The sequence below is a fragment of the Azoarcus sp. L1K30 genome (genome assembly GCF_018122735.1).
Classification (GTDB): Bacteria; Pseudomonadota; Gammaproteobacteria; order Burkholderiales; family Rhodocyclaceae; genus Parazoarcus.
On the sequence record NZ_JAGRRD010000001.1, the window covers coordinates 2896971 to 2953357 of the forward strand.

The 56387-nt window shown below is 62.9% G+C and carries 53 protein-coding genes and 1 pseudogene (1 of these 54 only partly in view); 27 read left to right on the plus strand and 27 right to left on the minus strand.

From position 1 onward, the window contains the following. The 11 genes and pseudogenes from J5J83_RS13370 to J5J83_RS13415 all read left to right on the plus strand — a co-directional run. Positions 1 to 710: DUF6765 family protein (locus J5J83_RS13370; RefSeq protein WP_212349885.1), on the plus strand; the 710-nt coding region annotated here is incomplete at its 5' end. Positions 711 to 861: 151 nt separating this feature from the next. Further along, entirely contained in the window at positions 862 to 2085 is a 1224-nt protein-coding gene (locus tag J5J83_RS13375; protein ID WP_212349887.1) for a right-handed parallel beta-helix repeat-containing protein, read from the plus strand. A 33-nt stretch (positions 2086 to 2118) separates the two neighbouring features. Beyond that, positions 2119 to 2278, plus strand: a pseudogene (locus J5J83_RS23000) (IS630 family transposase); the annotation flags it as partial. A gap of 152 nt (positions 2279 to 2430) precedes the next feature. Continuing rightward, complete coding sequence (locus J5J83_RS13380) at positions 2431 to 3210, plus strand: sialidase family protein (RefSeq protein WP_212349889.1); 780 nt, start codon at positions 2431 to 2433, stop codon at positions 3208 to 3210. A 408-nt stretch (positions 3211 to 3618) separates the two neighbouring features. After that, entirely contained in the window at positions 3619 to 4140 is a 522-nt protein-coding gene (locus J5J83_RS13385; protein WP_212349891.1) for a TRAP transporter small permease, read from the plus strand. Between the two features lie 10 nt (positions 4141 to 4150). Next, positions 4151 to 5440 carry a TRAP transporter large permease gene (locus J5J83_RS13390; RefSeq protein WP_212349892.1) on the plus strand — a complete coding sequence of 430 codons (1290 nt, stop codon included), beginning with the start codon at positions 4151 to 4153 and terminating at the stop codon, positions 5438 to 5440. Positions 5441 to 5452: 12 nt separating this feature from the next. Beyond that, positions 5453 to 6478: a DctP family TRAP transporter solute-binding subunit gene (locus J5J83_RS13395; RefSeq protein WP_212349894.1), complete on the plus strand. Its 1026-nt coding sequence runs from the start codon at positions 5453 to 5455 to the stop codon at positions 6476 to 6478. An 8-nt stretch (positions 6479 to 6486) separates the two neighbouring features. Next, positions 6487 to 7734 (plus strand): diaminopropionate ammonia-lyase, encoded by a 1248-nt coding sequence (locus J5J83_RS13400; RefSeq protein WP_212349896.1) that lies wholly within the window; start codon positions 6487 to 6489, stop codon positions 7732 to 7734. 160 nt (positions 7735 to 7894) lie between these two features. After that, positions 7895 to 9154 carry a Zn-dependent hydrolase gene (locus J5J83_RS13405; RefSeq protein WP_212349898.1) on the plus strand — a complete coding sequence of 420 codons (1260 nt, stop codon included), beginning with the start codon at positions 7895 to 7897 and terminating at the stop codon, positions 9152 to 9154. Beyond that, complete coding sequence (locus J5J83_RS13410) at positions 9151 to 10098, plus strand: N-carbamoyl-D-amino-acid hydrolase (RefSeq protein WP_212349901.1); 948 nt, start codon at positions 9151 to 9153, stop codon at positions 10096 to 10098. The genes J5J83_RS13405 and J5J83_RS13410 overlap by 4 nt, the downstream gene beginning before the upstream one ends. A 104-nt stretch (positions 10099 to 10202) precedes the next feature. After that, positions 10203 to 11063: a MurR/RpiR family transcriptional regulator gene (locus tag J5J83_RS13415; protein WP_212349903.1), complete on the plus strand. Its 861-nt coding sequence runs from the start codon at positions 10203 to 10205 to the stop codon at positions 11061 to 11063. 48 nt (positions 11064 to 11111) lie between these two features. Here the strand turns inward: J5J83_RS13415 and J5J83_RS13420 are convergent, their stop codons facing one another. Further along, a complete protein-coding gene (locus J5J83_RS13420) occupies positions 11112 to 11603 on the minus strand; it encodes a lysozyme inhibitor LprI family protein (protein ID WP_212349905.1) in 492 nt (163 codons plus the stop codon). Positions 11604 to 11710: 107 nt separating this feature from the next. Further along, the gene (locus J5J83_RS13425; RefSeq protein ID WP_212349907.1) at positions 11711 to 12259 is read right to left on the minus strand and encodes a hypothetical protein; all 549 of its coding nucleotides are present in this window, start codon (positions 12257 to 12259) and stop codon (positions 11711 to 11713) included. A 69-nt stretch (positions 12260 to 12328) separates the two neighbouring features. On the opposite strand from J5J83_RS13425, the gene J5J83_RS13430 reads away from it, so the two are divergent. Next, positions 12329 to 12934 carry an HNH endonuclease gene (locus tag J5J83_RS13430; protein ID WP_249115714.1) on the plus strand — a complete coding sequence of 202 codons (606 nt, stop codon included), beginning with the start codon at positions 12329 to 12331 and terminating at the stop codon, positions 12932 to 12934. Positions 12935 to 13510: 576 nt separating this feature from the next. Here the strand turns inward: J5J83_RS13430 and J5J83_RS13435 are convergent. The 9 genes from J5J83_RS13435 to J5J83_RS13475 form a co-directional block, all read right to left on the minus strand. Next, a complete protein-coding gene (locus J5J83_RS13435) occupies positions 13511 to 14137 on the minus strand; it encodes a hypothetical protein (protein WP_212349909.1) in 627 nt (208 codons plus the stop codon). 19 nt (positions 14138 to 14156) lie between these two features. After that, positions 14157 to 14738 carry a hypothetical protein gene (locus J5J83_RS13440; protein ID WP_212349911.1) on the minus strand — a complete coding sequence of 194 codons (582 nt, stop codon included), beginning with the start codon at positions 14736 to 14738 and terminating at the stop codon, positions 14157 to 14159. Then, positions 14735 to 15676, minus strand: a complete 942-nt coding sequence (locus J5J83_RS13445) for a CBASS oligonucleotide cyclase (RefSeq protein ID WP_212349913.1) — start codon at positions 15674 to 15676, stop codon at positions 14735 to 14737. The genes J5J83_RS13440 and J5J83_RS13445 overlap by 4 nt, the downstream gene beginning before the upstream one ends. Next, complete coding sequence (locus J5J83_RS13450) at positions 15676 to 16650, minus strand: hypothetical protein (RefSeq protein WP_212349915.1); 975 nt, start codon at positions 16648 to 16650, stop codon at positions 15676 to 15678. Before J5J83_RS13450 ends, J5J83_RS13445 begins: the two co-directional genes overlap by 1 nt. Beyond that, complete coding sequence (locus J5J83_RS13455) at positions 16644 to 17171, minus strand: 7-cyano-7-deazaguanine synthase (protein ID WP_249115715.1); 528 nt, start codon at positions 17169 to 17171, stop codon at positions 16644 to 16646. The genes J5J83_RS13450 and J5J83_RS13455 overlap by 7 nt, the downstream gene beginning before the upstream one ends. A gap of 137 nt (positions 17172 to 17308) precedes the next feature. Then, complete coding sequence (locus tag J5J83_RS13460; RefSeq protein WP_212349919.1) at positions 17309 to 17857, minus strand: hypothetical protein; 549 nt, start codon at positions 17855 to 17857, stop codon at positions 17309 to 17311. 125 nt (positions 17858 to 17982) lie between these two features. Then, entirely contained in the window at positions 17983 to 18300 is a 318-nt protein-coding gene (locus J5J83_RS13465) for a hypothetical protein (RefSeq protein WP_212349921.1), read from the minus strand. Between the two features lie 134 nt (positions 18301 to 18434). After that, complete coding sequence (locus tag J5J83_RS13470) at positions 18435 to 19352, minus strand: hypothetical protein (protein ID WP_212349923.1); 918 nt, start codon at positions 19350 to 19352, stop codon at positions 18435 to 18437. Between the two features lie 74 nt (positions 19353 to 19426). Beyond that, the gene (locus J5J83_RS13475; protein ID WP_212349925.1) at positions 19427 to 21478 is read right to left on the minus strand and encodes an ABC transporter substrate-binding protein; all 2052 of its coding nucleotides are present in this window, start codon (positions 21476 to 21478) and stop codon (positions 19427 to 19429) included. A gap of 171 nt (positions 21479 to 21649) precedes the next feature. Here J5J83_RS13475 and J5J83_RS13480 point away from each other — a divergent pair, with 171 nt between their 5' ends. Together J5J83_RS13480 and katG are read left to right on the plus strand one after the other, a co-directional pair. Further along, positions 21650 to 22699, plus strand: coding sequence for a diguanylate cyclase (locus J5J83_RS13480; RefSeq protein ID WP_212349927.1), 1050 nt, complete (start codon positions 21650 to 21652; stop codon positions 22697 to 22699). A gap of 344 nt (positions 22700 to 23043) precedes the next feature. Next, on the plus strand, positions 23044 to 25254 hold the full coding sequence (gene katG / locus J5J83_RS13485) for a catalase/peroxidase HPI (protein ID WP_212349929.1): 2211 nt from the start codon (positions 23044 to 23046) through the stop codon (positions 25252 to 25254). 65 nt (positions 25255 to 25319) lie between these two features. Here the strand turns inward: katG and J5J83_RS13490 are convergent, their stop codons facing one another. Further along, the gene (locus J5J83_RS13490) at positions 25320 to 26204 is read right to left on the minus strand and encodes a Dyp-type peroxidase (protein WP_212349931.1); all 885 of its coding nucleotides are present in this window, start codon (positions 26202 to 26204) and stop codon (positions 25320 to 25322) included. 57 nt (positions 26205 to 26261) lie between these two features. Next, a complete protein-coding gene (locus tag J5J83_RS13495; protein WP_212349933.1) occupies positions 26262 to 27173 on the minus strand; it encodes a tRNA nucleotidyltransferase in 912 nt (303 codons plus the stop codon). A gap of 237 nt (positions 27174 to 27410) precedes the next feature. On the opposite strand from J5J83_RS13495, the gene J5J83_RS13500 reads away from it, so the two are divergent. Then, complete coding sequence (locus tag J5J83_RS13500) at positions 27411 to 27881, plus strand: RDD family protein (RefSeq protein WP_212349935.1); 471 nt, start codon at positions 27411 to 27413, stop codon at positions 27879 to 27881. A 164-nt stretch (positions 27882 to 28045) separates the two neighbouring features. On the opposite strand, the gene J5J83_RS13505 is transcribed toward J5J83_RS13500, so the two are convergent. Continuing rightward, positions 28046 to 28351 (minus strand): hypothetical protein, encoded by a 306-nt coding sequence (locus J5J83_RS13505; RefSeq protein WP_212349937.1) that lies wholly within the window; start codon positions 28349 to 28351, stop codon positions 28046 to 28048. Positions 28352 to 28373: 22 nt separating this feature from the next. Further along, on the minus strand, positions 28374 to 28895 hold the full coding sequence (locus J5J83_RS13510; RefSeq protein WP_212349939.1) for a hypothetical protein: 522 nt from the start codon (positions 28893 to 28895) through the stop codon (positions 28374 to 28376). Between the two features lie 207 nt (positions 28896 to 29102). Between J5J83_RS13510 and J5J83_RS13515 the strand changes: the two genes are divergently transcribed. Both J5J83_RS13515 and J5J83_RS13520 read left to right on the plus strand, forming a co-directional pair. Next, the gene (locus J5J83_RS13515; RefSeq protein ID WP_249115716.1) at positions 29103 to 29813 is read left to right on the plus strand and encodes a response regulator; all 711 of its coding nucleotides are present in this window, start codon (positions 29103 to 29105) and stop codon (positions 29811 to 29813) included. Continuing rightward, positions 29813 to 31123 (plus strand): ATP-binding protein, encoded by a 1311-nt coding sequence (locus tag J5J83_RS13520; protein WP_212349943.1) that lies wholly within the window; start codon positions 29813 to 29815, stop codon positions 31121 to 31123. The genes J5J83_RS13515 and J5J83_RS13520 overlap by 1 nt, the downstream gene beginning before the upstream one ends. Positions 31124 to 31160: 37 nt before the next feature. Here J5J83_RS13520 and J5J83_RS13525 read toward each other — a convergent pair whose 3' ends face one another. The 3 genes from J5J83_RS13525 to J5J83_RS13535 all read right to left on the minus strand — a co-directional run bounded on the left by J5J83_RS13525 (position 31161) and on the right by J5J83_RS13535 (position 34399). After that, a complete protein-coding gene (locus tag J5J83_RS13525) occupies positions 31161 to 32393 on the minus strand; it encodes an HD domain-containing phosphohydrolase (protein ID WP_249115717.1) in 1233 nt (410 codons plus the stop codon). A 150-nt stretch (positions 32394 to 32543) separates the two neighbouring features. Further along, positions 32544 to 33719, minus strand: coding sequence for a HAMP domain-containing sensor histidine kinase (locus tag J5J83_RS13530; RefSeq protein ID WP_212349945.1), 1176 nt, complete (start codon positions 33717 to 33719; stop codon positions 32544 to 32546). Continuing rightward, positions 33716 to 34399, minus strand: coding sequence for a response regulator transcription factor (locus J5J83_RS13535; RefSeq protein ID WP_212349947.1), 684 nt, complete (start codon positions 34397 to 34399; stop codon positions 33716 to 33718). The genes J5J83_RS13530 and J5J83_RS13535 overlap by 4 nt, the downstream gene beginning before the upstream one ends. A gap of 428 nt (positions 34400 to 34827) precedes the next feature. Here J5J83_RS13535 and J5J83_RS13540 point away from each other — a divergent pair, with 428 nt between their 5' ends. Both J5J83_RS13540 and J5J83_RS13545 read left to right on the plus strand, forming a co-directional pair. After that, positions 34828 to 35541, plus strand: coding sequence for an EF-hand domain-containing protein (locus J5J83_RS13540; protein ID WP_212349949.1), 714 nt, complete (start codon positions 34828 to 34830; stop codon positions 35539 to 35541). A gap of 302 nt (positions 35542 to 35843) precedes the next feature. Then, a complete protein-coding gene (locus J5J83_RS13545) occupies positions 35844 to 36314 on the plus strand; it encodes a hypothetical protein (protein WP_349251895.1) in 471 nt (156 codons plus the stop codon). On the opposite strand, the gene J5J83_RS13550 is transcribed toward J5J83_RS13545, so the two are convergent. Beyond that, on the minus strand, positions 36286 to 36849 hold the full coding sequence (locus J5J83_RS13550; RefSeq protein ID WP_212349953.1) for a hypothetical protein: 564 nt from the start codon (positions 36847 to 36849) through the stop codon (positions 36286 to 36288). The genes J5J83_RS13545 and J5J83_RS13550 overlap by 29 nt on opposite strands. Before the next feature lie 122 nt (positions 36850 to 36971). Between J5J83_RS13550 and J5J83_RS13555 the strand changes: the two genes are divergently transcribed. Both J5J83_RS13555 and J5J83_RS13560 read left to right on the plus strand, forming a co-directional pair. After that, the gene (locus tag J5J83_RS13555; RefSeq protein ID WP_212349959.1) at positions 36972 to 37394 is read left to right on the plus strand and encodes a hypothetical protein; all 423 of its coding nucleotides are present in this window, start codon (positions 36972 to 36974) and stop codon (positions 37392 to 37394) included. Positions 37395 to 37592: 198 nt separating this feature from the next. Beyond that, positions 37593 to 38903: a diguanylate cyclase gene (locus tag J5J83_RS13560; protein ID WP_212349962.1), complete on the plus strand. Its 1311-nt coding sequence runs from the start codon at positions 37593 to 37595 to the stop codon at positions 38901 to 38903. Positions 38904 to 38973: 70 nt separating this feature from the next. Here J5J83_RS13560 and J5J83_RS13565 read toward each other — a convergent pair whose 3' ends face one another. The 6 genes from J5J83_RS13565 to J5J83_RS13590 all read right to left on the minus strand — a co-directional run bounded on the left by J5J83_RS13565 (position 38974) and on the right by J5J83_RS13590 (position 49153). Further along, the gene (locus J5J83_RS13565; protein ID WP_212349964.1) at positions 38974 to 40281 is read right to left on the minus strand and encodes an MATE family efflux transporter; all 1308 of its coding nucleotides are present in this window, start codon (positions 40279 to 40281) and stop codon (positions 38974 to 38976) included. 90 nt (positions 40282 to 40371) lie between these two features. Next, the gene (locus tag J5J83_RS13570; protein WP_212349967.1) at positions 40372 to 43812 is read right to left on the minus strand and encodes a PAS domain-containing protein; all 3441 of its coding nucleotides are present in this window, start codon (positions 43810 to 43812) and stop codon (positions 40372 to 40374) included. A gap of 80 nt (positions 43813 to 43892) precedes the next feature. Further along, positions 43893 to 45818, minus strand: coding sequence for an EAL domain-containing protein (locus tag J5J83_RS13575; RefSeq protein WP_212349969.1), 1926 nt, complete (start codon positions 45816 to 45818; stop codon positions 43893 to 43895). A 2-nt stretch (positions 45819 to 45820) separates the two neighbouring features. After that, complete coding sequence (locus tag J5J83_RS13580; RefSeq protein ID WP_212349971.1) at positions 45821 to 46354, minus strand: YfiR family protein; 534 nt, start codon at positions 46352 to 46354, stop codon at positions 45821 to 45823. 11 nt (positions 46355 to 46365) lie between these two features. Beyond that, entirely contained in the window at positions 46366 to 48375 is a 2010-nt protein-coding gene (locus J5J83_RS13585) for a TonB-dependent receptor (RefSeq protein ID WP_212349973.1), read from the minus strand. A gap of 121 nt (positions 48376 to 48496) precedes the next feature. Then, entirely contained in the window at positions 48497 to 49153 is a 657-nt protein-coding gene (locus J5J83_RS13590) for a c-type cytochrome (protein ID WP_249115718.1), read from the minus strand. A gap of 266 nt (positions 49154 to 49419) precedes the next feature. Here J5J83_RS13590 and cutA point away from each other — a divergent pair, with 266 nt between their 5' ends. From cutA to nusB, 6 genes are all read left to right on the plus strand, one after another. Beyond that, on the plus strand, positions 49420 to 49755 hold the full coding sequence (gene cutA / locus J5J83_RS13595; protein ID WP_212349975.1) for a divalent-cation tolerance protein CutA: 336 nt from the start codon (positions 49420 to 49422) through the stop codon (positions 49753 to 49755). Positions 49756 to 49769: 14 nt separating this feature from the next. Next, a complete protein-coding gene (gene dsbD, locus J5J83_RS13600) occupies positions 49770 to 51602 on the plus strand; it encodes a protein-disulfide reductase DsbD (protein ID WP_212349977.1) in 1833 nt (610 codons plus the stop codon). 105 nt (positions 51603 to 51707) lie between these two features. Next, positions 51708 to 52325, plus strand: a complete 618-nt coding sequence (locus J5J83_RS13605) for a riboflavin synthase (RefSeq protein ID WP_212349979.1) — start codon at positions 51708 to 51710, stop codon at positions 52323 to 52325. A 20-nt stretch (positions 52326 to 52345) separates the two neighbouring features. Beyond that, positions 52346 to 53434: a bifunctional 3,4-dihydroxy-2-butanone-4-phosphate synthase/GTP cyclohydrolase II gene (gene ribBA, locus J5J83_RS13610; RefSeq protein ID WP_212349981.1), complete on the plus strand. Its 1089-nt coding sequence runs from the start codon at positions 52346 to 52348 to the stop codon at positions 53432 to 53434. Positions 53435 to 53480: 46 nt separating this feature from the next. Then, the gene (gene ribH / locus J5J83_RS13615) at positions 53481 to 53951 is read left to right on the plus strand and encodes a 6,7-dimethyl-8-ribityllumazine synthase (protein ID WP_212349983.1); all 471 of its coding nucleotides are present in this window, start codon (positions 53481 to 53483) and stop codon (positions 53949 to 53951) included. Further along, complete coding sequence (gene nusB, locus J5J83_RS13620; protein WP_212349985.1) at positions 53948 to 54397, plus strand: transcription antitermination factor NusB; 450 nt, start codon at positions 53948 to 53950, stop codon at positions 54395 to 54397. Before ribH ends, nusB begins: the two co-directional genes overlap by 4 nt. 71 nt (positions 54398 to 54468) lie before the next feature. Here the strand turns inward: nusB and J5J83_RS13625 are convergent, their stop codons facing one another. Both J5J83_RS13625 and J5J83_RS13630 read right to left on the minus strand, forming a co-directional pair. After that, the gene (locus J5J83_RS13625; RefSeq protein ID WP_212349987.1) at positions 54469 to 55812 is read right to left on the minus strand and encodes a DEAD/DEAH box helicase; all 1344 of its coding nucleotides are present in this window, start codon (positions 55810 to 55812) and stop codon (positions 54469 to 54471) included. Positions 55813 to 56259: 447 nt separating this feature from the next. Beyond that, a protein-coding gene (locus tag J5J83_RS13630; RefSeq protein ID WP_282959129.1) for an HU family DNA-binding protein crosses the window boundary here: on the minus strand, positions 56260 to 56387 show its 3' portion. Its footprint extends 298 nt past the window's final position; 128 of the gene's 426 nt are visible here — the last part of the coding sequence; its start codon lies beyond the right edge, outside the window; its stop codon occupies positions 56260 to 56262.

Here is a 56387-nt window from a genome sequence, read left to right on the forward strand (position 1 = left end):
TGGGGCTCTATGCAATCGACGTGCATTACTACATGACCTATTTCCTGGCAATTGCGGCAGGCATCGACATCGAGAACAGCCAGATCATCGCACTGGCTTCACAGTACATTGACAACAACGATGCAACGCAGCCCACGAACCTATCTGACGGCCACGTCAATCGACTGATCAAATACCACTTCGTCATGACCGATCCCACAAATGCAGGGGAGCTCCTCAGAAACTTCAATAACAGTGATCTCGCTACCGGCAGCACTGCACCTCAAATCGAGTGCCTAAGAAATGCCAGCTTTCAGGCATACACCGACCCGACTGCCCACCCAAGGGCATACCTACAGCTCTATGGCGAGTATCTGCACGCCTTGGCAGATACCTACGGCCACCGCAACAAATACAACGTCCCCTACGCGGCAGGTAATTTGGGGCTTGGACACGGACTAGCCGGAGTTGAGCCGGACAAGACTTACAACGACCCGTTCGACTACGACGGATCCTCACTCCCATACGGCTGGTACGTTCGCGAAGCTCGGACACTCGAAGCAGAAACAACCATGTACAACGAACTTGTCAAGCTCCCCGTGGCAGATGCAACTCATACAAGGACATGGACCGAGATTGAAGCCACCTTGAGAACATTCAACGCATTCCGAGGATATGAAGATATCTCCGGGCCGATGAACTTAGATGAAAAGATCACTATTCTGGGCTGAGCACTCATCAATATGGGCATTGACATCGACTTGAAGTTCGGCGACTACGATGTAGACACCGCGGAAGACAACCGGAGAACATTTTTGACAGAACTGGACCATAATAAATATCCTGGAGTCATTTTTAACCAATAGGCAATATGGAAAATATATGAATCGGCGCGAATTCTTAAGTCGCACGATGCCAATGGGATTTGTATTGATAACACCGCTCAGTACAATGGCCAATCACAGCCCAGCCCCTTTACCTAGAGCAAACCCCAAGAATGACTGGGACAAACGTCATATCATCAAGAATGCTGGGCACTACGTGCTTGAGGAAAGCGCTATTCAGCGTGCCCACTGGACGATTGAAGGCAACTATCCTCGCATATTGCAAGCGATGCTCACGATCTGGAGTGGTAACGTCGATGTTGATCTTCGCGGCAATACAATCGGTGGCGAACTCAATACTGAAGGCATATTCATACGCTCAAAGACTCGCAATGATGCAGCGATCTTTCCAACCACCACAGCTCCACAGAGCATAGACCTTCGCGGAGTAACCATTCGCAACGGCACTATTGATCTCAAGTCGGGAAAAGGAAACGGCATGGGCATTCGTGCCATGCGCGAATGGAACCCAAGAGCACAATCTGGCGACACCTTCGGCACTCAGCCAGTGACCAAAGGATCCGTACGAGAGCGCAAGATGATAGCGGGACCCCGTCGAGATGGACAGAATCCGCCGCTTGAGCCGAATGCCTTTCCAGGATACGAAGGGCATGGCGATTTCGACGACTACGTAACCGAGATCTACCGCAAACCCAAACCCGTCGTCGACTACGTCCGTTGCGACTATCTGTTCGAGAACCTAACCATCAAGACGAGCATGATTTCGATGGCCGTCGAGGGAAGCCATATAACTATTCGCAATTGCGACATCGACTGCGCGGGCCTGTCTGCGATTTTCGTTGCGGGCCCAAACGTCACCATCGAGAACTGCACAATACGCCTGCGAAAGCAATCCGCGCAGTCATTGATCCACGAACGCCCAACGATGGTCTTCTTCGACAAGTTGCCAGATGAGGTGCTTACCCCGCCCCGTGCAGCCATCATCCTTAGAGAAGGCACGAGCGCTGTGATTCGCAATAACCACATTCGCATTGACTACGCTGATCGAAACTTGGATGGATGCGAGACGGACACAGCGGTGCCTTCATTGCAACTCTGCCGGTGGAGAAGCCCGTCGAACTGCATTCTGATTCAGGATGGGGCGAAAGATGTGCTTATCGAGGGAAACACCTTTATCAACGTTAAAGGCGATCCGGTCACATTATCCGAAGGCGCAGAAGCCGAAATCAAAAACAATAGAATCGAAGCACTTGATTTTTAGAGATTGACATCATTTACATAAGTCAATACAGATATGAACTGCGGAAGAACATCCGACAACCGCAAACACCCGCACGAGGCGCTGCAGGTTATGCATCAACAAGCGGTCAAGGCGATTCGTGAGGCCAGGATTAATCGGCGTTGCTGCGGCGTATGGCATCAACGTGAGCAGTGTGTTTCGCTGGCTGGCGGACATGCCCCGCGTCCCTGCGGGTATCGGCACAGGTCGGGCTGGCCTTCAGACACTCGGTTTCCGACGGAGGCCCACAGAAGGACGAAGCAGCCTTGAGCACAAACCACGTTTTTCGTCAGGACGTTTCAGCCAGGAGTTGATCGGGAGCAGAGGATGAAATGGATCCGGCGTGTGGTACTGCTCGTCATGGGCGTGGTGTTGATCGCAGTTTTTCTGGCGGCAATGCCCGGCATTCCTCGCAAGGATGTGCTGGAGTGCGGGCTTCCCGACGGCAGCAAATTCGTCCTCACTGCCGGGTACGACTGGTATCCGCTTGCCAGGGTTCTTCCCGAGGCTGCAGAACGGTTGAATCAGGGGCCATGGAGCGTTGAATACCAGGAGGAGCGGGAACCGTTCAAAGCCTTCAAGTCAGAGGCGCCCGCATCCGTATCCTTCTTGAACACAACGGATATCGAACTGCGTGAAGTCTGCGCCAAGGTCGGGAAGCTCCACGGCATACCGCTGGTAGCATTCAGCTACCTGAATCGGGATGATAATTGGCTACCGCTTGAAGGCTTTCCGTGGGAAAAACTGACCATCGGTCCGTGGGATAAACTCGCTCCCAGTACTAGGGGGGCCATGCAGGCGGCAGATTTCAAGAGTTCAACATATCTCTTTTCGCTCGTCGTTCCGAGCAAAGACAGATATATCTACGAACAGCCTTTGCTTCGCGACGCCACTGACAGGCGGTTCGGGACTTTCGAAGGCGTCTATCAGTCCATCTCCACTGACGGTGGAAAGACCTGGTCCAAGCCGGTCATTACGACCAAGGCCATCATCTTCGAGATGGGTAAGTCATGGCTCGACCAGTGCTTCGTTGCCCGCCCGATCAGGATCAATGGCAGACAGATCAAACCGGATTTCCCCGCACCTTGCCCGGACAGAAGTAAGTAGATTGCTTCGAAGGGAGGTGGCTTCCGTATTGCTTGCCGTGCGCACGAGCTCGATCGACTGCCCTCAATTGCATTAAGCGCTGACGGCGCAAAGCGCGTGTCTGTCGCACACGCAGCGGCGAGCGGGATAGCCTGCCCCCAAGGCCTCAAATACGAGCCGCGCAATTCCTGCCGCATCCGACCATGTGCTGTTTCAGTGCATCCGGGCACCGCACGCCCCCAGATAGTAAACTTTTCCATACTCATCAATATCTTGCGATGCACAATGCCGGTGCCCTAGCCGGCATCCTCGCACCACTTTGGAAACATAAATTTCAAGATTGAAATTCTGAAACTTATGTTTTAGAGTGAATTCAACGCGTCGGAACGCCGACCACAAACCACTTGCCGGATTACCCAGGAGTCATGCATGAGCCTGACCGCGTTGGCACAATGCATCGAGAAAATTGGCCGCCAGGTCAACCGCGGGGTCGAGTGGCTGTGCGCCGGCCTGATCACGGCGATGGTACTCGTCGTGTGGCTGGGGGTGGGCGGACGCTATCTGACCCAGGACGGCATCAGCTGGACCGAAGAGCTATCGCGCTACCTGATGATCTGGGCGGCGCTGCTCGCGGTGTCCTGCGGCGCATGGTGGCGCGAACATGTCGGGCTCGACCTCATTCCCGCCCACCTGCCCGAGACCGCACGCCGGTTTCTGAAGCTGGGCACGGATGCCCTGACGGTGGGCTTCTTCGTGTTCATGTGCATCTACGGCATCGACATGACGATCGAGGGCCGTACCCAATTCTCGACGCTGTTCGGTCTGTCGATGGAGGTGCCGTTTGCCGCGGTGCCGGTGTCCTCTGCACTGGCCGCCTTCCAGTTCGGGGTGCGACTGCTCGCCGACTTCACCAACCTGCCGCGCGCCGAAACGGCCGCCGTTCCTTACTGAGCCGCCCATCATGTGGATTGTTGCCGTCTCCTTTTTCGGGCTGATGCTGCTGGGCATGCCGATTGGCGTCGTCATCGGCATTGCTGGCGCCATCGGACTGGTACAGCTGGGCGACGTGTCTTTCCTCGCCATGGCGCCGAAGCGCTATTTCGAAGGTCTGGACATGTTCACCTTCATGGCCATGCCCTTCTTCATTCTTGCCGGCGAGCTGATGAACGCCTCCGGCATCACCCAGCGCCTGGTCGCCTTTGCACTGTCGCTGGTGGGCTACCTGCGCGGCGGCCTGGCGCATGCCAACATGGTGGCCTCGGTGCTGTTCGCCGGCATGACGGGCGCCGCGGTGTCCGACGCCGCGGCGATGGGCAACACCCTTGTCCCGGCGATGGTGAAACAGGGCTACAGCAAGCCTTTTGCGTGTGCAGTCACCGCGGCGGGTTCGATCATCGGCCCCACCATACCGCCCTCCAACCTGATGGTGATCTACGGCTCCATCATGGGGGTGTCGATCGCCGGCCTGTTCGCCGCCGGCATCGTGCCCGGGTTGCTGATCTGCGCCATCTGCATGGCCGTCATCGCCGCACTGGGCAAGAAGCTCGGCCTGCCCAAGGGCGAGGGCCGCCCCAGCCTGATCTCCATCCTGGTCAGCTTCAAGGACAGCCTGATCGGCCTGACCATGCCGGCGATCATCCTCGGCGGCATTCTCGGCGGCGTCGTCACCCCCACCGAAGCCGCCTCGATCGCGGTGGCCTACGCGATGTTCGTCGGCTTCGTCGTCTATCGCACGCTGACGCTGCGCCAGGTCGGCGTGATGCTGATCCGCACCGCCCGCATCACCGGCAGCGTATTCCTGATCATCGCCGCGGCGTCCATCCTGTCGTGGTGGCTGACCTTTCACCAGATTCCGCAGATGATCGCGCATGCCATGCTGTCGGTGGCCTCGAGCAAGGAAGGTGTGCTCGGTCTGATCCTCGCGCTGCTGCTCTTCGTCGGCATGTTTCTCGACATCACCGCCGCGCTGATCATCCTCGCGCCGGTACTCGGCCCGCTCACCGCGGCCGTCGGCATCGAGCCGGTGCACGCCGGCATCATGATCATCCTCGCCCTCAATATCTCGCTGATGACGCCGCCGGTGGGCGCCTGCCTGTTCGTGCTGTGCTCGGTCACCGGCGAGAAGATGGAGCGCATCGCCCGCGCCCTGGTGCCTTTCCTCATCGCCGAAGTCGCGATCCTGTTCCTGATCACCTACTGGTCAGATCTCACCCTGTTTGTTCCCCGCCTGTTCGGTTACGTCCAACCTTAAGGAGTCCCACCCATGAAGCTCAAGACCCTGCTCACCGCCGTCGCCACCACCATGGTGTTTGCCGTTGCCCCCGCGCACGCCGAGAAGATCCTCAAGCTGCACCACCTCAACGTGGACGATCCGTTCGAGAGCACCACCGGCGCACTGGTCACCGTGTTCAAGAACCTCGTCGAGGCCGGCACCGGCGGCTCGGTGAAGGTGCAGACCTTCCCCAGCGGCCAGCTCGGCAAGGACAACGAGGTGCTGTCGCAGGTCAAGGCCGGCGTGGTGCAGTCCGGCGTGTTCTCGGTGGGCGGTTTTGCCAGCACCTACCCGATGATCGGCGTGCTCGACATGCCCTTCGTGTTCCCCGACATCTCCACCACCTACGCGGTGTTCGACGGCCCCTTCGGCAAGAAGCTGGGCGATGACATCGAGAAGAAGACCGGCATGGAAGTGCTCGGTTTCGGCGACTCCGGCGGCTTCTTCGCCATCACCAACTCGAAGCGCGCAATCAAGACCCCGGAAGACATGAAGGGCCTGAAGATCCGCACCCAGACGCTGGAATCGCACAAGCGCGTGATCAGCAGCCTTGGCGGCCAGCCTGCCGCCATCGCCTGGGCCGAGGTCTACACCGCACTACAGACCGGCGTCGCCGACGGCCAGATGAACCCCATCCCGATCGTCGCGATGGCCAAGTTCAACGAAGTGCAGAAGCACATCACCCTCACCGATCACCTGTTCGCGCCCTATGTGTGGGTGATCAACCGCAAGTTCTTCGACAGCCTGACGCCCGAAGAGCAGACCGTGGTGAAGAACGCCGCCAAGAGCGCGATCGTCGCCAACCGCGGCATCAGCCGCATCATCGAGGCCTCGTCCAGGGGCCTGCCCGAACTGGCCAAGACCATGACCGTCACTACGCTGACCGCCAAGGAGAAGGCCGCCTTCCGCGACGCTGCCCAGCCCGCGGTGAAGGCCTACATTGTCGACACCTTCGGCAAGGAAGGCGAAGACATGCTGGCGTCCCTGCAACAGGCGGTCGAGGCCGCCTCGAAGTGAGTAATGCCATGACCACGCTCGACCTCCCCGGTCAGCTGGCCGTCCTGCCGCTGGCGCACTGCGCCGGCGGCGCCGGGCGTGCCACCGGCCCCTATCCCGACCGGCTCAAGCCCATCCTCAGCCTGGCGGCGCATGCCGAGGCGATGACCGAGATCGGCGAGTGGCCCGGCTACGCCCCCACGCCGCTGGTAGGCCTGCCCGGCCTCGCCCGAGCCGCCGGTCTGGGCGCCATCCATTACAAGCATGAAGCCGGCCGCTTTGGCCTGGGCAGTTTCAAGGCACTCGGTGGCGCCTACGCGGTGCTGCGCCTGCTGAAAAATGAGATCCTGCGCCGCACCGGACAGCACGCCAGCAGCCGCGAGCTCATCGCCGGCAAGTTCGCCGACATCGTTTCCGGCATCACCGTCACCTGCGCCACCGACGGCAATCACGGCCGCTCGGTGGCCTGGGGCGCGCAGACCTTCGGCTGCCAGTGCGTCATCTACATCCACGCCACCGTGTCCGAAGGTCGCCGCGAGGCGATCGCACGCTATGGCGCCGAGGTGATCCGCACTGCCGGCAACTACGACGACGCCGTGCGCACCGCCGACGCCGATGCCAAGACCCACGGCCGCTTCATCGTGTCCGACACCTCCTACCCCGGCTACACCGATGTGCCGCGCGACGTCATGCAAGGCTATTCGGTCATGGTCGAAGAGGCGCTGCAACAGTGGCCCGAAGCCGCCCCCCCGACACACGTCTTCATCCAGGGCGGCGTCGGCGGTCTGGCCGCGGCGGTCTGCGCACAGATGTGGGAACGACTCGGCGACGCCCGGGGACGTTTCATCGTCGTCGAGCCGGACAAGGCCGCCTGCCTCTACGCCTCGGCGCTGGCCGGCGCGCCCACCGCCGTGCATGGCGATCTCGACACCCTGATGGCGGGACTGGCCTGCGGCGAGGTGTCCCTGATCGCATGGGAAGTGCTCGCCGCCGGCACCCACGATTTCCTCACCATTCCGGATGCGGCGGCGGTCGACACCATGCGCCTGCTCGCCGACACGCCCTTCGGCGACACGCCGATTGCCGCGGGTGAGTCCGCCGTCGCCGGTCTGGCCGGTCTGCTGATGGCCTGCAGCCGCCCGCGCCTGGCGGCCGACCTCGGCCTGGGCCCGGACAGCCGCGTGCTGCTGTTCGGCAGCGAAGGCGCTACCGACCCCGAGTTGTACGCCCGACTCGTGGGCCGCAGCGCAGAGGCGGTCGAAGGAGGCGCGCAATGAGCAACGCCATACTCGCCGCAACCCTGACTTCGCCTTCCTTGAAGGGAGAGAAGAAATCCGTCGGACTGCCACGGACAGCCCCCTCCCCTTCAAGGGGAGGGTTGGGGTGGGGATGGGTTTCCCCCGCAGCCCCTGCGCAACTCACCCACAGGTACACCCCATGACCGCCTCCGTCCTGCAAATCAACGCCGAACGCCTGCACAGGCGCATCGCCGACCTGGGCGCCGTGGGCGCCATCGAGGGCGGCGGATGCGCGCGCCTTGCGCTGACGGACGCCGACCGTGCCGGGCGCGACCTGGTGTGCGGCTGGATGCGCGAGCTGGGCCTGTCGGTCTCGGTGGATGCCATCGGTAACGCAGTCGGCGTGCGCGCCGGCCGCGGCAATGGCCCCGCGGTGATGACCGGCTCGCACATCGACACCGTGCGCACCGGCGGCCGCTACGACGGCAATCTGGGCGTGCTCGCCGGGCTGGAAGTGATTGCCAGCCTCAACGATGCCGGCATCGAGACCGAGCACCCGCTGGCAGTCGCCTTCTTCACCAACGAAGAGGGCGCACGTTTCGCACCGGACATGATGGGCAGCCTCGTGTTCACCGGCGCACTCCCACTCGCCGAAGCGCTGCAGACACAAGGCATCGACGGCAGCACCGTGGGCGCGGAACTCGCGCGCATCGGCTACGCAGGCAGCGCACCGACACCGGCCGCCGCCCCGCACGCCTTCGTCGAGCTGCATGTGGAGCAAGGCCCGGTGCTCGACCGCGAAGGCATCGAGATCGGCGTCGTCGAGTCGGTACAGGGCATCTCCTGGACCGAGATCGAGATCCTCGGCACCTCCAACCATGCCGGCACCACGCCGATGGCGCTGCGCCGCGACGCCGGCTGGGCGGCGGGATCGATCATCAACTTCGTGCGCGAACTGGCGCAGGAGTTCGGCGGCGACCAGGTTGCCACCGTCGGTCGCATCGAGTTCTTTCCCAACCTGGTCAACGTCGTGCCCAACCGCGCCGTGCTCACCGTCGATCTGCGCAACACCGACGAAGCCCTGCTGCAACGCGCCGAAGCACAACTGGCCGCACACCTCGACGCCCTGCGCGACGCCGAGAAAGTGGACATCAACACCCGCACGCTCGCCCGTTTTGCCCCGGTGCCCTTTGCGCCGGCGATGTGCGACCGCATCGAACGCCATGCCCGTGTGCAGGGCCTGCGCACCCGACGCATGCCAAGCGGCGCCGGCCACGACGCGCAGATGCTGGCCGCGGTCTGCCCCACGGCGATGATCTTCGTCCCCAGCGTGGATGGCATCAGCCACAACGTGCGCGAATTCACCCATCCCCAACACATCGAAGCCGGCGCCAATGTGCTGCTTGCCGTTCTGTGCGAACTGGCAGGCACCGTGCCGCCGGCAGGAGAACCTGCATGACCCGCAAGATCACCGTCGGCGCCGCCCAGCTCGGCCCCATCGCGCGCACCGAATCTCGGCCCCAGGTCGTTGCGCGCATGATCGAACTGATGCGCGAAGCCAAGGCCCGTGGCTGCCACTACGTGGCCTTCCCCGAACTGGCGCTCACCACCTTCTTCCCGCGCTGGTACACCGAGGAGCAGGCCGAGATCGACGCCTGGTTCGAGACCGAAATGCCCGGCCCCGACACCCTGCCACTGTTCGACGAGGCGAGGAAGCTCGGCATCGGCTTCTATCTCGGCTACGCCGAACTGGCGCAGGAAGACGGCGTCACCCACCACTACAACACTGCCATCCTGGTCGATCCGACCGGCGCCATCGTCGGCAAGTACCGCAAAGTGCACCTGCCCGGCCACCGCGAGCACGAACCGTGGCGCGCCTTCCAGCACCTGGAAAAGCGCTACTTCGAGCGCGGCAACCTCGGCTTCGGCGCCTGGCGCGCGCAGGCGGGCGCGGAGAAAGGCATCTTCGGCATGGCACTGTGCAACGACCGCCGCTGGCCGGAAACCTACCGCGTACTCGGCCTGCAGGGCGTCGAGATGGCCTTCATCGGCTACAACACCCCCATCCACTACCCGCCGGTGCCCGAACACGACCACCTGCAGGGCTTCCACAATCACCTCGTGCTGCAGGCCGGTGCCTACCAGAACGGCATGTGGATCGTCGGCATCGCCAAGGCCGGCAAGGAAGAAGATTGCGACCTGCTCGGCCAGAGCTGCATCATTGCGCCCACCGGCGAAATCGTGGCGATGTGCTCGACGGTGGAAGACGAACTGGTGACCGCGGTGTGCGACCTCGACCGCTGCCGCGAGCTCAAGGACAATGTCTTCAACTTCGGCCTGCACCGCGAACCGGAAACCTACCGCCTGATCGTCGACACCAAAGGCCCCGTCGAACCGGCCTGATCGTCGACCGCAATGCCGGGCGAGATGTGCAAGCCGCACAGTGCCCGGCAATACAGGCAGAATACGCCAACAACATTCGACACCCGGCAGACGCGCAGCGAGCGATGACCCCCAAGCCCACCAAACGCTTCAAACCCATCGACGAGCGCATCGAAGCGCTCGGCGAAACGCTGCCAGACTCCGAGCACAAGCTGGCGCAGCTGCTCACCGCGCAACCCGCCCTGCTCGCCACCCACTCGGCCACCGAGCTCGCAGCCATCGCCGGCAGCTCCAAGGCCGCGGTGACACGCTTCATCCAGCGCGTCGGCTACGACGGTTTCGCCGCCGCCCGCCGCGAAGCACGCGAGGCCCAACGCTGGGGCGCCCCCGGCTTCCAGGCCGCATCGGACCTTTCTGCCGCCTCGGAAGAAGCCTTCGGCGAACACCTGCGCCGCGACCTGCAGAACCTGGCTCTGACCTTCGAGAGACTGACCAGCGGCGTCGTCGAGCCCGCCATCGCCACCCTCGCCCGCGCCCGCCGCGTGGGCGTCATCGGCTACCGCAACAGCCACGCCCTGGCCCAGTACTTTGCGCGCCAGCTCGTGCTGCTCAAGAACCACGTCGCCCTGCTCCCGCAGGCCGGCCAGACCATCGGCGAAGACCTCGCGGCCTTCGGCCCCGACGACATGCTCGTCATCCTCGCCTTCCGCCGCCGTGTGCCGGTGGTCGCCCAGATCGCCCGCCATGCGAAAAAGGCCGGCGTGCCCGTGCTGGTGCTGATGGACGCCACCACGCCCGCCAAAGAGGTCGACGCCACCTGGCGCATCGCGTGCGAGACGAGCGGATCGGGCCGTTTCGACTCGTATGCCGCGGCGATGAGCGTGCTCAACCTGCTGGTGTCGGCGCTGGCGCATCGGCCCGAGGTCGAGGCGGGGAATCGGTTGCGGGCAGCGGAAAGGCTGCATGAGGGGCTGGAGGAGCTGTAGCCGGCACCTGCGCAACCCAAGCGATGCGCCGCGCCTGTCGGCAAGCCGCTATTTCAAGGGCAGGTCGGACACTGCATGGCGCAGCTGCTCGGCACGCCCATAGTTCAGTTCCGCCACGCAAGCGAGACGCCTGAGTTCGAGCGCATTGCCAATCGCGCCACCGCCGATCGAGGCGGCAAAAGCGCATTGCTCGTCCCGGTACTTGGCAAACGTCTTACCCGAAACACCGAGCTTTGTTCTGGCTAAGCGGATGTATTTCGCGTCTTCATCCCATCTGGAGAGCGCGTCGCCCACGTCCCGTTCGGCCAGCGCCAGGACCCTGACGCTTTCGCGGACCTTGTCGGCAAGACAATCCCGCATCCCTGCCTCCGAATTGGCACTGCACGCCTCACGCAATTCGCGCTCAGTCGGCGTCGCCTGGAGCTCGTCTGCTGCGGCCGAGGCCGACAGCATCACGATCAGGCACATACCGAAGCCCCCTACTGTGCGCATAACGCCACCTTTCCTTTGACGATCAGACTTAAGGGCGTGATCAAGCATTCTTGCATACCAATGCGCCCGTTCAGGGTGCCGAATATCCGCAACCGCGCGCAGGCATTTGCCCAGGTCTGCATCCGGATGGCGCGGCCATCGGCCCCACACGGCACTCAGGCCGAAACCCGTCCCAGCCCTCCGAAAAAGGGCTCGGCGCCGTCGGCACCGATATTCATGAAGAATTGGGCCTTGTTATGCGCAATCCGGTCGCGCACCAATGCAGCCTGTGCCGCAGGGTTACCCTGCAGGCTGGCATAGGACGCGGCAAACTGGTCATACCCCTCCACCGCGCGCTGCAACGAATGCGCCCCGGACAGTTCGGCGAATCGATTGCGCATCTCGGGTTCATCGTCGAACATCTGCTCGATACGCGCCTTGTCAGGATGATCGTTCGCCACCACCACCTTTCCGGCATAGTCCGTGGTCAGCACCGGCTCGGGCGGCACCGAGACGCCGGCCGCGCGAAACAGTCTGCCAAGGTCATCGGCAAAATCTGCCGTTGCCTGCGGCAAATCCTTGCCCTGCAACAGTTGCAGCGGCGGCAACTCCTGTAGCAGCGGCGACGGCGTTTCGGCCTCGGCGGCAGCCGGCGCGGTCCGTGTCGAGGCTGACGTGGCAAGGGTTTGCGGGCTACTGACGTAAGACGTGGCGCTGATCAGCATGATGTGCACCTCCAGAGCGATGTGCCCTGTTTATGCAGTCATCGTGCCAGGTGCGAAGCCAATCCCGCCATGCGCCACCTTACCGCCCGGTGTTATGCTCGAAGGGACTTCGGCACTGATCGATACCCATCCATGACCACTCACCTGGACCGTCTGTTGTTTGCCCAAGGGGGCCAGTGTTTCTTCTGCCGCAAGCCCTTGCCGAAGACAGAAGCATCCGTAGAGCACCTGATAGCCAGCGCAAACGGCGGCACGAACGATGACGGAAACTGCGTCGCGTGCTGCAAGGCACTCAACCATTTGCTGGGCGCCAAGTCGATCAAGGAAAAGATGCAGATCGTCCTCAATCAGCGCGGCAGCTTTCAATGTCCCGGCAATTTCGCCCAACAAACCAACGCAGCACCTGCGCCCAGCGCCACCGCAGCGGCACCGAAGCCTGTTCCAGCAACCACCAACAGCACATCGACAGCCATCGACCTGGTGCAGTCAGACCTGAAGAAGCGCGGTGTTTCGCGACCACGGAAAGTCTCGACATTGACGAGCACGATCAAGGCCCTGCTCAAGCAGCAACAGAAGCCCCATTCCGATGCCGAGGTGGCAAACCTGATTGCAGCGCTTCAGAAGCGGGGCAAGCTGACCATTACCGACACCAAGGTCGCATACAAGTTAGGCTGACCGGGATTTGTAGTTCTATCCGGACGGGCGGGAGCAAACGGGTGCCGATGCGGTCTTTTTGTCGGCAGATCGGCCGCGGACTAAACCGCTCGCGCGGTAGGGTGGTGCCCTAGCATCCGCGACGGTATCAGGATCGTAGGTTTCCATCGGCGGAAGGCTTGCCATTGTTGGAGATGAGGCAATCGGCCTCTTCTTTGTAAGCGCCCGGCGAACCCGTCTTGCCGTTTCGCTCAGGCGCAGTGGCTCTTCAGCGCACTACACCGCAATGAACAGGTGAGTTTGCCGGGTGCTTACGTTCGGCCGGAACGGTCATTCGACCAACAAGCCGGCTTTGGCTGCTCTGTAGTGCTTAGCTGCCGCTGAGCATCGAACATCACCAACGGGCAGCCTCGATTCGCCGAACTCACACTCCCGACACATTGCAACCGCTCAGCGCCCGATGCCAACTTCAGTAGTGCTGCGGGAGCAGCACTTCGCCACCAAAGCTGTTCGGCTACCGTTCATCGCGGTCAAGTCACTCAGTGGGCCAGCGAGGCACTCTGTCGGGCGTTCGCCAGTTGCCCGCCAGAGCAATAGTTACGCGAACGAATCGTGCAATTGCTGAGGGTTGTCGGCGATGTAGCGCCAGACGATGAGATCGACAACCTTTGCTTGCTCGCCGGTGGTGGCAGCAAGCTCCCGACAGAGGTCATCGGCGCTGCGAAAGCCGAGGCGCTCAGACACACGCACCAAGTGACGATCAGGCTTCGCAATATCGAGGCCCAGATTCTTTGCGAGATGCCTGCTGGTAACAGGCCCAATGAACGGCAACACCTGGAGTCGGTTAATCGGATCAGCCAGCACCAACTGCTTGAATTCCTCGAAACCGATATTGTTGATGTACCTTGCAGTGGACAAGATGGCCCGCAATTTAAGCCGGTTGGCGAACGTCAAAGCAGCCGTAGTGCAGCAAATCTCGCCAGCCGAGACGATGGCGTCAGCGGACTCCCAATCGCAGAAGCAAAGCGAAACGTGGTCGAAGACCCGGCGGACCGCCGATTCTCGAAAGCCGGAGCACAGCGCAACCCAAGCGTGTTCTCGCAGCAGCTCGCTTTCGGTGAATTCAGTGAAGTCTGCCTCTCGCTGCCACACTACTTCACCTGACAGTCCTGCTTGCTCCACATAGCTACAGGCTCTAGAAAAGAAGTTCATGGCAGCAGTCAAGTCGGCTCTCATAGTTCAACTATTTATCTGCTTTGAAGGTGTCGCGCCACCATAGTCGCACTCGCAGCCACATCAGAGACGTAGCTGGGCGATCGTCCAGTACCTTACTCAGTGCGACCTTCACAAGATGCCGCTGCTTCTGGCTTAGAAACTCTGATTCGGGAATTTGGACGCCGACAGAGGCTGCCATGTCATATCTTGAGAAGACGCGTTGGCAGGCGTCATGATTATATTCGCCCGCCGACAGTAAATAGCCCGCTTCACGCTTTACTTCGGCGTAAACATCCAATGTCCTTTTATGTGCGTCTGATCGCCCTTTCCAGTCAGTCTTCATTTGAATCAGCGTCAGGAAGAAGACGCCAGTGCCAAGCGCCCCAACCCAAATTTGGCTGTCCCACCCGAAGGGCGTCAACGTCCCGTTTAGTTTCGGTTCGACGAATGCGAGCGCTACGAGCCACGTCGACACTCCAAGTGTGAAAAGGTCGAGGGCAAAGGCGAGCTTTGCGTACCGGTCGCGCAGAGCTGCGTGACCGGTACAAAGCATGTCTGAAACCCGACATATTCGAGTCAGTTCGTCCTTCATGGCTTCTTCGACACTCATGGCTCCAACCCGAATAGTGCTTTCCACTGCGCCACAGATCCCGCTGCAGTTGCATTGCGCATGCGTCGGGCTAGGCGCCCGAGTAAGTGGCTTGCCGCTTGACGTTCAGGGCTGTTGGCCGGGCCTAGATAGCTATCCACATGCACGGACTGGCCTGTGCTGTCCTTCATTGGGGAGCGGACCAAGTCACGAGCGCGATCGAAGAAGGTCGGCAGCATCGCGGAGGTCGTCTTTTCCCCTGCATAGTTTCGAAACGCTGCAATCGCCAAGCTCTCCATGTGATAACCGCTCAGGCGCTGACCTTCAGGTAGCTCGCCATTGATGGCCTTGGCGAGCTTGATTGTAGGTACCAGCTTGCCTCCACAGGCGGCGTTACGGGCGCTTAGAACATCCCGGAATGCCATCGGATTGATTTCAGACCAAGCATCACGTCGTGACGAAGGGACATGAAGATGTCCGTCAGCGCCCCTTATCGCCGGCAGGAGTTGAACGACCATCCCGTCTCCATAGTCCACTGTCACTGCCATTTGTCCGTGCGTGACCGTGGCAGACGCAGGCATGGCCGCCTTAATGATGGTGGCCATCTTCTCAAGCGCACGCTGGGGGCTATGGTTCTCAAGGTCAGAGTCGTTGAGAAGAATAAGCGAGTCGATATCGCTCAGTCCATCGACATATGTATGCTTGGCAACTGAGCCGCCAAAGAGCGAGTCAAACGTCCCCTCAATCTCGTCCTGCAACGCGGCGCGAATGTCACTAAGGCGCTCTCGGACCGCTTGCGCATCCCTGCTGTTGTACGCACCAAGTAGATCCGACAACGTACCAGCCAGTTCGACCTCGAATTGCTTAACCGATGAGTCGTCTTCGGCCTTGCGAACTGCGTCTCTCAGTTCCTCTGGGCTTTTGTACCTGAAGGTAGATCCGCCACCGCTGCCGCCCATTACTGATCCCCCAATGCTTCAAGCGCGCTCTCTAATGAGGTCTTGAACATGTCGCTGTGATACTTGAATGAGCTGAAGTCCTGTGATGCCAAGAATCTCCGCATCTCCAACTGCAGCTCATTCATGTAGTAGTAGTTCTGATGCCAGCAACGAGCGTCGACCATATGTGCTTTGGTCGTGACGCCAAGTCGCAGGGCGCCGAAGTTGTGTTTGTAGATCGTCACCCCCTCATGGAATGCGAACCGCAGCCACGTCAAGCCGTCAAAGATATCGGCTCCAGAGAGAAAGTACATGGGAGTTGAAATCGTATCGAGACTGCCGAAGACGTGGATCGGGATGTCGATTCCCGCAGCGGTCAGGGCCCGTCTCAACTTGGCAATGTTCTTCATCCGGTCCACGAGAGAGTTGCCGATCTCTTTCTCGGTGACGCCAATGATGTCGAAGTCGGCAAGGCGATGAACATGCCGCAGCAAGTCGTCGACATGCAGCAGGGTCTGAGACTCCTTCTCGGGCTTGAGCAGCAGCTCTCGCAGAACGTCGGTGCGTCCAGGCGCCATAGTTCGCCCGCGCTCAATCTGCTCGGCGAACCCGACGCGTGCCTTGGGATGGTCGTAGCTAATCAGTACGCTGGGGACTGGTGACTGCCACTTCGCAAGAACGCTTTCGTGCATCTCCTGCGTCCAATCCTTTGGGTAATGCTCCCGGTCCCCGAGGTCGGAGAGTTCGGCATCCTTTGATGCTTCGTACCCGCCGCTGTCGAGAAAGATCAAGGAGGGAAAGTCAAAAGGGGGGCGCACCTTGCCGTAATGAATGTCGTACGCGCTGACAAGAGTGACGCCTTCAATCAACTCCGAACAGGACTCGATGATCTTGTGAACGTCGGGAAAGCCCTTGCTAGAAAACGAAGGCACGAGCAGAGGAGTGCGCTCGACCTCCACGCCATTTAGCTTCAGTGACCGGCGTTTCGCTAGCATTGCAGCGCCTTTCTGTCCTGACACGATGCGCACCTTCCACAAGTGGGCGCGCCGCCGGACTCGCAGCTATATGTCAGCTCGATGGGCAAGCCTGCGTGGATGAAATAGTCGTACACCTCGCGCTTAGTCCATTCAATGAACGGCGCAACCACTCGGACGGCATTGTCGGTGTGTTCAGCGACGGAGCGATTGATCGTATCGACAAAAGCCGGTGAGCAATCATAGTACGGCGTCCCCGCGTGCAGCCCGAGCGCGATTCGACTTGATCGTGCTCGGGTTGCCAATATCGCGGAAAAGACAAGGAAAGCGTTGCGGCCGACAAGTTCGCCGGAACCAAATGGAGCTGCGCCCGTAAGGGCTAATTCTTGAACTTGAATTTCGAGCGCGGCGGCAAGTGACCGCACCGCGCCGCGCTCAAAATCGGCGGCGGCTTGGCCATGGTCCACGAAGACCGCGGATACCTCAAGGCCTTGGTCGATAAGGAACGCCGCACATGCAGCGGAATCAATTCCACCACTCATCAACACGGTCGCATGTCTACTTCTTTCCATCCCTGACCCCCCTCCCTGCGACCATGGCTGGTTTTGGCCGATTGCGGCCATTTTAGCTTGTTGGCATTAACGACCGCAAAGGCCGACCTGCACTCACTCCCCCCGCATCAAAACCCGCATTTCAATCGCCACATCTCATCATTCACTTCCCTCCTCCGCACTCGCAGCCATTCCTGCGTCTGCGCACTCATGCCGCTGCGCGCGGACGCATCGATTCGGCGGATCTCCTTCTCCAACAGACGACAGCGCGGGGCGTTCTCCTCGCCCAGGCTCGGCGTCCGTGCAATGAAGCCTACTGTGCCGCCTTGGGGCTCATCCGTTGGCGCAGTAAACTTCGGCACCGGTGGTGGACTGACGATGCTCAAGGTGCCGCGTGCGACCCGCGTCTGAAGGGCGCCCGACGGGCAGGGCGCGGACTGGTAGGTGACGGTGCCCTGATGGTCGCAACGGAACATCGACCCGGCCTGCGGCGTGCCGCGGCTCACCCCCGGAGGCAGTGACGGGGGCGGAAGGGCGGGCCGCGCGGGACTGGAGGCGGATGGCGCCGGGTTCGGTGGCAGATCCGCTGTTTGCTGGTGGGCATCCCACCACAGGAAGGCGGCCACAAAGCTGGCGATCAGGACCGTCAGGACGATGGCAAATGTGTTTTCTCTCAACGATCAACCCTCTCGGACGTCCTGAAACACTTCGCGCGTGTGAGCGGCCGCAGCCCTCGACCCCCCGGTGACAAGTTGCCGAAACACCCACAGGCGGCCACCCATTCAGTAGCGGTGGAAGTCATTCACTGAAGAACCAGAAGCACCATGCCCCCCTGCGCCAACAAGATGCAGAGAATCTCGATCCAGGCCAGCAGCGACAACGATTCGCCGCGGACCAGCCGGCGTCCGTAACCGACCAGAAGCACGCCGGGAATACCCAGCAATGCTACCGGCAGCCAGTACGCCAACTCTTGCGACAACAGCCTGCGCAGTGCATCAGCACTGAGGCCGCGCTCGAAGATGAATGCACCGACCCAATAGAGGGTCGCCATGATCGCCAGTGCGCCGATCGTCGTAAAGGCCACGCCGGCGCCGGCTTTGGCTGGAAAGGGATTGCGCATGTGTCGACCTGGCAAACGAGGCCCTTACATGGATGCCATGGCGACATTCTAGAATGCCTTCGTCCTGCGATACGTGACCAATGTCATGTCGCGGCGCGCCACGGACACGCGCAACCGTGTGGACTATTCTCCAGTCAGGTGCGCTCACGCGCCCCCGAAGCCGCCAGGCCAGCGGTGAGGCGGTACAGCCCCCATAGCAACAGCACCGGCACGATGAGCGTCTGCATCAGAAAGATGACGATGAGGCGGATCATGCGTTCGGCGACGTCTTCTGCCGCCGCTTTCAGGGCTTCGAATTTCTGTGTGAGCTTGCCGACCGGGTCCTCGAGGCTCGACAGCGCACGCTCGAGCGTATCCTGGGCTGACGATTTCATGTCGCGCGCCCAGTCGAACCAGCCCGATTGCTTCGTTTGCGGCTCGGCTGCGGGTGCGGGCACCTCCGCTGGCGGGGTGGATTCGGTGTCTTCGCGTGCCCCCGCATCGGCCACGCGCTGCAGGGCGGAGGACGTGCGATCGAGCGCGACCTGGCTTTGCTGGTACTCGCCCGCGGAGAATTGCTCGAATACATAACTGCTGCCGATCAGGGTCAATGGCATCACGAAGCGCGCGAAGATCAGGACCAGCATCAGCCGTGTCAGCCAGCCTGGCGCGCCGCGCCCCATGTAGAGGATGACCCACAGCAGCGCGACGCCGGTCACGAAGGCGGAAACCGTCCAGTTCGAGCCCATCACCAGCAGCAGTTTCTGAATGCCGAAGGCGACGCTGGCCGTCAGCATGACCGATGACAGCGATTCGACGAGGTCGTTGATGGGATCGAGTATTTCGCCGACCGAGAGCGACACGCCCACGCCGACCGGCTGTACCGCCAGTTCGGTGCCCTGCAGTACCGAGATGGCGCCGTTGAGCGCGCGAGCCGTGGCGAAGCTGATGACTGCGCGCTTCAGCCCTGCGTCGACGCTCGCAGTGGCCAGCTCGGTCACGGGCTTGAGCCAGCTGCACATCGTTACCAGCAGCACGGCCACAACGATGGCGAGTTTTCTGATGGCGCGCATGTTCATCGGCTGAAATCGTCAATAAGTGAACTGAATTGTCGTCGAGCGCCGCGTCCGGCTGACGGCCGCGTCATTCAAGCGCCGCTGTCGTGGAAGCGAATCTGATTGCGCCCCGCTTCTTTGGCTTGATACATGGCCGTGTCCGCCCACCTCAGGATGTCGCTCTCGGCCGCGTCATGATTGATGAACAATGCAACACCGATGCTCACCGTGCAATGATGTTCGACCACGGTGTCGGCAGCATTTTCATGCTTGACGGTCAGCACGTATTGCTCGGCCAGCGACGCGCGAATCTTCTCGGCTATTCGTCCGGCCTGGACCCCGGACTCGGCGCGATCGACCAGCAGTTCGCTGATGAGCACCACGAATTCGTCGCCGCCGAAGCGCGCTACGGTGTCGGTTTCGCGCACGCATTTCTTCAAACGATCCGCGGCCTCGATCAACAGCACGTCACCCACCGCGTGCCCATACGTGTCGTTTAGCGGCTTGAAGTTGTCCAGATCGAGGAACATCAGCGCGCCGTAGCAGCCACGGCGTTTGCTGACAGCCATCGATCGGCTCAGACGGTCGTTGAGCAGACGACGGTTTGCCAACCTGGTAAGCGGGTCGTAGAAGGCCAGCAGCCGCACCTGATCTTCCATCTGCTTGCGCTTGGCAATGTTGCGGGTCACGCCCAGGATGCCGATGAACTCACCGTCGGCGTTTCGCATGCCGCTGGTGTTCACTTCGGTCCACACCGTTGAGCCATCCTTGCAAGGCTGCTCGAGCTCGCCCTGGAATTCGATGAAGGGCTTGCCTGCGGTCATTGCGGCAATGGACGCTTCAAGCGCCTTCTGCGCAATCGGCATCGATGCCGGGGTCAATGCCTGCTCCAGTGACTGCTGCATGGCCTCCTCGCTGGTATAGCCCCGAAGCTTCTGCACCGAAGGACTGACATAGGTGAACCGGCCATCGAGATTCATGGTCCAGATCACGTCGGTGGCGTTGTCGGCCAACAGGCGATGCCTTTCCTCGCTGAGTCTGAGCAATTCGTGATCCCGCTTGCTGGACACCAGCGCCAAGGTCAGGCGCCGGTTGATGCGGTGAATATAGAGTGCCACGGTGCTGACGATGAGCAGCAAGCCCCCTGCGAGGTAGAGCCAGGTCAGGTCACGTTCCGATTCGGCGTTGTAGATGAAGCCGTCGAGGGAAAAGCCCCTTGGTAGCAGGCCGAGATCGGCATACGTGTCTGCAATATGCCGCCAGCGACCAAGGTGCATGTACCCGATTTCGATCAGATCCGTACGAAAAAGGGGCGCCATGCGGCTGGCTTCGAACAGGTAGAACTCGCGGGGATTCGCGTCCGAGTACTTGTCGCGGATCAGGTCCACGATTTCCTCCGGGTGCGCCATTGCGTATTGCCAGCCACGCAGGCTTGCCTCTCGAAACGCCTTGACCCGGGCAGGATGCTGCCTCAGCTCCTGCTCGGTGGTGAACAGGTTGTCGCCGTAGAAGTCGATGCCGGCGGAGCGCGGCGTGTAGCTGTGATACTCGAAGCCGGCGCGATCCAGAAAATAGGGTTCGTTGGTCACGTAGCCCGAGATTGCATCCGCCTTGCCGTCGATCAGGTCCTGCGGCTGGAAGCTGTGCTCGACGCGAGTCAGGCTCTCCAGTGGAATGCCCTCCAGCTTCAGGTAGGCCAGCAGTTCATCCGACTGGGGTTCGATCATCAGGCGTTTGCCCGCCATGTCGTGGATGCCCTGAACCGGCCCCCGCCGACGGGCGAGCAGGACCACGGGAGAATGCTGAAAGAGCGCCGCCAGCACCACCACCGGCTGGCCTGAACTGCGGGCCAGCAGCAGGCTGCTGTTGCCGACGCCATACTGCGCCTTGCCGTCGAGGACGTTTCTCACCGGATCGTCACCGGGATGGGCCTCCCGAATGTCGACATCCAGCCCCGCCTCACGGTAGTAGCCCTTTTCCTTCGCGGTGTAGTAGCCGGCAAACTGAAAGGCATGGCTCCATTTGAGCTGCAGCGTCACCGCCTCCATGGCGTGGGCAGCGGCAGACCATCCGCATAGCGCAAGCAGAATTGTGACCAGGGCAACCTGAGGGAAAGCGCCGAAGCGGGCGGGTGGCGGAGGCATACCGCGAGTTTAGTCGCGATCTCCAATGTTGTTGACTGTATCGCGACACCCGCCCGGGTCCGGCGCGACAGGCATACGGGCATGGGCGATGTAGAATTCCGGGACCAGTCCGTGAAAGTACCTCATGCGAACGGCGCATCATGGCCCCCTCAATTCTCAGGAAGCAGCGCGATGCGCTCCAGGACAGCCAGCCCCTTGCCACCGGAACGCGAGCAACTGATCCGGTCGCTGTTCGAGGATTACATCGAGATGTATGCCTCGCGCGACGAGCGCCTGACAACCCGCTTCAGCGCAAATTTCAGTGGCTACGCCGGCAGCAGCGATATCCTGGTTACGGACAGGGAAGAGTGGATTCGCATCACCCGGCTCGACTTCGCCCAGGTTCCCGAACGCATCCGCATCGAGATGCTGGATCTGGCGTTGCAGGACCTGGCCGACGACGTCGTCGCCGTGACAGCCTTCTTTCACATTCATCTCCCTCTCCCCGAACACATCCTGGCGCACGAAACCGCCCGTCTGCTGCTGATTTTCCGGCTCGAGCACGATGACTGGAAAATCGCGCACAGCGGCATCTCTGTCCCGTTTGGCCTTGCCGCGGATAATGAGATCTATCCGATGATGAGTTTGCGCGAGCGTAACCGCGAACTGGAGGCGCTGGTCGAAGAGCGCACACAGGAACTGGAAGAGGCCAACAGAAAGTGGGAGGCCCTGAGCAACACGGACGGCCTGACCCGCATCGCCAACCGCCGAAGCTTCGACGAGGCACTTGCCCGCGAATGGGACCGCGGACAGCGAGCCGCCTCACCGCTGGCGCTGGTCATGCTCGATGTCGATCTGTTCAAGCACTTCAACGACCACTATGGGCATCTCGCCGGCGACGCTTGCCTGCAAGCCCTTGCGCGACTGCTGGCAAAGTCCGGGCGGCGCGCGGGGGATCTGGTAGCGCGCTTTGGCGGCGAAGAGTTCGTGGTACTTCTGCCGGCTACGGACGAAGATGAAACGCTGAAGTTCGCAAACCATCTGCTGGAAGAGGTCCGCGCCCTGGCGCTGCCACATGCCGGCGTACCCGCGGGCATCGTCACGGTCAGCCTCGGCGCCGTCAGCCTGACGCCCTCCCGGCACCACCCGCCCGAGTATCTTGTAGAGCAGGCCGACCGCGCGCTTTACCGCGCCAAACAATCAGGACGCAATAGATTGTGCGTGTCTGGCGCACCGCGCTGACTGAATGACACCGCACCGGCTTGTCATCCGCCTTCCGGGCTGAGGCAAGCAGTGCCGACCGCGATGGCCCCTCGCCCTATTGCGAGCAACACAGCGTTGATCCGCCCTGCCAATCTCCCAGCGTTGGCCGCCGGCGCCCCCGCCCCATCGATATGCCCATGCGCGCATTCTCGAGTCGGAGCGTCCGCTCTTCAATAGCTGTTGCCAGCTTACTTTTCACTCACCGATACATTCAAACTAAGAGTCCGATGAATTTAATTCGTTAGAAATGAACATACCGCGCAGCTATGGTGACTACATAGGGTAAGCCTTACCCGAATCGACAGTCACGACAGGAGACATTGATGAGCAATGAAAGCAAATGCCCCTTTGCCGGACATCATGCCGCAAGTGCAGCAGCCGGCACCCGCACCAATCGCGATTGGTGGCCGAATCAACTGAATCTGAACATTCTGCATCAGCACGCACCGGCTTCGAGTCCGCTGGGCCCAGACTTCGATTATGCCGAGGAATTCAAGAAGCTCGACCTTGCAGCATTGAAGCAGGATCTGGTTGCGCTGATGACGACCTCGCAGGACTGGTGGCCCGCCGACTGGGGGCACTACGGCGGCCTGTTCATCCGCATGGCCTGGCACAGCGCCGGCACCTACCGTACGGCGGACGGCCGCGGTGGCGCGGGCACTGGCAACCAGCGCTTCGCCCCCGTCAACAGCTGGCCCGACAACGGCAACCTCGACAAGGCACGCCGCCTGCTGTGGCCGATCAAGCAAAAATACGGCAACAAGATCTCGTGGGCCGACCTGATGATTCTGGCCGGCAACTGCGCAATGGAGTCCATGGGTTTCAAGACCTTCGGCTTCGGCGGTGGCCGTGCCGACATCTTCCAGCCCGAGGAGGATATCTACTGGGGCGCCGAAGCCGAATGGCTGGCCACCAGCGACAAGCCCAACAGCCGCTATTCGGGCGACCGTGAGCTGGAAAACCCGCTCGCGGCCGTGCAGATGGGGCTGATCTATGTAAACCCGGAAGGCCCGGACGGCAACCCCGACCCGGTGGCTTCCGGCCGTGACGTGCGCGAGACCTTCGCCCGCATGGCGATGAACGATGAAGAGACGGTGGCACTCACCGCCGGTGGCCACACCTTCGGCAAGGCCCACGGTGCGGGCGATCCGGCGCTCGTCGGCCCAGAGCCGGAGGGCGCACCCATCGAAGAACAGGGGCTGGGCTGGATCAACAAGTACGGCTCCGGCAAGGGCGGCGACACCACCACCAGCGGCATCGAGGGCGCATGGAAACCCAACCCCACCAAATGGGACAACGGCTACTTCGACACCCTGTTCGGCTACGAGTGGGAACTCACCAAGAGCCCGGCCGGCGCGCACCAGTGGGTGGCAAAGGACGTGAAGCCGGAAGACATGATTCCGGACGCCCATGACCCGTCGAAGAAACACCCGCCGATGATGACCACCGCCGACCTGTCGCTGCGCTTCGACCCGATCTACGAGCCGATCGCGCGCCGCTTCCACAAGGACCCGCAGGCCTTCGCCGACGCCTTTGCACGAGCATGGTTCAAGCTGACCCACCGCGACATGGGCCCCAAGGCGCGCTACCTGGGCCCGGAAGTACCGGCCGAAGACCTGATCTGGCAGGACCCGGTCCCCGCGGTCGATCATCCGCTGGTCGATGCCGCCGACATCGCCGGACTCAAGGCCAAGGTGCTGGCGTCCGGCCTCTCGATCGCCGAGCTGGTGGGTACCGCATGGGCATCGGCCTCGACCTTCCGCGGCTCTGACATGCGCGGCGGCGCCAACGGCGCACGCGTCCGCCTGGCACCGCAGAAGGACTGGGCGGTCAACCAGCCGGCACAGCTGGCCAGAGTGTTGTCGACGCTCGAGGGCATCCAGCAGGCCTTCAATGCCGCACAGACGGGCGGCAAGAAGATCTCGCTGGCCGATCTCATCGTGCTGGCGGGCAGTGCGGCAGTCGAGGCCGCGGCCAAGGCCGGCGGTCACGCGGTGGAGGTCCCCTTCACCCCCGGGCGCACGGACGCATCGCAGGCGCAGACCGACATCGAATCGTTCGCGGTGATGGAGCCGGAGGCAGACGGCTTCCGCAACTACATGAAAGCCAGCTACACCGTGCCTGCCGAAGCGATGCTGGTGGACCGGGCCCAGCTTCTGACGCTGAGCGCGCCCGAAATGACGGTACTGGTCGGTGGCCTGCGCGTGCTGGGCGCCACTGCGGGGGGCTCGGCCGACGGCGTGCTCACCAAGCGCGCCCAGACCCTGAGCAATGACTTCTTCGTCAATCTGCTCGACATGGGCACGACATGGAAGCCGGCCTCTGACACCGGAGAGCGCTTCGAGGGGCGCGACCGTCGAACGGGCGAGGTGAAATGGACCGGCACCCGCGCGGACCTGATCTTCGGCTCCAACTCGCAACTGCGTGCGCTAGCCGAAATCTACGCGCAGGACGACGCCGGCGAGAAGTTCGTGCGCGACTTCGTTGCCGCGTGGACCAAGGTCATGAACCTGGACCGGTTCGATCTGAAGTAAGGCAATGGAAAAGTGTCCGGCGTGCGCAAGAACGGCGCACGCCGGACACGCCCGGACAGTCGCGTTCAGCCCATCAACGCCCGCAGGTCCAGGCGCCCGGCGAGCATCGGCGGACACCAGTAATATCCGCCAGTGATCGGCTGGCTGAAGCGGAACAACGCGTCGGTGATGCCGTCTTCCAGCCCGGCCATGCGCCGCATCTGCGCCTCGAACGCGTCCAGCGAATGGCCGAAGGCGACGAACAGCAAGCCCGCATCGCGCCCCTCAACCCATGGCATCGAACGCCGCACGACGAAAGCCTCGGGTTCGAAGCTCTCTTGCGCAGTGCGCTTGACGTGCGCGGAAGGCGGGGCGTCGTCGAGTTCTTCGTTGTCGCTCTTGCGGCGCCCGATCGTATTGTCCTGATCGGCGGACGACATGGCGCCGAATGCGTTCAGATCGTGCTTCCAGTGCTGCACAGCCACATAGCTGCCGCCGGCCTCGCCCGCGCCAGCATCGTCGCCGGCAAAGGCGGCGGCCAGGGCGGCATCGCCCTCCGGGTTCTCCGTACCGTCCTCGTAGCCAGTGAGGTCGCGACCGGTGTCATAACGGAAGGTGTCGGTCGCCTGCACCAGCGTCAGCGCGGAAGCAACCGCCGCCTCGATGGCGCGCGAGCGCTGCAGCAATTCACCGCGATCATCCCCGCGCAGCCAGCACCAGACCGCGTACTGGGTCGACGGAATATCGACTCCGTTTCCCGCGATCGGCAGAAACGGGCGCAGGCCATGCAGGGAACCCGACAAAGCCAGCGGCACCGATTCGCCAAAACCCACCACCGTACTCGTGCCGTCGACCTGCGCGGCCAGCGCATCGAGCGCGGCCGGCAGCACCGCAGTCGACACGATACGGAAAAAGAGATGACGCGCCTGCGCCGGCACCGGGGCAAGGATGCCCTGCTGGTAGTGACTCATCGCAACTCCTTGCGTCCGAAAAAGGCGATTCTACTCAGCGGGCCGGCCGCGGCAAGTTCAAGTGGCATCGGACAGATCAGGCATCCCGGCCCAGCGCGCCGAGCGCAGCGCGTGTGCGACCGCCGCCGCACGCGCTTCGAGCATGGCTTCGGCAAGGTCTGCCCCCGCCGCTGCACTGGCCGCAGCGACGTCGGCCAGCTCTACTTCCCCACAGGCGCGCAATGCGGTGCGCAACATCGGCGCCTTGGGGTAGCCAAGCGATGCCCGCCCCGGAAAGGCCCGGAATTCGGCCGTGCACAGCGTGAGCAGATGTTCGAAACGTTCCGCGCGCGCAAAGGCGTCCACGCGCTCGAGGAGCGCGGCAATCGATCCCGCACGCATCTCCGCCGCCCGGTGCACGCGCTCACACTCGGCAATGGCAAGCAGGGCGAAATCGCGAAACGCGTCCGGCACACCAAAGCGGACACAGATCGACTCGATGCGCGGCCTGCCCCGTTCGATGTGCCTGTAGTGTGAAGGCAGGTGCTCGCGCGGCGAATCCGCCTTGCCGACATTGAACACCAGCGCGGCAAAACGCACGACCAGCGGCGCACGGCAACGCGCCGCCTCATCCACCACGCGCAATACATGGTCGCCGATATCGACCTCGGCCGGATCGTCTGCACTCTGCGGCACGCCGAACAGCGCGTCGACCTCGGGCAACACCTGCGCGAGCGCACCGCAATCACGCAGGGCCCGCAACATGCGTGACGGCGCCTCGCCAAGCAAGCCGCGCTCGAACTCCGGCCAGACCATTGAAGGCGCGACGCCGTCCAGCACGCCGGCCGTGACTTGCGCGCGCATGTTCGCCAGCGTTTCCGCATCGACTTCGCCATTGTCGGCGGCGGCCATCGCGGCGATGCGCAACAGATTGAGCGCGGGGCTGACCAGCACCGGTCCAAGGGCACTGCGGGATAGATCGGAACTCATGGCACACTCGGCACGTCGAGCCTGAAAGACCCTTATCATAACGTGCCCTTGTAAGGATGTGATGCACTGCGGAAGGTCGACAGATCTCGCTCGTGACGGGCAATCAACGACCGCTACTGCGGGAGCGAATTTGGCGCTGCCTTTGGCAAGCATGTGCATTGCGAATGCCTGATGCACCGCTCGGAGAGTGGTTGAGGTTGCCACCACCGTCACGAGCTTTTAGGAGACGAGCACACGATGCAGGACGAAGAACTTGAATACGTCGGATTCTGGCTCAGGACAGGGGCCACGATGATCGACACCTTGCTCATCCTGATGCTCTCCGTTCCGCTGCTGCTGGCGGCCTACGGATGGGCCTATTTCGACCCCGAGCAGACCGGCATCATCGCCGGACCACTGGATTTTCTCGTATCGTGGGTATTCCCGGCGATCGCGGTGATCGTGTTCTGGATCAACAGGCAGGCCACCCCGGGCAAGATGGCCATCTCGGCACGGGTCGTGGATGCGACGACGGGCGGACGCCCCTCGACTGCCCAACTGGTCGGACGCTACTTCGCCTACTACGTATCGGCCATACCGCTATGCTTGGGTTTCCTGTGGGTGGCCTTCGATGCGAAAAAGCAGGGCTGGCACGACAAGCTTGCGGGCACCGTGGTCGTTCGGCCAACGCGACGAGGACCGGTGCCGGTCCGCTTCGGGCAAAAATGAGGCCCGCCCCGGGCGCCCGCGGCACATCCCCTTACCGGAAACGGATGCGCGTGGCGTCGCTGCCGTAGTCGCTGCCCGCCCCCCGTTGCGCCGGCTGCCGACGCAAATGTCGCGCCGCGGCGCTGCCAGCGAGCATTGCACGCGGTGGGACGGGCTCGCCCCGATCAGCGCCCGCTCTTGCGTGCAACCACCTGACCTGCGACAAAGCCCTCGATCTGTTCGAGACTGATAGTGCCGCTTCCCGCCTCGTCGATATCGTTGAAATGGCGTGAGACAAATGGCATGCGGGCTTTTGCCTCATTCCTGTCGAGCAGGCCGTTGCCATCCGCGTCGGCCTGCGCGAAGCGTTTCTGCAGCTTTTCCGCGATGCGCTCGCGCGCAGCCTGCGCGTCGGTTTCGGCAGCGCTCGCGACGCTCGCCAGACCGGCTCCGGCAACGAGCAGCAGCATTGCAATGCGCCCGGTTTTCATTTTTCGCATCTTCCGCCTCGCACTAGCGTTTCGGGCAGGCGATCGTATTGCCGCCGGCGTCGTAGCAGGTTGCCGAGTGGGTGAACCCGGTTTCCTTGCTGTAACTGCTGCTCGCTGCCACCGAATTGCCGGTAGTCGCATTGGTCGCATTGGAATTGCGCGACTGCACGATATTGCCGTCGGCGTCCCGGCTTGCCTGACCGCTGCTCGACATACTGCCCCGATCACCACTGGCACTGCGGCTGGCCGAACGCGACAGGGTGCCGTCGGCGGCACGGTCGCGTCGCACCGCACCGCTACCGCTTGCCCCGGAGGCCGATGTCCAACTGCCATTGCGGGCCGCGCTGCGCCCGCCCTGCCCGTCTGCTTGAACGCTGCGTGTACGGGCGATGGAAGCGCCATTTGCGCCGCTGGCCTGTCGCGTCACCGCGCGGTCGATCTGTCGCCCACCCGCTGCCACCGCTACGTCGGTGCCCATGCCCAGCGCCGCAACGACTACCAGCACGAGCGCTGCGGGGCCAAGTGTCCGATGCCTGATCATCATGATTTCCACTCCTTGCGTCGGATGCGCCCAATGCACATCACTAAGCGCCAGCGTAATGGGCTCATCGGTGCCATCGGTTACGGCATCGGGGCGAAAATGTTACCGCTCGTACGCGTGACCGACTGCCGTAACGCGCCGTAATCATTCGACCGCAGCCCATTCGTCGGCGGTCCCGGTACCATGTGCGCGTGTATGACGAGGCGGGCCATGGACGAGGACGCAGGCAAGTTGCTGGTGGTCGACGATGAGGCGGAGTTGCGCGCCTTGCTCTCACGCTATCTCGGCGGGCGTGGCTACCGCGTGCGTCAGGCCGAAAACACGGCAGAGATGGATCGTCTGCTGACTCGAGAGCATTTCGACGTACTTATTCTCGACCTGATGCTGCCCGGCGAAAGTGGGCTGGCGGCTTGCAGAAGACTGCGAGGGGCAGGAGAGACGGTGCCGATCCTGATGCTGACCGCCCATGGCGACCCTGTCGACCGCATCATCGGCCTCGAGAGCGGCGCCGACGACTATCTGCCCAAACCCTTTGAGCCGCGCGAACTCCTGGCCCGCATCGAGGCACTGATTCGCCGCCAACGCATGCTGGGGGCACAACACCATCAGCGCCCCGAGCACACCGTCCACATCGGCCGTTTCACCCTCGACGCAGAACGGCGCGAGCTGCGTGACGGCGAGCACACGGTATGCCTCGCCAGCGGCGAATTTGCGCTGCTCCAGGTGCTGGCGGCCAATCGTGGCCGCGCACTCGGACGTGAACGTCTGATCCGGCTGGCCGATGGTCCCGATGCAGAGATCAACGACCGCAGCATCGACGTACGCATCCTGCGCCTGCGCCGCCTGATCGAGGACCAACCGTCCGCGCCGCGTCACCTCGTAACGGTGCGCGGCACGGGCTACATGCTGAGCCTGCCCTGATGCGGCTGTATCCGGATTCGCTGCTCGGGCGCAACGTCCTGTTGCTGGCCGGGCTCATCATGGTGGGACAAGTGCTTGGCGCCCTCGTGTTCGTGCAATTTGTCCAGCGCCCGCGCATCGAGCAGTTTGCCGAAAATATCGCCAATGGCGTTTTCGCCGTCGACCGAGGGCTGCGCGGCCTCGCCCCGGAAGCCCGCGCAGCCTTTGTCCATGCATTCAACGCCAGCCAGACCGCCGAGCCAGACTCGCACCGCGAGAATGCGGTCGTACGTGCCCTTCGTCCATCGGTGGAGCGGTTCATGGTCCGCCAGGTGTCGGCCAGACTGGCACGCCTGGGCGTCGATACCATGTGGCGCGAGGAGGATGGAAGCCGGCTGTACGTCCGCCTCCGTGTCGATGGCACCGAGCACTGGCTGGTGACCGGCGGTATGTACTGGCGGACGGGCCTGCCTCGCGCCGCCTTGCTGGCGTGGATCGCAAGCGCGCTGCTGGCCGTGCTCGGTGCCATGCTCATTCAAGGCCGAATCAACAGGCCATTGCGCCAGTTGTCAGACGCGGCGGCCGCGATCGAGCGCGGTGACACACCTGCGTCCATGCCGGAAGACGGTCCGCGCGAATTGCGCGCCGTCGCGCGCGGCTTCAATCGCATGGCAGCCTCCCTTGCGGCCGGCGAACGGGAGCGTGCCATCATGCTTGCCGGCATTTCCCACGACTTGCGCACGCCGCTGGCAAAGCTGCGCCTGTCGGTCGAGCTGAGCGGCAATACCGACGAGCCGGGGCTGGCCGCCGACATGGCCCGCCATTGCCGCCAGATCGACAGCATTATCGATCAGTTTCTGGACTTTGCCCGCAATGAGGGTGACGAGGCCGCGGTCCTCTGCGACCTGCCCGCCCTGCTGCGCGACGTCCTGGACGACGCCGGCGCCAGCGCGGATTTCAGCTTCGACGTGCCGCCATTGCCAGTGCTGCAGGTACGACGCAATGGGCTGTCACGCCTGCTGACCAACCTGATCGAGAATGCGCGCCGGCACGCCGCACCAGACTTCGTACTGAGCGCGCGCACGGTGCATGGGGCGGTCCGGATCAGCGTCCTCGACCGCGGCCCGGGCATTGCGCGCGACAGGGTCGCCACCCTGCTGCAACCCTTTGCCCGCGGCGACGCAGCGCGCGGCGGCACGCCCGGCGCCGGACTCGGCCTGGCCATTGCCGAGCGCATCGCACGTCTTCATCACGGCCAGCTCGAGTTGCTGCCCCGCGAGGGTGGCGGGCTGGAGGCACGTCTGACGCTGCCGACAGCCCCGACCCGGTAGGGCGCCCGAAACCCGCCCCTCTTCCCTCTCAGCGCGCTCAGTCGCCGTTCACTGCCAGTTGATAACAGGTATCGAGATGAGTGCGCACCAGCTCCACCATCCCGGCATCGACTCGCCCGAGCGTCCGCAGCGTGTCAAGGTGCCCCATGACTTCGTCGCTGCCAAGGCGCCCCCGGTAGGGTCGGTTCTGCGACATGGCCTGAAAGATGTCGGCCACCGAAATCAGGCGCGCTTGCCATGGAATCTCACGCGCCTTCAGGTGGCTGGGGTATCCCGTGCCGATCAAGTCTTCATGGTGCATGCTGGCCCACTCGGCGATGGGCTGACCGGGAAAGACCCGCTTCAGGATACGACCCGTGTCGTAACTGTGGCGCTGGATGATGGCCCGTTCCTGCGCAGTAATGGCACCCGGTTTGTCGATGATTTCCTCGGGCACGCGGAGCTTTCCGATGTCGTGGAGCAAGGCGGCAACTTCCAGCATATCGAGTTCGACGCCGCTGACGCCCCGCATCTGCGCAAGATATCGCGTCAGCTGCGCCACTCGGGTGGAGTGCTCGAGCGTGTAGACGCTCTTGGAGTCGACCGTGCGGGCAAACAACCGGGCGATGGCCAGCGTGTCCTTGCTGTCAATCTCGATCGGCGCCTCGCACTGCAGGCAGTCTTCGACGACGTCGGCCACATAGGGCGGATCGCACTGCAACCAGAAACCCTCGCGTACCGCGACGCGCTGTAGCGCAGCGATCAAGTCCGGGCAAAACAGGCTGCCCGACATCGCGGTCAGTCGATCAACCAGCTTCGGATACTCGAGCAGGATCTCATTTCTCAGTCCGTCGGCGGTGATGTACTCGGCCAGCAGGATGTCGAGCCGGTCGGCCAGAAAGATCAGATTGCTCTCAAGGCTCGCATCCTGTGCAAGCCCCTGGGTCAGCAAATCCTCCCATCGCGTATGGTGCCAGCGCACGATCACGGCAAAACGCGCCAATGGCGGGCACGCCTCAAGGTAGGCTTCACCGCGGATGCAATGCGCCTGAGCACCATCCCATTCCAGGGTTTCGGTGAGGTGACGATGCTCCTCCGTTCGCGCGACGCCGCAATCGTGCAGCATGCCGGCGTAGAGCATGTCGAGACATCGGGATGAGGTCCATCCCAATTCGACCGCGATCGCATATGCCAGCAGCGCGACCCGCTTGCCGTGATGTACCTCGTCGATACCGACGAAATCGAGCGCACCGGTCAGGGAAACAATGGTTCGTTGGAGTGATATTTTCATTGACGCATTGTCCGCGTTTCTCGAAGCGTCATGTGAAGGGCAGACGCAAGCTGCCGACAGCGCTGGTCCACCGTCCCGATCATCGGACTGGAACGCCATGCGGCGCAGATGCATGATAGATGAGTCTGTACCGCATGGCGTGTGATGTAGTTATCGGGGGCGCTGCCGTCCCTGTTCGGCGGGGAGGAAAATGCGTACGACGAGACCACCCCCGGCGCCGTTACATGCCTCGATCTCGCCACCGTGCTGCTTCACCACCTGACGCGCAATCGCCAGCCCCAATCCATAACCGGAGTAGGTGTCCTCGGCACCGCTGCGGAAGAAAGGCTCGAACATCGCATCAAGGTCAGATGCCGCCACGCCGGGGCCGCTGTCGGCAATCTCGATACCGACCCGGCCCTGCACCGGATCGTGCTGAAGGTGAATCACGATCCGTCCGCCAGGTGGAGAAAAGCGCAGCGCATTTCGAATCACGTTCTCCAGTGCGCGCCGGATCAACTCGGCATTTCCGCGAACCGTTGCCGGGCCCGCGCCATCCAGCACGATCCTGCAGGCACTGGCTTCCGCCTCGAGATTCCCATCCTGGGCAATTTCGGCGAGAAGCCTCATCAACTCCACATACTCATCCATGTTCGGTTGAATACCGGTATCGAGCCGCGCGAGCGTCAGCAACTCGCCCACCAGCCGGTTCATTCGATTGGTATCACGCTCGATCTGCTCGACGAAGACTGCGCTGCGGTCCGGCTGCTGGCGCAGCAGATCCGCCGCCGCCTGCAGTCGTGCCAGTGGCGATCTGAGCTCATGCGACACATCGTGAAGCAACCTTCGCTGGCCCTCGACCACACTCTGCAAACGCGCAGCCATGTGATCGAACTCGACGCCGAGCGCCGACAACTCATCCCGCCGCTCACGCATCCGTGGCGACACACGGGTATCGAGAGCACCCTCGGAAATCGCCCCGAGTGCCTCGCGCAGGTCACGGATCGGACGCGCAAAATAGGCTGCCAGCAGCGCGGCAAATACCAGGCTGACGATGCTTCCGGCGAGCATGGGCATGAGCGGCGGCAGCAGTCGTGGCGGTCCCGGTGGCAGCGACGGCGGCCCGGACCGATCGCCCGGTGCCATCGTTGCGCCTGTCGGTATGCCTGGCGCCGGGTGTTCACGAAAGCCAACCGTGGGGGGAAAGCCCCCAGAACCATGCTCATTGCGTGCCAGCCAGATCATGGCGCCCACCCCCATGGCGGTCAGCAACTGCGCCAGCCACAGGAAGACGAAGAATTTCCAGAAGAGCCTGCCCATCAAGGGCTTCGCTGCCGGCGCGCTCATGCCACGACCAGCAGGTATCCCCTGCGGATCACTGTATGAATACGCGGACGACCATCGGGCAGGGGGCCAAGTTTGTGGCGGATGCTGCTGATATGAACATCGATGCTGCGGTCGAAGCGCGTGAACGGGCGCCCCAGGGCCGACTCCGACAGTTGCGCCTTGCCCACGGGCTGGCCGGCATGGCGGGCGAGCATCTCGAGGATACTGAATTCGGTGCTGGTCAGCGCCAGCGTCCGCCCCGCATCTTCGGCCCGGCGCTGGGCCGGCCACAGAACCAGGTCGCCACTCACCAGCACCTGCGTTGCGGGCTCTGTTGCGGGAACACGCTTCAGGATAGCGCGGATGCGGGCCGTCAGTTCGCGCGGCGTACACGGCTTGGGCACGTAATCATCGGCACCGATCTCAAGCCCGAGAATGCGGTCTGCATCGTCACCGCGCGCACTGAGCATCAGCACTGGAATAGCGTCCTGGGCCCGAATACGGTTGAGCGTCTGGATGCCGTCGAGTCCGGGCATCATGATGTCGAGCACCACCAGGTCGTGACGACCCGATAATGCTGCCTCCACCCCGGCAATGCCGTCATGCGCGCACTCGACCCCGAAGCCCTCGCGCATCAGGTAGTCGCGCAGCAACTCGAGAAGCTCCACGTCGTCGTCGATCAGCAGGACGTTCTCACTCATCGGCCCTCCCTCATTCTCATCCGGCTGAATTCTATTTCAGCGCCGTTGCCGCACCCTGCTCTTTACCTGTCTTTACACTCACGGGCGGCAATTGCTGGGGCGAGCCGGCAAGTATCGCCGCTCAAGTTGACGACGACGGCGAAAGACCGGCTCGCAAGCGCAGGCGGGCTCGGCTGATTTACGTCGATTTACACCTTGCCGCCTGATCACAATCCGCCCCCGAAGCGGCAAGTTTCGCCTCTCTCGCAGACCCCAAGGGACGCAGACCCTTGCCTCTCGCAACAACAAGTCAATCGACCTTTACGTGCTTTTACCTGCTTTTACCTGCATTACCCTGAACTTCTCCCGTTTCAGGCCGAGAATTTGCGTTGAAGACGATGCGCAGATGGGCTGCGCACCGCAGTGTATTCAACAGCAGGAGGCAGATCATGAGCAGCATCGGCAGTATAGGCAGTATAGGCAGTAGCGCTTCGGCGATGATGCAGGGCATGCGTGGCACGTCACGCCCCGACCCGAAGCAGATGGCGGACGAGCTTTTCTCCACCCTCGACACCAAGGGCACCGGCTACATCGAGCTCAGCACGCTGCAGGACATGGCTGACAGCGCAGGCAACACCGGTTCGCTGGACGTCGAAGGACTGTTCTCGCAACTGGACGGCGACAGTGATGGCAAGGTCACCAAGGACGAGTTTTCCAGCGCATTCAATGAGGTCGCGGAGCAATTGAACAGCCAGTTCGACAGCATGCGCGTGCAGGAAGCCATGGGGGGCATGCCACCGCCACCACCGGGCGGTGCGGGCGACGAGGGCTTCACGCAGGACGAGCTCACGGCCCAACTCGAACAGGTCGGCGACAGCGACAGCGCCCGCAGCGCCTTGATCACCTCGGTGCTGGAGAATTTCGACACAGCCGACACCGATGGAGACGGCAAAGTCAGCTTCGAGGAAGCGATGGCGCTTGAGCAGAACTCGTCATCGTCGGCGAACACCGCTTCGACCACGAACACCGATTCGACAGGCAGCGCGTCGCCAGGCGACGACACGCAACTCAAAGTGGTGATGCAAACGCTGAAACTGATGCAGACCTACATGCTCGACAGCAACCAGCAGCAGACGGCCAGCTCAGTATCGGTTTCAGTCTGAGTGAGTACAAGGGCAACCGGGATGGCGGGGCGCACCGAATCCGGCCCGCCGTCGCGGCCCCTCTCCCGCCCGCGCCTTCTCAGCCAGAGGTCGCTCTGTCGTATCCTCGATCATCCAGATTGATCCGCCGTCGACCGGACGAGCGCGAACTCGATCACGACGTGAACCTGGCCGTCCGTCAGATGCGCAACGGCGCGCGCAAGGCTTTGCCAGTGGCACCAATTCTGCTTAAGGGCTGCGTGAAGGGCTTGAATTGCCACTTTTTGTCGCGCTTTTGTCGCAAACCATTCATGGAGATCAACGTGCCCACATTGGCAGAGAACACGACGTTCATCGAATTGAAGGCCGCCAAACCCACCGGCCTGAGTCTGACTCAACTGGGCGTTCCCCAGCTGGACTGCACCGTCGTCAAGAAGGGAAAACTGCATGAGCTCAATCAGATGCTCGAGGACGGACGGGTCGGACGCCGCTTCCAGAACGTTCGGGTGACGGGCGTCAAGACGCGCGAAGGCGAAGTCGAAACGGCCAAGATCTTCATCCAGTTCGAAGTCTTTGGCGACGACAACGTGCCGCAGGCGGACAATAGCGGCTTCGCCGCCGCCCTCATGGCCGGCACCGAAAGTCTGACGCCATTGCCGCCGACGGTTGCCTTCCTGCCCTACGCCCGCGCCTGGTTCGAAAATCAGTTCGTGTTCGATGTCCCGACAGCCGTGTTCGACTGCGCGGAGCGGATTGAGCTTACGCTCAAGGCTGATAAGGTGAGGATGCTCTGATCCGCTGCGAAAGGACCTCGGCCGCAGCGGCGATGTCCGCCGATCGCCGGCGCATCAGCGCCAACATCTCGTCGAGCAGGGTGGCAGGCGAATCCTCGAGCACGCCCTCGCCGATCAGCCAGCACGCCAGCGACGCCTCGTCACGCTTCAGCGCGCGCGCGGTTTCCCGCTGCCAGTCGCTGCCATAGAGCAGCCGCGCACAGTCGCGAAACCATGTGCGGGCCAGGGCATCGGCGATGGACTCGCCGGCGACCGCTTGCACCGGCTCCGGCACCACCGGGCCTTCATGCATGGCTTCGGCCAGGCGGCTCAACTCGGGAAGCACCGAGCGTACCAGTTCGAGCCCCGACAATGGCACCACCCAGCAGCGCTGCGACGGATGCCATCTGGTCTTCGGCACCCAACGCAGCATTCGCTCTATGGTGTCGGTATAGTCCGCCTTGATGATGATGGCCTGGTCTGTTGCATACACCCACGGATTTTCGGGCAGGGGCCGGGCCTTCAGTCGGGTAAGCGCCTCTTCGTCTGACAGCATGCGGTTTCCTCGGGGAAGATGGGTTTCGGATATAGCGCATCGACCCGCTGACAAGCATGGATGGTGCCAGCGACGACAGGCTCGTCGGCACGCAAGTACATACAACAGAAGGAACCGATCCGATGTTCAATGCAAGCCGCGATACGCCCTCCTCACCGCAACATCTCGATGCGCTCATCGACACATTGCGACACGGCATCGTCCATCACCTTGCCACCGGAAGCCCCCGGTCCGCGCAGAGCAGTCGACAAGCACTGGACAGCCTCGGTGCGCTCCTCGAGCAGGGCGGGCGTACGGCCGCCTGTGGCGGCGGCAATATCGAACACCAGCCCGCGCTTGCCGAATTGCTCGTACTGCTTTCGCGCCAGGCGATTGCCACCCCGCAGTCCGACGCGCGACGCATCGCGCGCAGCCTCGAAGCGCTCAGCCACAGCGCCGACATCGGTATGGGAAGCGTGCTGCGCGCACGCATCGTTGAACTGGCAGAGGAGTGGCGACTGCGCGAGCGCCGCGCGGGCGACCTCGAACGCGACCACCGGGAATAGACCGCCAGTACGACTACCGCACCACAGTCCGAATCCGGCACGCGACGCGACAACGGCCAGGACGTACGCGCCACCGTACGCACAATCCCGATCACATGCGACAATATTCCGACTCATCCGCCAGGGCATGACCAGGCAATATGCGGCCCTGACCTCAAACACCGCAAAAGATGGTGAAGCTTACATAGAGACGCCCCAATGTCATTTCTTCGCTCGAGCAGCGGCCTCGCCCTGCGCCTCAAGTTCAACCTCGTTCTGGTGGTCACTTTCCTGATCAGCATCCTGGGGGCCGGCGTCTACTATTACAACTTTCTGGAACAGGTTGCCTTTTCCGATGTTCGCCATGACTCGGACGTGCTGATGGAAACCGCGCTGGCGATCCGCAGCTACACCACGGATCAGATCAAGCCGCACCTCGACCCGCTCAATGCCGACCAGTTCCTGCCGCAGACCGTCCCCGCCTTTGCCGCCGTCGAAACCCTCCGCCGCCTCTCAAGCCGCTATCCGGGCTACGAGTACCGTGAGACGACGCTCGATTCGACCAATCCGCGCAACATGGCAAACCCGTGGGAGAGCAAGCTGATTGATGAACTGGCTGCCGCACAGGCCAAGGCGCCGCAGGACGAGATCGAACGCTCGGGCATCTACGGCACCGGCGTCAAACGCGCCCTGTATGTCGCACGCCCCATCACCATCACTCAAGCAAGCTGCCTGAGTTGTCACGGCACGCCCGAGGTTGCGCCGACGAGCATGATCAAGCTCTACGGCAGCGGCGGCGGCTACGGCTGGCAGATGGGACAAACGGTGGGCATGCAGATCGTCAAGGTACCGATGCTGTATCCGCTCGAAAAGGCTCGCACCACGTTCAATTCGTTCATGCTGTCCTTGCTCGCGATCTTCGGCCTGATGTTCGTCGGGCTCAATCTTGCGCTGTCGTCTGTCGTCATCGAGCCCATGGCAAGACTCAACAGACGACTCGAAGCGCTGGCCACGACGGACTTCCTTACCGATCTGGTCAACCGGCGCCGCTTTTTCGAACGCCTCGAGTCGGAGATGTCGGAAGCACGCGTGCGCGGCACCAGCCTGTCGGTCGTCATGTTCGACCTCGATTTTTTCAAGCGCATCAACGACACCTTCGGCCACGACAGTGGCGACATGGTGCTCAAACGCACTGCGGTGCGCGTGCGCGAATTGCTGCGCAGCTCGGACTGCGCGGCGCGCTTCGGCGGCGAAGAGTTCATGATCCTGTTGCGCGAGACGCCGATCGAAGCGGCCATGGTCATGGCCGAAGCCGTACGCGCCAAGATCGCGAACGTTCCCTTCGATGTCGTCGGCACGGTCAGCGCAAGTTTCGGCGTGGCGCAGTGGAACCACGAGGAAGATGCCCATGCACTCATCAACCGGGCAGACCGCGCGCTGTATCAGGCCAAGGAGAGTGGGCGCAACAAGGTGGTGCGCGCCGCCAATGACGCCGTTCGCCGCGTACTGGTGAGCGACGGGGCCTCATGACCGACGACAACGGCCGGATCCCGGCACTGAAAACGAATCCCCGGGATCGGCACGTGCCGGAAGCCGTGCCTCAGTCGCCCCTTGCCAACGCCGGGTAAAACCATGCGAGCGACAGCGTGCGTGCGAGGTAATTCACATACAGTGCCGCCCACAACCCATGGTTGCCCCACGGCAACAGCGCCCACCAGGCCAGCAGGAAGGCCGCAAGCGACACCAGCATGGCGTTGCGCATGTCGACGCTGCGAGTGGCGCCGATGAAGATGCCGTCGAGCTGAAATGCGAGCACACCCGCCAGCGGCGCCAGCGCTGCCCACGGCAGATAGACCCGTGCAGCAGACCGGGTCGCCGGATCGCTGGTCAGCACATCCACGACCCAGGCCCCGGCAAGGAAATAGACGAGGCTGATCATCAGCGCAATACCTGCTGCCCACGCGGTGGTGAGGCGAACCGCGGCCGAGAACGCGGCACGATCGCGGGCGCCCAATGCACGCCCGACCAGCGCTTCCGCGGCAAATGCGAGGCCGTCGAGAAAATAGGCGCTGATCGATACGAACTGCATCAGCACCGCGTTGGCCGCCAGCGTCACGTCGCCACTGCGTGCGCCCTGGGCCATGAACCAGACAAAGACGAAGATCAGCGCCAGCGAACGGATCATGATGTCGCGATTGACCGCCAGCGTGTCGCGCAGCCGATCGCTCAGCGTCAGCCTGGGCCGACGAAACCGGGCACCATGACGCCGCATGTAGCGGACCGCGACGATCAGACCGACCACTGCAGCACCGTACTCGGCACACAGGGTACCAAGCGCCACGCCGCGCACGTCGAGATCCAGCCCAAGCACGAAGAACGCATCGAGCGCCACGTTGACCAGATTCAGGACGAGCTGCAGCACGAGGCCGATGTCGGTCCGGCCCAGCCCGATGAACCAGCCCAGCAGCGCATAGTTGGCCAGCGTCGCCGGCGCGGCCCAGATACGGATATCGTAGTAGCTGCGCGCCAGCGCTTCGACCTTGTCACTGCCTTCGAGCAAGCTGAAGGCAACGGCGCGGATCGGTGCCTGCAGCACGATCAGTGCAACACCGACCGCGGCAGCAATCGACAGCGCACGCCCCAGGCCGGCCACCAGTTCATCCGTATCTCCGCGCCCGAGCGCCTGCGCCGTCAGGCCGGTAGTGCCCATGCGCAGGAAGCCGAAGGCCCAGAAGACGAAGGTGAATACCAGCGCGCCGAGCGCGACAGCGCCAATATAGGCCGGATCGGCTATGCGCCCGACCACGGCGGTGTCGACCACGCCAATCAGCGGCGTGGATACGTTTGAAAGCACCACCGGAAAGGCGATGCGGAGAACCCGGCGGTGGTCCATTGCAGCGTGGGACACTAGGGAACGCGGTGGCAGTTGAGGGGTGCTAGCCTAACCGCAGCCGCCTGCGGGGGAAAGCTCAATCAGCACTTCGTAAACGGTCGGCGATCAGAGGATGCCCGACCACATGCACACCCGGTTTCGCCCTCCCTCCTTGGCTTCATAGAGGGCCTGGTCGGCCCGCGCGAGCATGCTCTCGGCTTGAGCACCGTCAAATACGGCCAGGCCGATACTGATCGTGATCTGGATCGGCCCGCTGTCATGATCGAGCGGCGCATTGCACACCGCCCGCCGCAAGCGTTCCGCAAGACCGAAGGCACTCTCGTTCGACGTGCCACGCAACACGATGGCAAACTCTTCGCCGCCCAGGCGCCCGGCGACATCGTCCCGCCTCAGCACCCGGGTGATCACGTCCGCAAGATGCTTGAGCACACGATCGCCCACCGGGTGACCGTAGCGGTCGTTAACCCGCTTGAAGTGGTCGATATCGAGCATCAGCAGCGCACCGGGATGCCCGTCCTGACTCGGCTGGCCGGCAACGGTACGCTCGAGTTCGGCCATGAAGCTGCGACGATTGGACAGCGCGGTCAGCGGGTCGGTGGCCGCGAGGGACGCGAGCTTTTTCTCGTAGAGCTTGCGCCCGGTAATATCGCGCACCAGCCAGACATGGCCCAAACGCGCCTCACCATGCAGCAGCTTCACCCAATCGACCTCGAACGACTGTCTGCCCGCGGCGTCCACCTCGAAGGTATGGACCAGCCCGTCCTGCAGTTCAGCATCCAGTTGCAGCCATTTCAGGTCGAGCGCGGGAAATTGCTCACACACCGATTGCCGGGTCATGCCCGCCAGAGCGGACGCGGGTAACGGAACCGACAGCAATTCACACAGCCCCTGATTGGCCATCACAATCCGATCGGCGGCATCCTCCAGCAACACGCCGCCGGGAAAACGTTCGAGCAGTGCCGTCAGGCGCGTGCGCTCTGCAATGAGCGCCGCTTCCGCCGCCTTGCGCTCGGTGATATCCACCAGGGTCCACAGCATCTCGCTGTCGGGCTGCTCGCGGTCGAGCGGTGTGCCATGCATGTCGAACCATCGTGTCATGCCACCGGCGTCGCGCAGCGGATATTCGAAACGGCTGTACCCCTGTTCGCGCAGAGGCTTGATGTTCTCACCCATGGCCTGCCACGAAGCATCGCTGACATGCAGCGTGCGCAAGCTCACCCCCTGCAGCGAATCCCCCGCTCGCGCGAAGATCTGATGTGCCCGCACATTGGCGTAGCGGACATGTCGATCCGCGGACGAAAGCACAATTGCGGCCGCATTCTGGTCGAGCAACGCGCGCCTGAACTGGTTGGCGGCCACCCTTTGCGTGACATCGGTGATGGTGCCGATCATTCTTTTCGGGCCGCCGTCTTCGCGGCCGACGACACTTCCCCGCCACTCGATCCAGAGCCAGTCCCCCGAACCGTTCTGCACCCGGAACTCTTCGGTGGCTACATCGTCCGGCCGAAGGCGGATCTGATTGCTCAGGCTTGAGCGGACGCGCATCTGGTCTCTGGGATGAACGAGCGCCATGAACGCCTCGTAAGTCGGCTCCACCGCGCCTTCGGTGTATCCCATCATGGCGTGACAGCGCGCATCCCACTGCATCCGCCCTGTGTCGAGATCCCATTCCCACAGCCCGTCCTGCACCGCAGCCACGGTCAGGCGCAGACGCTCCTCGCTCTGGCGCAGAGCGTCGGCTGCGGCATGTGCATCGCTCACATCCTGGATATAGCCGTGCCACAGGGTACCCCCTTCCGCAGTGCGCTCCGGATTGGAAAGGCCGAGCAGCCAGCGCACCCGCCCGTCTGCCAGGCACACGCGATACTCGCACCGCCAGATCGACAAATCGGCAGCCGACTCACGAATGGATGCCTGCACCTTCTGCAGGTCGTCGGGATGTATGACCCCGAACACCTTGTCGGCAGAACGCGTGGCCTCCTCGGGCGAAACGCCGTAGATGTCGACGATCCCCGGACTGGCATACGGAAAGCAGGCACTGCCATCGCTGCGTTCGAGATACTGGAAAACCAGTCCGGGCACCTGTGCGACGAGCTTGGACAGTCGCGCTTGCAGATCGCGCTCACGCGCCTCGGCCTGCTTGCGCTCGGTAATATCGAGGTGCGTGCCGACCATCCGTAGCGGTGCGCCGTTCTCGTCCCGTGCCACGACCTGGCCCCTGCTATGCACCCAGATCCAGCGCCCGTCGCGGTGACGCAGGCGGTAATCGGCTTCGTAGTGCTCGCACTCGCCTCGAAAATAGGCCTGCAACGCGGCCTGCGCCTCTTCCCAGTCCTCGGGATGCGCAAGCTTGGACAGCACATTGATGTCATGCTCCGCTTCATCGCCCGCGTAGCCAAGCATCAGCGCCCAGCGTGCGTTGCCCAGGATTCTGCCGCTCGGCAGATCCCAGTCCCATGAGCCGAGATCGCCGCCTTGCAAGGCGAGTTCCAGGCGTTCACGGATCTCATTCAGGTTGGCAAAGTCACGCCGCTTCTGCCTGAACAGCCAGGTAATCCAGACTGCGGCCAGTACGAGCAGCGCAGAACCGAACGCGTTATGCAGGACCGACGCATCGATGGCCTCCGCGGCCCCGGCCATCGCCTTGCCCTTGTGCAGCCCGAGGCTGACCACCAATGGAAAATACGCCACGCGCCGCCAGGCGTAGAAGCGCTCCACACCGTCGACGGCGGCAATCGCGTCGTAGCTGCCGTGTTCCATGTCAGGAATGCGAATGAACGGCCGGGTGTCGGGCACGCGCGTGCCCAGTACTTCATGGAGCCGTTGCGAGCGGGTCAGGTAGGCGCCGTCAGTGCGCAACAGCGCCACTACGTCACCCGGTTCGGGGAAGATCTGGCGGAATGACTGCGCGAGATACTCGGGCGAGATCGAGATCACAACTACACCGACAAATGCCCCCTCTTTCATGACAGGCCGGGAAAACTGCACCGACCAGCGCTGCGATACGCGTCCGAATACCGCATGACTGATGTAGAGCGCAGGCATGATGCCCGCGCCGTGCACCTTGAAATGCTCGCGATCGGCGATCGATACCCGAGCCTTTCGCCCTTCGGGCAGGCCGAGGCTGGAGAACGCCATATTCCCGCTCGCGTCGGCCACGCTGACCTGAACCAGCGCGCCTTCAGGCAAGGCGGCCGTCGCCTCGTCGAGGACCTGGCGCAGGCGGGCTTCGTCACCCGCGGACCAGGCCAAGGCCATGTTGCGCGCGATATGGTCGATGTCGCGCGTCATCGATTCAACCTGGGCCGCGAGCGCCTGCGCGGTCTGCATCCCGCGCAGACGCGCCTGGTCTTCGGCATCGGCGAGATGGCGATGGTTCGACTGCAGCAGGAAGGCCCAGTAGATGAGCAATGCCACGAGCAGGACCGCCCACCCGGCCACCACGCGCGCAGACAGGAGGTACCCGGTCGCGGCCAAACCCCTCACCGGGTGCCCGCTCAGATCGCTTTCGACCATCGGATGCGATGTTGCTTTGGATATAGACATGGTTGGCCGCATGTTAGCCGAGGCGGTTCTAGCCTTCCATGCGATATGACGCGGCGACACGCAAGTCGATGGCGCAGTTCTCAGCCCGGCTGAACGGCCCGAACGCCGCCCGCAACCCGATTGCGCTGCCCCAGATAGTCGGCGAGTTCGCTCGCCGGCATCGGCATGCCCAGCAAGTACCCCTGCAGTACGTCGCATTCGTGGCGAAGCAGAAAGTCTGCCTGGGCCTCGGTCTCGACACCTTCCGCGACCACCGAGATCCCCAATGCGTGCGCCATCTGGATAACGGCGATGACGATGGCGGCGTCCTCGGCATCGTCCGGCAGCGCCCGTACAAAGCATTGGTCGACTTTCAATGTGGTCACGTCGAAGCGCTTCAGGTAGCCCAGCGACGAATAGCCGGTCCCGAAATCGTCGATCGACAGCTTGAAACCTGCCAGACGGAAGGCCTCGAGCACGCTGGCGCCGCGCGCGTCGGTCAACGCGCTCTCGGTGAGTTCGAATTCGAACTGGCTGACCGATTCGCCATGGGCTGCCAACATGCTGCAAAAGCGCTCCACCAGGGCTGGCCCCTGAAGCAACTGCAGCGATGACACGTTGACGGCCACGCTGGCCAGTTCGAAACCGGCGCAGCGCAGCCCGGCAAGGTCCCTGCAGATCCGCTCCAGCAGGCGGTCTCCCAACGCGGTGATCAGGCCGGTACGCTCGGCCACCGGAATGAAGTCGGCAGGCGAGACCGGCCGACCATCCGGCAGACACCAGCGCGCCAGCGCTTCGACGCCCACCACTTGCCGCGTCCGCGCGCACAATTTGGGCTGATAGGCCACCCACAGGCCGCCGTCTTCCTTCGCCAGCGCCTGGCGCAACTCGGACTCGAGACGCAACTCCTGTCTCACCTTGCCGTCGATCGATTCGGAGAAAAACTGAAAGCGGTTCTTTCCCTGCGCCTTGGCGACGTACATCGCCATGTCGGCATGGCGCAGCAGGGCGGCGGGATCGCCACCGTCACCCGGCATCATCGCAATGCCCACGCTGAGACCGATATGGCTCGGCGTAGGCTCGGTCGAAAACGGCCTGCCGATCACTTCGATGAGGCTTCGTGCCACTATTGCGGCGTTGTCCGGACCACCTACATCGAGCAGCACCACCGCGAACTCGTCACCGCCAATGCGGGCGACAACATCTCCAACGCGCACGGTGTGCTTCAGGCGTTGCCCGATCATCGACAACACCCGGTCACCGACTTCATGGCCAAAGGCGTCGTTGACCTTCTTGAAGTCATCGACATCAAGAAAAAGCAGCGCTGCCAACGTGCCACCGCTGCCAACACGGTCGACGACCTTGCGCAACTCCTGCTCGAACAGACGCCGGTTAGGCAGGCCGGTCACGTGGTCATACAAGGCGAGGCGCTCCATGCGTCGCTCCGCGCTTGCAACCTGCTTGCGCAGCCGGCGAGTCAGCCGATAGGCGAGGCTCAGTGCCACCGACGCGATGCCGAGTACCCCACCTGCGTACTCGAGCAATCGCCAGTATAAGGAACTGAAATCGACATTGAGAATCAGGGTGCCTACCGTGCTGCCATCGACCTGTACGGCCTCCCGCATCACCCCGCGCCTGAAGCCCAGCGTGGTCTCGTTCGGCACGGCGCTGGCACCGAACCTGTCGGCGTCGAGATGCGTCTCAAGCGTCGGTGGAAAGGCGGGATGATCCTCCGGCCACGATGCCAGCAGACTGCTGTCCTGGCGGTAAAGCGCGGCCGACTGGATGCGCGGTGTCAGACGGATGGCCGAGATAATCTCGCGCGCCGCGGCCGCATCGTTGAACACCACAGCTGCATTGCTGTTCTCGGCAAGGATTGCCGCTTCCGTGCTGAGCTCGTCGAGAAGGACCTGGCGTCCGACGAAATACTGATGGACGATCAGCAGCACGAACGCAATGAGTAGCGCCAGTGCTGTCGACAGCAGGCTGAGGCGATGCGCGCGCGGCGTACGAGACGTACGGGCCATGCCTACTCCCTCACCGTTCGCGCCAGTCGTAGCGCCTTTGAGCTCAGACTCAACCCGGCACGGCGCAGGGCCGGCAGGTCGACATCAAAGGTCACCCTCCCCTCGAAGAGCGCGAGGTTGACCATGACCCCTCGATCGAGAAAGCCAGGCGTATCGCCGACGAGCAGCACGCCGCCCGGCAGCGCCCCACCGCTCAAGGCAGAAAGCAGTACATCGTCCGAAGGCGCAATATAGGCAGCTTGGCAGCGTTGCAGCGCACTGGCGTCCACGCGGACCACATTGAGCTGTCGCCCCCGGATCACCCTGCGGTCCAGCGCAGCAAGCGCCCCGGCCACCGCACTGTTGCTGAAGTAGCAGACCGACAGCGCCGCATTCGGCTGCACGTCACCTCGTGGCCAGTCGACGAACAGCAACATGTTGACCAGGATGGCCGCCTTGAGATCGGGTTCGGTAGCCTGTTGCTGGGCCATCGATCGCCCGGGCAGGGCAAGAGCGGACGCAAGAACGACGGCGCAGCCGACGACGAGAATACGCATCGCAGACAAGCTCAAAGGGCCACCTGCCAGCGCACGCGGAACTGTCGCCGGTCCTGCTCGATACGGTCCTGCACGAAGGAGGACGATGCCGGGTCGGCGTAGCGCTGATCCGTGAGATTGTAGACTCCAAGGCTCCACTCGCCACACCCGACAGACGGAAGAGTCGACAGCACGACATTGAGCAGGCCATGGCCGGCAACCCGGTCCGCCTTCGACTGCCGCGACGTCATGCCTTGCCACTGCCCGGCCAGTTTCCAGCGCGTATCGACCGGCATAGAGAACACCAGCTTGCCAAGCAGTCGCGGTGAATTTTCCAGCGTACTGCCATCGTTCATCTGTGACCGCTGCCAGGCAACACTGCCGCGCAGACTGTATCCGCCAGACCAGACCTGTTCGGCGTCGAGTTCGATACCATGCGCGCGCACGCGTGGCAGATTGGCGAAGGCCCACAGACCGTCGTTTGCATCAAACTGCTCGCCAACCATGTCGTAAATGACGTTGCGATACACACTGACACCCGCCCGCCCGCTGCGGCCGAGACGGAAATCGGCAGCGAACTCCACGCTGCGCATACGCTCCGGTTCGAGCGCGGGGTTCGCCTTCTGCGCCACCCCGTCGGCGTAAAAGCGCTCATAGGCGTTGGGTGGCCGATAGGAATGCACCAGCGCCGCCTTCAGTGTCAGATCCTCGTCCGGTTGATAGATCAGCGCCAGCCGCGGCGACAGGATGGCCGCGTAGTCGCTGTGCTTGTCGTGGCGCAGGCTCAGGTTCAGCAGCCACAACGGGTGAAAGCGCCACTCGTCCTGCACGAAAACACCAAAAGTGCTCGAAGGATCGTTCGTGCGCAAGGCCTCCACATATGGTTTGCGGTCGAAATTCAGTTGTTCCAGGGTCGTGTTCCACTGCGCCTCGGTACCGAGCATCCACCGGTGCTCGGCACCAGCCATGCCCTGCAGCCGGTAATTCAGACCGCGCCAGTGGGCCACCGCCTCGTCGCGATTGGCGATCCCGCCCTCGTAGCGGTAATCACCCTGGTACAGATAGTCGCCATTGAAGATCGAGAAATGCTGCTGCCATCCGGTGCCCAGCATGCCATCGTAGGACAGTTCGACGAACCCGTTGCGATCCAGAATGTCATTGCCGGGTTCGCCGAAAACCGTGCCATAAGGCGCGCCCGGCATCGCCTTTTCGCGCACGGCGAAACTGCCGGTCAGGCGCCAGTTTCCAAAGCGCAGCTTGCCATAGGCCTTGCGGTAGCGTTCTCCATCGATGCCGCGTGCCCACCCACCATACGGGCCGCCGCCGAAGTCGCGATAATAGTGATCCTCGCCCTCGGCGCCGTAGGCGGCAAAGCCGACGAACCAGTCTCCGCCGCCGTCCAGCGCCTGCCCGGCAACCAGGCCGATTCGGCGACTCTGACCGCTGCCCGCGTCGATGCTGACTCGCGTGCCATTGACGTCGCTACCGTCGAGCATGACCAGATTGACGATCCCGAACAGCGCATTGCCGCCATAGACGGCAGACGACGGCCCGGACACGAACTCGAGCCGCTTGACCCAATCCATTTCCACCGGCGACTCATTGCCGATGAACGCCTGATCGTAAAGCGCGTCGTTGCGACGGGCGCCGTCTGTGAGCAGCACCACGCGGGAGTTGTAATCACCCGAGCGGTTGAAGCCCCTGACACCGAGATAGGTGTAATTGCGGTCGCTGCTGGTATAGACCCCGCGCACGGTGGAAAGGGCCTCGCCGATATTGCGATAGGCCTGTGTGCGCAGCTCCTCGGCTCCAATGACGGTGACCGAAGCCGGTGTGTCGGACAGGGGCTGCGCATAGCGCGTCGCGCCAATGACCTCGATGCGCAGCAGGTCGTCGAGCGGCAGCTGGGCAAGCTCGAGCTCGTCCGCTACAGGAATGGATGCGGCACCGACGTGGCACGCGAAACCGGCTGCGAGCGCACAGTAAAGTCGCCGCATCCGTACGCCGCGCAGCAGTGGTTTGTGTTCGGCATCTGCGGTCATGGTTCAAGTACCGTGGACAATGTTCGGGCTCAGGCCGAATGTGCGGCGCAGCCCGGAATGATGGTCTGCAACGGACGAACTATACCGTGACGCATTGACGCTTCGGTGCGACAGAAGCGGATTATCTGAGCCCGGAGAGGTAATCGGCAACCGCGTCGATATTGTCTTTACCGAGCAAGGTGACGGCCGCCGTCATCGGCGCATAGAAACGCTCGCCCGACTGTGTCAGATAACGCGTCAGGCTGAGACGAACGTATTCGCGTTGCTGCCCGGCCAGACGCGGAAAGGTGTCGCCGCCAAGCGCATCGGCTCGATGGCAGCGCGCGCACAGTTTGGCGAAGTACGCTTCGCCCTCCTTCGCGCGTGGCCCGGGCGCGCTCGCAGGCACCACCGGAGACGCAGCATAGAAGAGCGAAATCGCAGCCTTGTCGCGTTCGCTGAGCACTTTCATCAGGCCCTGCATGAACTCGTTCTTGCGCCTGCCGGTCAGAAAGGCATCAATCTGGGTCAGTACGTAGTCAGGATGCTGCCCGGCCAGATTTGGCACCTCGGGGTACTTGCTGATCCCCGCCTCGCCGTGGCAATTCGCACAAAAGAAAGCTGCTTTCCGGCCCTCGATCATCGCCGCCTCATGCGCGGCGGGATCCGCCGTGATCTGCGCGGTCAGCAGCTTGCCCGGCACGGCCTCAGCCGCATGCGCCGCGACTCCAGCCGTGCCGAGCGACCACAGCGACAACAGCAGGCTCACCCATATCCAACGGATATTCTCGTGAAACATGCGCCTTCTCCCTAGAACACGATAACCGCAAAGTACGCCCGCCTTCGGCCGGCACTTCATCCAACTTGCCGAAAGCAATACGTGAGTGCGCGAATATTAGTCCCGTGGGCCGAGTACGGAACGGACGGATTTCACTAATTGAATCGAAAATATGCATTTCTTGTACATGCGCGCAGAACTCGCCGAACGGGGAAAATTGACCAAAGACACATCATGCTTGCGGCGACTCTGGGACAATACGGCCATCGTTCAGTATGACCGCCGAGATGAACCAGCCCCTGATCGTCCTGACCAACCTTCCAGACACCCCTGCTGCCGAGGCGCTTGCGATGAAATTGCTCGCGGCAAACCTGGCTGCCTGCGTCAACGTTCTGGCACCCTGCACATCCTTCTATCGCTGGCGGGGTGTCGTCGAACGTGCCAGCGAGACGCCTTTGCTGATCAAGACGACTGCCGATCGCTATGCGGCACTCGAAGCAGCAATCCTGGACGCCCATCCCTACGAACTTCCGGAGATTGTGGCGGTCCCTGTCGAGCACGGTCATGCCGCTTACCTGCGCTGGCTTGCCGAGGAAACGACGCCCGACTCACCTGCTTCCTGACACGAAAGAACACGATGCAACGTCTGCTGATCCTGCTCGCCCTGCTGGCGAGCCTGTTTTCCCCGCCAGGCCGCGCGGCCGACCCCATCGAGCCGGAGAAGGCCTTTGCGATGACGGCCCGCGCGCTCGATGCGAAAACCCTCGAAGTCGTGTTCGAGGTGGCACCCGAGTATTACCTCTACGGCAGCAAGTTCCGCTTCGATGCCGAACCGGCAAGCGTGGTGCTGGGCGAACCCGATCGCCCGCCGGGCAAGATCAAGCACGACGAGTTCTTCGGCGAAGTCGAAACCTACCGCGGCACACTTCGCATCCTGATTCCGGTCAGCGCAGCGGCCGAGGTCAAGCGCTTCGTCCTGCACACCAGCAGTCAGGGCTGCTGGGACGGCGGCATCTGTTACCCGCCCACGCCCCAGTCCGCCGACATCGACCTCACCGCGAGCGCTGCCCCGACCGGCAACAGCCTGCTGCAGCGCGCACTCGATCAGACGCCGACGTCGGCGTCTGCGCCTGCATCGACGCCGCGCCCCGTGGCCTCCACTACCGCGTCGGCAGGCAGCGGGGATGAAAGCGGGCGCATCGCCGGCCTGCTCCGCAACGCCAGCGTACCGTTGGTGCTGGCGAGTTTCTTCGGCTTCGGACTGTTGCTCGCCTTCACCCCCTGCACCTTCCCGATGATTCCCATCCTGTCGGGCATCATCGTCGGTCACGGTCATCACATCTCGCGCAGCCGCGCGTTCATGCTGTCGCTCGCCTACGTACTGGGCATGGCCGTCACCTATGCGGCTGCCGGCGTCGCGGCCGGTGTCACCGGCACGCTGCTGTCGGCGGCGCTGCAGAACGTCTGGGTACTATCGGGCTTCGCGCTGGTATTCGTGGCGCTATCGCTGTCGATGTTCGGTTTCTACGAACTGCAACTCCCGTCGTCGCTGCAAAGCCGCCTGGCCGATACGGCCAGCCACAACAAGGGCGGACATCTCGGCGGCGTCGCGGCGATGGGGATACTCTCCGCACTGATCGTCGGCCCCTGCGTCGCGGCACCGCTGGCGGGCGCCCTGCTCTACATCGCACAGACGGGCGATGCCGTATTGGGCGGCGGCGCGCTGTTCGTCATGGCACTGGGCATGGGCATGCCGCTGCTGGCAGTCGGACTGGCGGCACGGTCGATCCTCCCGAAGGTGGGACCGTGGATGGAAGGGGTCAAGAAAGCCTTCGGCGTGCTCCTGCTGGCCGTCGCGCTGTGGATGTTGGCGCCGGTACTGCCCGCGCTGGCCAGCATGCTGGCCTGGGCAGCGTTGATGCTGTTCTCGGGCATCTTTCTCCATGCCATCGACCCGCTTCCGCCCGCGGCAAAGGGCTGGCAACGCTTCTGGAAGGGCGTGGGCGTCATGCTGCTGATCGGCGGTGCGGCCATGCTGGTCGGCGCACTGGCCGGCTCGCGCGATCCGCTGCAACCGCTGGCGGTGCTCCGTGCCGGAGCCACCGCGACGGCGCCCGCACCCGCATTCGAGAATGTGGGGTCGATCGCCGAACTCGACGCCCGCCTCGCCGCCACGGACCGCCCTGTGATGCTGGATTTCTACGCCGACTGGTGCGTCTCGTGCAAGGAGATGGAACGCTTTACCTTTGCCGATCCGCAAGTCGCCGAACGCATGCGCCGGATGCTGCTGCTCAAAGCCGATGTCACCGAGAACAACGACGAACACAAGGCCTTGCTCAAACGCTTCGGCCTGTTCGGCCCCCCCGGCATCATCTTCTTCGATGCTTCCGGCACCGAACGCGCCGGCCAGCGCGTAGTCGGTTTCATGGAGGCTGAAGCCTTCACCCGGGTGCTCGATCAGCTGCGGTAAGCGCTGGCGCCTGCGTCCATCGCATCACCATCGACCGCCCGAATCGCGCCGAAGCCGTCTGTTTCGCCTACAATCCCGTCTTTCCCCTTTTCCTTCAATCCCTTCATGTTCTCAGGCATCGTGGCGGCAGTAGGCCGCATTGAACACATCGAGGCCCTCGCGGACGGCGTCCGCCTGACCGTTGATACCCAGGGGCTCGACCTTGACGACGTGATCGTCGGCGACAGCATTGCCAATAGCGGCGTATGTCTCACCGTCATTGCGCGCGATGGCGCCAGGGTGAAGTTCGACGTCTCGCGCGAAACGCTGAACTGCACCGTCGGCCTGGACCAGGCCGGTGGCGAGGTGAACCTGGAAAAGGCCCTGCGCATGGCCGACCGGCTCGGCGGTCACCTGGTGACCGGCCACGTCGATGGCGTCGGTGACGTGGTCAAGTTCGAACCGGTCGGCGAAAGCCACGAACTCGTGATCCGCGCACCGGCCGCAATCGCCGGCTATATCGCGAAGAAAGGCTCTATTACGGTCAACGGGGTCAGCCTGACGGTCAACCGTGTCGAGCACCGTGATTTCTCGATCAACCTGATTCCGCACACGGTCGAGGTCACCAACCTCAAGCATCTGCGACCCGGCAGCCGGGTCAACCTCGAGATCGATCTCATTGCCCGCTACGTCGAGCGCATGCTCGCCTGGCGCACCGAAGAAGAGCAGGCGCAACGAGCCTGACACTGGAAAGGATCCCACACATGAGCGCACTGGCTCCGATTACCGACATCATCGCCGACATCAAGACCGGCAAGATGGTGATCCTCGTTGACGAAGAGGATCGCGAGAACGAGGGCGACCTCGTGATGGCAGCAGAATTCGTCACGCCCGAAGCGATCAACTTCATGGCCCGTTTCGGCCGCGGACTGATCTGCCTCACGCTCACCGAAGAGCGCTGCCGCCAACTCGGCCTGCAGCAGATGGTGCGCGACAACCGCACCCCGCACGGCACCGCCTTCACCACTTCGATCGAGGCGGCCACCGGCGTCACCACCGGCATTTCCGCCCATGACCGCGCCCGCACCGTCCAGGTTGCGGTGGCGCGCCATGCCAACGCCGACGATATCGTCATGCCCGGCCATATCTTTCCCCTCACCGCGCAGCGCGGCGGGGTGCTGATTCGTGCCGGCCACACCGAAGCCGGCTGTGATCTCGCGCACCTCGCCGGCGTCGAACCCGCAGCCGTAATCTGCGAGATCCTCAAGGACGACGGCAGCATGGCCCGCCTGCCCGATCTGATCGAATTCGGCACCGAGCACGGTCTCAAGATCGGGGCCATCCGTGATCTGATCGAGTACCGTGCCGCCACCGAACATCTGGTGGAAAAGGTCACCGAGAAGGAAGTCGAAACCCCGCACGGCCGGTTTCTGCTGTCGGCGTTCGAGGACAAGACCTCGGGCGATGTCCATTTCGCACTCTCCCGCGGCAACATCCGCCCCGAGCATGAGACGCTGGTGCGGGTGCACGAGCCGATTTCGGTGGTCGACTTCCTCGACCCCGACAGCGGACGCCACAGCTTCCCGGTCAATAGTGCGCTGGCCAGCCTTGCCGCAGCCGATGCCGGCGTCATTGTCCTGCTTTATCGTCCACAATCGGGGCGCGAACTGCTCGCCGGCCTGACCGGTGCGACCGACCGTCCGGTGAAATGGGATGCCCGTCTGTTTGGCGTCGGCGCCCAGATCCTGCGCGCACTGAACGTGGGCAAGATGCGCCTGCTGTCCAATCCGCGCAAGATTCCGAGCATGACCGGTTTCGGCCTCGAAATCACCGGCTTCGTCGACCAGGGCTGACACCCGGCCTGCCGCCCTCGACTCACCACTTGATAGAGCGAAAACCATGTCCCGTTTCGAAAACATCCACGAGTACGACATCGACCTGAATGGCAAGGGCCTGCGCGTGGCCATCGTCATGAGCCGCTTCAACCAGGACGTCTGCGAAGGCCTGCTGTCTGCCTGCACGGCGGCACTGCTCGAGCTGGGCGTATCGCCCGAACTGATCCGTATCGCGACCGTGCCCGGCGCACTGGAGATTCCGCTGGTACTGCAGAAACTCGCCGGCAGTGGCAAGTTCGATGCCCTCATCGCGCTGGGTGCCGTCATCCGCGGCGAGACTTACCATTTTGAACTCGTATCCAACGAGATGGGCGCCGCGATCACCCGCGTCGGCCTCGATAGCGGCATCCCGATTGCCAATGGCGTCCTGACCACCGAGGATGACGATCAGGCACTGGCACGCATGCAGGAGAAAGGTAGCGACTGCGCACGCGCAGCGGTCGAGATGGCCAACCTGCTGAAGGTGTTGCCATGAGCAAGATGGCCCGTCGCCGCGCACGCGAGCTTGCGCTGCAAGGCGTCTACCAGTGGCTGCTGTCGGGCAACTCGATGTTGACGGTACAAAAGCATGTCGAGTCAGAAACCGAGGATCTCGACAAGGTGGACCGGGAGCTTTTCATCAGCCTGCTGCGTGGCACGCTGGAAAACGTCGAGTCGCTGCAAGCCTCGTTTTCACCGCTGATCAGCCGCCCAGTGAATGAACTGTCGCCGATCGAACACGCCATACTGCTGCTGGGCGCTCACGAGTTGCGCAACAATCTCGAGACGCCTTACAGGGTGGTCATCAATGAAGCCATCGAACTGGCCAAGGGCTTCGGCGGTACGGATGGTCATCGCTTCGTCAATGGCGTGCTCGACAAGCTGGCGGCCAACATCCGCGCGGATGAAGTCGAAGCGGCCCGCGCCGGCAGGAAATCCTGACCCTGCCGGTGCAGGCCAGGACGAAAAAAATCCCGCCGAGGCGGGATTTTTCTTGACCGATTCGATGCGATTCAGCCGCGCGAACTACGATCGCGGCGATCGCCATGGCTGCGCTCGCTACGGCTCGACGGATGGCCGTCACGGCCACCGAAGCCGCCCCCAGGGCGACGCTCGCCGCTACCCGAGGACGGGCGACCATAACCACCACCGCCACCACCGTTGCCGAAACGGCGACCGGCGCCGGCACCCGCCGGGCGCGGACCCGACGGCTTGCGCGGCGACGGCTCCATGCCCGGAATGGTGTGCACTTCGAGACGATCGCCAGTAAAACGCTCGATAGCGCGGATCAGTCCGGTTTCGCGCGGGCCCGACAGGGTGATCGCGATGCCGTCACGACCGGCACGGCCGGTGCGGCCGATACGGTGCACATAGTCTTCGGCCTGACGCGGCGGATCGAAGTTGATCACATGGCTGATGCCGGCCACGTCGATACCGCGGGCAGCGACGTCGGTCGCGACCAGCACGCCGATACGACCCTGGCGCAGGCGATCGAGGGTGCGGTTACGCTGGGTCTGGTGCATGTCACCATGCAGCGCAGCGGCAGCAAAACCTTTTTCCTGCAGGCTCAGCGACAGCTCGTCGGCGCTGCGCTTGGTCGCGGTAAACACCACGGCCTGCTGCAGACCGTCGTGCCCCAGCAGGGCCTCGAGCAAACGGCTCTTGTGACCCATGTCGTCGGCAAACATCAGGCGCTGTTCGATCTGGCCACGATCTTCCTTGGCGACTTCGATCTCGATGCGCTGCGGGTTGCGCGTCATGCGCTCGGCCATGCGACCGACCACGCCGTCGAGCGTAGCCGAGAACAGCAGGGTCTGGCGCTTGGCCGGAGTGGCCGCGACGATGGCATCGATGTCTTCGGCAAAGCCCATGTCGAGCATGCGGTCAGCTTCGTCGAGGATCAGCACTTCGACATCGGAGAGCTTGATCTTGCGACGGTTCAGGTGGTCGAGCAGACGGCCCGGGGTGGCGACGACAACGTCGACCGGGCGCTGCAACTGCTTGACCTGAGCAAAGAAGGGCGCGCCGCCGACGAGGCAGGCGGTGTTGAGCCAGCGCAACGCCTTGCCGTAGGTTTGCACGGCTTTTTCCACTTGCTGGGCAAGTTCGCGCGTCGGGGTCAGCACCAGAACACGGGGACCAGCGCCCGGCGCCGGACGACGGTCGATGAGCTTGTGCAGCGAGGGCAGCGTGAAGGCTGCGGTCTTGCCGCTGCCGGTATGGCTCGACACCAGCAGGTCCGAACCGGCAATGGCGGCGGGAATCGCCTGCATCTGCACCGGGGTCGGGATGGTGTAGCCGGTCTGTTCAACGGCTTTGATGAGTTCATCGGCAAGGCCGAGGCTCTGGAATGTCATGATTCTTCCTGTATTGCAGGCCGGCTTGTGGCCGGACAATTTCGGATCCGAAAATTCGGACCGCAAGGCATCGCGCCGCTCCGCCACTGCGGATAGGCAGTGCGGGAGCGCCGGGGCGACAAGCGCGCGATGGGCGTGGGCCGGTCATCAGGCGAGCCTGAAGACCGCGCATCGGCACCAACCGGTTGTCACGATGCCAGTCGATCGCTAGAGCGAATGGAGTTCGGCGGGAGGTCGGGGGCGATGGGGCTGTGATTACAGTCCCTGGGGCCGGTTCGGCGGATGAATTTCCGCATCGCAACCATAAAGGCCCTGCTGCTGCATTGCACAACTTTTCGAATTATAAGGGGTTTTCGCTCTTCTGTCGAAGACTACGTTGCGTAGCGACGAAAAAAAGCGGCGCACACCGTCCGGTGCCACGCCGCCTCATGGGGTGAATCCTGGGTATTACTTGCCGTTGACAGCGGCCTTCAGCGTTGCGCCAGCGGTAAATTTGGGCACGCTGGACGCAGCGATCTCGATGGTCGCGCCCGTTTGCGGGTTGCGGCCAGTGCGGGCGGCACGCTTGGACACTT

What these genes read in the sequence shown, in the direction of transcription:
- J5J83_RS13375 (WP_212349887.1), top strand. Translation starts at nt 862, where the DNA reads ATGAATCGGCGCGAATTCTTAAGTCGCACGATGCCAATGGGATTTGTA.
- J5J83_RS13380 (WP_212349889.1), top strand. Translation starts at nt 2,431, where the DNA reads ATGAAATGGATCCGGCGTGTGGTACTGCTCGTCATGGGCGTGGTGTTG.
- J5J83_RS13385 (WP_212349891.1), top strand. Translation starts at nt 3,619, where the DNA reads ATGAGCCTGACCGCGTTGGCACAATGCATCGAGAAAATTGGCCGCCAG.
- J5J83_RS13390 (WP_212349892.1), top strand. Translation starts at nt 4,151, where the DNA reads ATGTGGATTGTTGCCGTCTCCTTTTTCGGGCTGATGCTGCTGGGCATG.
- J5J83_RS13395 (WP_212349894.1), top strand. Translation starts at nt 5,453, where the DNA reads ATGAAGCTCAAGACCCTGCTCACCGCCGTCGCCACCACCATGGTGTTT.
- J5J83_RS13400 (WP_212349896.1), top strand. Translation starts at nt 6,487, where the DNA reads ATGACCACGCTCGACCTCCCCGGTCAGCTGGCCGTCCTGCCGCTGGCG.
- J5J83_RS13405 (WP_212349898.1), top strand. Translation starts at nt 7,895, where the DNA reads ATGACCGCCTCCGTCCTGCAAATCAACGCCGAACGCCTGCACAGGCGC.
- J5J83_RS13410 (WP_212349901.1), top strand. Translation starts at nt 9,151, where the DNA reads ATGACCCGCAAGATCACCGTCGGCGCCGCCCAGCTCGGCCCCATCGCG.
- J5J83_RS13415 (WP_212349903.1), top strand. Translation starts at nt 10,203, where the DNA reads ATGACCCCCAAGCCCACCAAACGCTTCAAACCCATCGACGAGCGCATC.
- J5J83_RS13420 (WP_212349905.1), bottom strand. Translation starts at nt 11,603, where the DNA reads ATGCTTGATCACGCCCTTAAGTCTGATCGTCAAAGGAAAGGTGGCGTT.
- J5J83_RS13425 (WP_212349907.1), bottom strand. Translation starts at nt 12,259, where the DNA reads ATGCTGATCAGCGCCACGTCTTACGTCAGTAGCCCGCAAACCCTTGCC.
- J5J83_RS13430 (WP_249115714.1), top strand. Translation starts at nt 12,329, where the DNA reads ATGCGCCACCTTACCGCCCGGTGTTATGCTCGAAGGGACTTCGGCACT.
- J5J83_RS13440 (WP_212349911.1), bottom strand. Translation starts at nt 14,738, where the DNA reads ATGAGTGTCGAAGAAGCCATGAAGGACGAACTGACTCGAATATGTCGG.
- J5J83_RS13445 (WP_212349913.1), bottom strand. Translation starts at nt 15,676, where the DNA reads ATGGGCGGCAGCGGTGGCGGATCTACCTTCAGGTACAAAAGCCCAGAG.
- J5J83_RS13450 (WP_212349915.1), bottom strand. Translation starts at nt 16,650, where the DNA reads ATGCTAGCGAAACGCCGGTCACTGAAGCTAAATGGCGTGGAGGTCGAG.
- J5J83_RS13455 (WP_249115715.1), bottom strand. Translation starts at nt 17,171, where the DNA reads ATGAGTGGTGGAATTGATTCCGCTGCATGTGCGGCGTTCCTTATCGAC.
- J5J83_RS13465 (WP_212349921.1), bottom strand. Translation starts at nt 18,300, where the DNA reads ATGCGCAATCCCTTTCCAGCCAAAGCCGGCGCCGGCGTGGCCTTTACG.
- J5J83_RS13470 (WP_212349923.1), bottom strand. Translation starts at nt 19,352, where the DNA reads ATGCGCGCCATCAGAAAACTCGCCATCGTTGTGGCCGTGCTGCTGGTA.
- J5J83_RS13475 (WP_212349925.1), bottom strand. Translation starts at nt 21,478, where the DNA reads ATGCCTCCGCCACCCGCCCGCTTCGGCGCTTTCCCTCAGGTTGCCCTG.
- J5J83_RS13480 (WP_212349927.1), top strand. Translation starts at nt 21,650, where the DNA reads ATGCGCTCCAGGACAGCCAGCCCCTTGCCACCGGAACGCGAGCAACTG.
- katG (WP_212349929.1), top strand. Translation starts at nt 23,044, where the DNA reads ATGAGCAATGAAAGCAAATGCCCCTTTGCCGGACATCATGCCGCAAGT.
- J5J83_RS13490 (WP_212349931.1), bottom strand. Translation starts at nt 26,204, where the DNA reads ATGAGTCACTACCAGCAGGGCATCCTTGCCCCGGTGCCGGCGCAGGCG.
- J5J83_RS13495 (WP_212349933.1), bottom strand. Translation starts at nt 27,173, where the DNA reads ATGAGTTCCGATCTATCCCGCAGTGCCCTTGGACCGGTGCTGGTCAGC.
- J5J83_RS13500 (WP_212349935.1), top strand. Translation starts at nt 27,411, where the DNA reads ATGCAGGACGAAGAACTTGAATACGTCGGATTCTGGCTCAGGACAGGG.
- J5J83_RS13505 (WP_212349937.1), bottom strand. Translation starts at nt 28,351, where the DNA reads ATGAAAACCGGGCGCATTGCAATGCTGCTGCTCGTTGCCGGAGCCGGT.
- J5J83_RS13510 (WP_212349939.1), bottom strand. Translation starts at nt 28,895, where the DNA reads ATGATGATCAGGCATCGGACACTTGGCCCCGCAGCGCTCGTGCTGGTA.
- J5J83_RS13515 (WP_249115716.1), top strand. Translation starts at nt 29,103, where the DNA reads ATGGACGAGGACGCAGGCAAGTTGCTGGTGGTCGACGATGAGGCGGAG.
- J5J83_RS13520 (WP_212349943.1), top strand. Translation starts at nt 29,813, where the DNA reads ATGCGGCTGTATCCGGATTCGCTGCTCGGGCGCAACGTCCTGTTGCTG.
- J5J83_RS13525 (WP_249115717.1), bottom strand. Translation starts at nt 32,393, where the DNA reads ATGAAAATATCACTCCAACGAACCATTGTTTCCCTGACCGGTGCGCTC.
- J5J83_RS13530 (WP_212349945.1), bottom strand. Translation starts at nt 33,719, where the DNA reads ATGAGCGCGCCGGCAGCGAAGCCCTTGATGGGCAGGCTCTTCTGGAAA.
- J5J83_RS13535 (WP_212349947.1), bottom strand. Translation starts at nt 34,399, where the DNA reads ATGAGTGAGAACGTCCTGCTGATCGACGACGACGTGGAGCTTCTCGAG.
- J5J83_RS13540 (WP_212349949.1), top strand. Translation starts at nt 34,828, where the DNA reads ATGAGCAGCATCGGCAGTATAGGCAGTATAGGCAGTAGCGCTTCGGCG.
- J5J83_RS13550 (WP_212349953.1), bottom strand. Translation starts at nt 36,849, where the DNA reads ATGCTGTCAGACGAAGAGGCGCTTACCCGACTGAAGGCCCGGCCCCTG.
- J5J83_RS13555 (WP_212349959.1), top strand. Translation starts at nt 36,972, where the DNA reads ATGTTCAATGCAAGCCGCGATACGCCCTCCTCACCGCAACATCTCGAT.
- J5J83_RS13560 (WP_212349962.1), top strand. Translation starts at nt 37,593, where the DNA reads ATGTCATTTCTTCGCTCGAGCAGCGGCCTCGCCCTGCGCCTCAAGTTC.
- J5J83_RS13570 (WP_212349967.1), bottom strand. Translation starts at nt 43,812, where the DNA reads ATGTCTATATCCAAAGCAACATCGCATCCGATGGTCGAAAGCGATCTG.
- J5J83_RS13575 (WP_212349969.1), bottom strand. Translation starts at nt 45,818, where the DNA reads ATGGCCCGTACGTCTCGTACGCCGCGCGCGCATCGCCTCAGCCTGCTG.
- J5J83_RS13580 (WP_212349971.1), bottom strand. Translation starts at nt 46,354, where the DNA reads ATGCGTATTCTCGTCGTCGGCTGCGCCGTCGTTCTTGCGTCCGCTCTT.
- J5J83_RS13585 (WP_212349973.1), bottom strand. Translation starts at nt 48,375, where the DNA reads ATGACCGCAGATGCCGAACACAAACCACTGCTGCGCGGCGTACGGATG.
- J5J83_RS13590 (WP_249115718.1), bottom strand. Translation starts at nt 49,153, where the DNA reads ATGTTTCACGAGAATATCCGTTGGATATGGGTGAGCCTGCTGTTGTCG.
- cutA (WP_212349975.1), top strand. Translation starts at nt 49,420, where the DNA reads ATGAACCAGCCCCTGATCGTCCTGACCAACCTTCCAGACACCCCTGCT.
- dsbD (WP_212349977.1), top strand. Translation starts at nt 49,770, where the DNA reads ATGCAACGTCTGCTGATCCTGCTCGCCCTGCTGGCGAGCCTGTTTTCC.
- J5J83_RS13605 (WP_212349979.1), top strand. Translation starts at nt 51,708, where the DNA reads ATGTTCTCAGGCATCGTGGCGGCAGTAGGCCGCATTGAACACATCGAG.
- ribBA (WP_212349981.1), top strand. Translation starts at nt 52,346, where the DNA reads ATGAGCGCACTGGCTCCGATTACCGACATCATCGCCGACATCAAGACC.
- ribH (WP_212349983.1), top strand. Translation starts at nt 53,481, where the DNA reads ATGTCCCGTTTCGAAAACATCCACGAGTACGACATCGACCTGAATGGC.
- nusB (WP_212349985.1), top strand. Translation starts at nt 53,948, where the DNA reads ATGAGCAAGATGGCCCGTCGCCGCGCACGCGAGCTTGCGCTGCAAGGC.
- J5J83_RS13625 (WP_212349987.1), bottom strand. Translation starts at nt 55,812, where the DNA reads ATGACATTCCAGAGCCTCGGCCTTGCCGATGAACTCATCAAAGCCGTT.